Source organism: Dethiothermospora halolimnae, assembly GCF_037577855.1.
Classification (GTDB): Bacteria; Bacillota; Clostridia; order Tissierellales; family VENL01; genus Dethiothermospora; species Dethiothermospora halolimnae.
The window spans coordinates 57,672-102,051 of record NZ_JBAKFX010000009.1; the positions used below are offsets into that span (position 1 = coordinate 57,672).

Below are 44,380 nucleotides of genomic sequence, written 5' to 3' on the forward strand. Positions count from 1 at the left end.
GGATTTACTATGTTATTTTTTCTTGGGAACAATACCAAGGAGATATATTAAAAATGATAAATATTAGAGGTGGGGGTTTAGCCATCCATGGTGCCATTATCGCCAGTGTAATAACAGCCATAATATTTAGTAAGAAAAAGAAAATAAGCTTTTGGAAATTGGCAGATATAGCAGCTCCAAGTATTATTTTAGGTCAAGCCATAGGTAGATGGGGAAATTTTATAAATAAAGAAGCCTATGGAGGACCTACTGATTTACCATGGGCAATTGTAGTCAATGGTCAAAAAGTACATCCTACTTTTTTATATGAATCTTTATGGAACTTTTTAGTTTTCGGATTCTTAATATGGTATAGAAAAAATAAAGTTAAAGTGGAAGGAGAGGTATTTTTACTATATATAGCATTTTATTCAGTTGCTAGGTTCTTTATAGAAGGCCTTAGAACAGATAGTTTAATGTTAGGCTCCATAAGAGTAGCACAACTAATTAGTATAGTACTGATAGCTTCTTCTATGATTTTATTTTATATGAGAAGAAAAAAGTATTCATTAAATGATAGTAAAAAACATTAGTTTAGGAAAATTAAAATAAATATAATCAAAAACTATAATAAATGGAAGAAAAATGAAGATATTTTGTGTCTAATTAATAAATTACATGTTGATACTCCTAAAAGAATATTGACATATTTTAATCTCTATAATAGAATAAAGTCACCCTATGAGAAGGTGGGATGGAAAAATGAGATTAAATGATGAAATTAGTGTTTTGAGGGACAAGCTTAATAAGTCAGTATTGGATAATGATAACTATGAAGTCGTTTATAGTCTTAGTGTTGAGCTTGATGAATTAATAGCATTATATTACCGACAGACAGAAAAAAAGTATGCAAATTAGACTTAAATAATAAAAAATTATATTAATTATAAAGGAGCTAGTGTATTAAAGACTAGGTTCTTTTTTTTTGCGTTAATATGTCGTATTACCTAGTATTATGTAGCAATAAATAGCACAAAGGACCTATATTTAAAAAAATAAATTTTTTTTTTATATATTAAAGGAATTAAAGAATTACTATAGAATAAATACAATGTGGTGGAAAGTGGTAGTAAGTGGGGAGTTTTTCCTTCGAAATGGAGTGGAGTTTATGTTTATTGGAGAGTATTATCATTCTTTAGATAAAAAGGGAAGGGTCATTATTCCATCCAAGCTCAGGGATGAGCTAGGAGAAGTTTTTGTTATGACAAAGGGACTGGATAATTGTTTGTTTGTTTACCCTTTGGAAGAATGGAAAAATTTTGAAGATAAACTAAAAAAACTTCCATTAACCAGCAAAAATGCTAGAGCTTTTGTTAGATTTTTTTTCTCTGGAGCCACAGAATGTTCATTAGATAAGCAAGGGCGGGTTTTGATACCGTCAAATTTAAGGAAACATAGTTATTTGGAAAAAGAAGCAGTGATAATAGGAGTATCTAATAGATTAGAAATATGGGATAACGATAATTGGCTGAAATATAATGATGATGATAATTTAAGTTATGATGATATAGCAGAAAAAATGGCTGAACTTGGAATATAAGTTATAAGATAAATAATTTAGTCAATAATATATATAATTGAGACAAAAAGATATTAGAATTTAATCTAAGATAATAGTATATACAATAAATAAATTAGAGGTGGATAAATTGAAATTTAATCATATTCCGGTTATGTTAGAAGAAGTTATTAAGGGATTAAATATTAAGAAAGATGGTATTTATGTTGATGGCACATTAGGAGGAGCTGGACATTCTAAAGAAATTGTTAGAAGGCTTACCACTGGTAGGCTTATAGGCATAGATCAAGATACTAATGCAATAGAAAAAGCCACTAAGGAGTTGTCAAATTATAAAGATAAAGTTGATATAGTGCATAGTAATTTCAGAAATATGAAAAGCGTACTAAATAACTTAGGGATTAATAAAGTTGATGGGGTATTACTGGATTTAGGAGTTTCTTCTCATCAATTGGATGAAGGAGATAGGGGATTTTCCTACAAACAGGATGCCTATTTAGATATGAGAATGGACACAACAAGGGATTTTAAAGCATGGGATGTTATAAATAAATATAAAGAAAAAGATCTAAAGAGGATAATAAAAGAATATGGGGAAGAAAACTGGGCTGCTAGGATTGCAAAGTTTATAGTGAATGAAAGAAAAGATAAATCCATCGATACAACTGGAGATTTAGTAGAAATAATAAAAAAAGCTATACCTAAAGGGGCTAGACAGGATGGGCCCCATCCGGGAAAACGAACTTTTCAAGCTATTAGGATAGAGGTTAATCAAGAGCTATCTATATTAAAGGATGCGATAATAGATATATGTGATTTAGTCAAAGATGGAGGAAGAATTTGTATAATAACGTTTCATTCACTGGAGGATAGGATAGTTAAAAAAACATTTAAAGAATTAAATCTAGATTGCATATGCCCCCCAGAGTTTCCTATTTGTAAATGTAATAAGAAAAGAGAAGTTAAAATAATTACAAGAAAGCCTATAGTAGCAGGAGATAAGGAACTTGAGGAAAATCCTAGGTCTAGAAGTGCTAAACTTAGAATAGCAGAAAAGGTTTAAAATGAAAGTTAAGGTTCTAAAATATGAGAGAGGTGAATAAAATTGTTAGTAGCTAAAAAAGATTCAACCTCGTATCTTGATAATAATCAAAATCCTGAAAAGCCTAAAAGGATGAAGAAAAAAAATAAATATAACAGAAAAAATAGAGTAGGGATTAAGTTAAAGGTATTTATATATGCCATTGTTATGTTGATATTTTGTTTATCTATTTTGCTAAGATATGCACAAATAACTGGAATAAGATATGAGATAAGTGAAATTGACACTAATATATCAAAGTTAGAAAGGAAAAAGCAAAATCTAATAGTGAAATTAGATGAAATAAAAGAGTCAGATTGGATTGAAAAAGAAGCTAAAGAAAAACTAGAAATGGTATATCCAACTGAGAATCAGGTAGTTTATTTAGATATTAATAATAACTCTAGCGAAGTAGCTAAAGCTGAAGATAATGGTAAACCAAGGGACAATGATGATTTTATATTTTTAAAATCCTTTAAAGGATGGTTAGATAAGATAATGAATATTTTCTAGGAGGTCATTAAGTGTCTTCACCTACTATATCTTCTAAAAGGCGATTAATTTTAATGCTGTTGTTTGTGACAATAACTTCCCTAATTTTAGTTTTCAGAATTGGTTACTTACAGATAGTGAAGGGAGATTCATTGAAGGAAGGGGCAATTAATCAATGGTCCAAGGATATTCCTATAGACCCTAAAAGGGGAAAAATATATGATAGAAATAGAAAGGTTATTGTTACAAATATTAATGCATATAAGGTGGAATGTACACCGGCAGATATTGAAAATCCAAAAAAGACGTCGATGGAACTGTCTAGAATATTAAAACTTAATGAAAAAGAGGTAATGGAGAAAATAACCAAAAAACAAAGATTAGTCAAGATTAAACAGTGGATTAATGAAGATCAAGAAAAGGCTTTAAGAAAAGCGGATTTAAAGGGAGTATTTATTGTTCCAAACAACAAAAGACTATATTTATATGGCAACTTTGCACCCTATATAGTGGGATTTACTAATATAGATAATAAAGGACTTTATGGAATTGAAAGAACCTTTGACAAGTATCTAACAGGAATGCCCGGTAGAATAGTACATAATACTGATTCACTGGGAAGACAACTACCCTATAATAATGAAAGATTTATAGAACCTAAACAGGGATTAAATTTAGTTCTGACAATAGATGAGGCCATACAGCATTTCGCGGAGAAAGCTGCATTGGAAGCCCAGGTGAAAAATAAAGCGAAAAAGGTTACAGTAATAATGATGGAACCAAATACCGGAGATATTCTAGCTATGGCAACAAAACCTGATTATAATCCAAATAGTCCTAGAAAACCTTTAAATGAAGAATTAAAGACTAAGTGGAGTGGATTATCAGAACAAGAATTAGTTAAAGAATGGAACAATATTTGGAGGCCATATCCCATATCAGATACCTATGAACCTGGTTCCACATTTAAAATAATTACTTCAGCAGCTGGACTAGAAGAGAAAGTTGTAAATAAGGAGAGTGAGTTCTATTGTGGGGGATATATAACTGATATACCCGGTGCCAAATTAAAATGTTGGCGATATTATAGACCCCATGGTCATGAAACCTTTGTCGAGGGTGTCCAAAATTCATGCAACCCCGTTTTTGTTAAAGTAGCTCAAAGATTAGGAAATGAAAAAATGATAGAGTATATTAAGGCCTTTGGATTTGGGGAAAAGACTAATATTAATTTACTGGGAGAACAAACAGGAATTATTCCTAGAAATCCCGATACCATGAGGGAAGTGAGATTGGCTACAGTTGCATATGGCCAAGGAATATCAGTAACACCTATACAACTTATTACAGCAGTATCAGCGGTGGCTAATGGCGGGAAGTTGATGGAGCCCAGATTAGTTAAGGAAATGGTAGATGAAAAAGGAAATGTTATCCATAAGGTTAAGCCTAAGGTTAGAAGACAGGTTATTTCTGAAGAAACATCAAAAACTTTATTGGAAATTCTTCAGTCAGTGGTTTCAGATGGTACAGGTGGTAAAGCCTATGTTGAAGGATATAGAATTGGTGGTAAAACTGGTACTGCTCAAAAAGTTATAGACGGGAGATATGCTTCCGGTAAATATATAGCTTCTTTTATGGCTATAGCACCTGCAGATGATCCTAAAGTAGTGGCCTTGGTAATAATAGATGAACCTAGTACCGGTGTTTATTATGGAGGACAGATAGCAGCCCCTGTTGCTGGGCAGGTTATAAAAGAAACTTTAGATTATTTGGAAGTAGAACCTAAATACAATAAGGAAGAATTGGAAAATAGAAATAAAAAACGTGTTATGGTTCCAGACTTAAGAAACTTAAATATAATTGATGCTACGAAAAAACTAGATAAACTAGGTCTTAAATACAATACAGATGTTTTGGATGTGAATAAAGAGGATATAGTCATAGACCAATTTCCAATGCCTAATACCAAAGTGAAAGAAAAGTCTGTTATAGATATATTTGTTAGAAATAGAAAAGAAAAAAATGAGACAGTGGTTATACCGAATTTAACAGGTAAAACTAGAGAAGAAGCTATAAAAACTCTAAATAAATTAAATTTGAGGTTTAAGTTTACAGGGAATGGTAGGGTTATAGAACAGCAGCCAAAAGCTGGAAAACAAGTAGAATTTAATTCATTAATAGAAATTAGGTTTGGAAAGGTTGAAGATAAGGAAAAAAGTTAATAATATAAAAAGGCAACTTCAAATATAGGTTATGTTTGAAAGTTGCCTTTTAAATAGACAATTATGTAATAATGTTATAATATATAGTTCGGTAGGTATATAATTAAATTATATGGGGGGGTATTTGTGAATCTCAGTGAGATAATAGATGGTATTAAAATATTAGATATAAAGGGAAATACAAATATTACTATTGATGAGATAACTGATGATTCAAGGATAAAAACTTCTAATGGTTTGTTTATTGCTTTAAAGGGTGTAAAAGGTTTATGTTTAGATGGTCATAGGTTTATAAATGAAGCAATAGCTAATGGAGCCAAAGGGTTAGTAGTAGAACGGGATGTAGCAGTTAAAGGGGATATAACTATTGTAAAAGTAGAAAATACAAGAAAAACTATGGCTCTAATGATGTCAAATTTCTATAAAAAACCTTCAAAAAAATTTGATTTAATAGGAGTAACTGGGACTAATGGAAAAACATCAGTGAGTTATTTGACTAAATCCATATTTGATAGAGACAATAGAAATACAGGACTTATTGGTGGAATAGGTTACATAATAGATAAGAAGTTAAAGAAAACTAACAACACTACTCCTAAATCCATAGATTTACAAAAGATATTTCATTATATGGTTGAAGAAAAAATAGATAGTTGTATAATTGAAGTGTCATCCCAAGGCCTTGACTTTCATAGAGTAGATTATTGTGATTTTGATGTAGGGGTGTTTACAAATTTAACATCTGAACATTTGGATTATCATAAAACAATGGAAAATTACCTAAATGCTAAAATGAAACTTTTTTTTATGACTAAAAAATATAACATAATTAATGGTGACGATAAATATGGAAAAGTTGCAATAAACAGAATAAAAAATCTAAATACTAATTTACTTATTTATGGTTTAAAGGATGAATATGATGTTTATGCTACTGATATAACTTATTCAGCCAGTGGAGTTTCATTTAATCTTTCTACCCCTAAAGGAAGTATATATATTGATATGAATACTCCAGGTCTTTTTACAGTGTACAATGGATTGGCAGCTGCCAGTTGTGGCTATGTATACAATATGGACTTAGAAACAATAAAAGAAGGTCTTGAGGATGTTAAAGGAGTAAGGGGAAGGTTTGAGGTTGTACCTACTAATAAAAATTTTACAGTTATAATTGATTTTGCCCATACCCCCTATAGCTTAGAGATGGCATTAAAAACCATTAAAGAATTTGCTAAGGGAAGGATAATTGTATTGTTTGGTGCTGGAGGAGATAGGGATAAATCTAAAAGAAGTATCATGGGAGAAGTGGCAGGGCTAAATAGTGATTTATGTATAGTTACATCGGATAACCCCAGAACAGAAAATCCAGATGAAATTATAGAAGGTATTATTAAAGGAGTTAAAAAGGTTAATGGAAACTTTATTAAAATAACAGATAGAAAAAAAGCTATAGAATATGTCATATTAAACCATAAATCGGAAGATGTTATCTTATTAGCTGGAAAAGGGCATGAAACATATACCATAATTGGGAAAAATGAAATTCCATTTGATGAGAGAGAAATTGTAAAGAACATATTGAAGAAGCTTAAATAATAAGTAATAATATAGAGTACATGAGAGGAGCAGGTAAATGATTGATTATATTGATATGATTAGAACTATTATTATCTCCTTTATTATAACATTGGTATTAGGTCCTATAGTTATACCATTGTTGAGAAGGTTAAAGGTAGGTCAAAGTATTAGAGAGGAAGGTCCAAAATCCCACTTTAAGAAACATGGAACTCCTACTATGGGAGGGATTATGTTTTTATTAGCTCTGATTATAACTGCTTTAACATCAGGGATGGTTAATAAAGATATGATTGTTTTATTGACTGTTACCATAGGTTTTGGAATAGTAGGTTTTATAGATGATTTTATAAAGGTTGTATTAAAAAGAAATCTAGGCTTAAAGGCATATCAAAAGCTTATCTTCCAAATAGTAATAGCTGTGGCTTTGGCCATTTATCAATCTAAGCATTCAGTTAATGGAACTTCGGTTATAGTTCCTTTTACAAATAAATCAATAGATTTAGGTGCATTATATATACCCTTTATAGCTTTTGTTGTGGTGGGGACTGTTAATAGTGTAAATCTTACTGATGGGTTAGATGGTCTATCATCAGGTGTTACCCTTATAGTATTATCCTTCTTTGGTCTTATAGCATTATCCTTTGGAAGAAGTAGTGAGGCTATTTTTAGTGCAGCATTAGCAGGGGGATGCTTAGGCTTTTTAAGATATAATTCCCATCCGGCTAGAGTTTTCATGGGTGATACCGGCTCATTAGCCTTAGGTGGTGGGGTGGCCACTGTAGCTATATTATTAAACTTGCCCCTATTTATTCCAATAGTAGGAGGTATATATTTTGCTGAGGCATTATCTGTGATTATTCAGGTAGCATCCTATAAGCTTAGAGGGAAAAGGGTATTTTTAATGAGTCCACTACATCATCATTATGAACAAAAAGGTTGGAAAGAAACAAAAATAGTAATTGTATTTTGGACAATAACTGTTATATTATGCCTTATAGGCATATTAGGATTAAAATAAAATTAATGGAGTAGGTGGTAATTGTGAACTTAGAGGATAAGAATGTCTTAGTTTTGGGGCTAGCAATAAGTGGGGTGTCAACTGCAAAGGCCTTGAAAAGACTAAATGCTAATGTAACTATTAGTGATATGAAAACTGAAGAACAGTTAGAGGAATATGTTAATGAATTGAAGGGACTAGAGATTATCTATGTATTAGGTAATAATGATGTGAACTTAGATAATATAGATTTAATAGTTAAAAGTCCGGGTATACCATTAGATGTACCATTATTAGTAGAAGCTAAAGCTAAGGAAATAGAAGTAATTAGTGATATTGAATTGGCCTCTAGAATATCTAAAAATCAAATGATTGCCATTACAGGGACTAATGGAAAAACCACAAGTACCACTCTTATAGGGGAAATATTTAAAAGTAGTGATATAAATTGTCACGTCACAGGAAATATAGGAGTGGGAATACTTTGGGAAATTGTAAACTCAAAAGAAGAAGATGTTTTTGTGGTGGAGGCCAGTAGCTTTCAACTAGAGAGTACTAAGTACTTTAAGCCAAAAGTTAGTGTTATAATAAACATAACACCAGATCACATTAACTGGCACAAAACATTTGATAATTATGTAAAGTCAAAGAAAAAAATAGTAGCTAATCAAGACGATAAAGATTTTACTATATTGAACTTTGATGATCCAATTCTTAAACAATTAGGGAAGGAACTAAAATCTAATGTTATATATTTTAGTTTGAAATCAAAGTTAGATAATGGGATATATTTAGATGAAAATAATATTGTAATGAAGAGTAAAGATAAAGTTAGTAAAATTATGGAAATAGATGACATAAAAATACCTGGAGAACATAGTATTGAGAATATAATGGCCTCTATAGGTGCATGCTTAGCTATGGGTTTAGAAATAGATAAAATAAAAAAAGCAATAATAGATTTCAAAGGAGTAGATCATAGGCTTAAATATGTAGATAATATAAATGAAATAACTTTTTATAACGACTCAAAAGGAACTAATCCAGTATCATCAATTGCAGCTATAAAGGCAGTGAAAAAACCTATTATTTTGATTGCTGGAGGGTATGACAAAGGGAGTGACTTTACCGACTTTATAAAAAGTTTTAATAATAAAGTGAAATCTTTAATTCTTTTAGGAGAAACTGCCGAGAAAATTAAAAATGCTGCCACTGATCTAGGTTATAAAGACATATATATAGTTAAAAATATGAAAGAGGCAGTTGTTAAAAGCTATGAACTTGGATGTAGAGGAGATAATGTATTGCTATCACCAGCTTGTGCCAGCTGGGGTATGTATAAAAACTATGAAGAAAGAGGCAATGATTTTAAAAGAGCGGTATATGATTTAAGGAGGGCTTAGTATGCCTAAAAGAAAAGCCAGCGATTTTACTTTGATGATAGCAACCATATTACTGGTTTTTATCGGTATAATTATGGTGTTTAGTTCCAGTTGGCCTGATGCGTTATATAATCCTGGTATTAGAGATGGATACCACTTTTTAAGAAAGCAATTAATAGCTGGGGCAATAGGACTTGTGGGAATGATTTTTTTTATGAATTTCGATTACTGGAAATTGAATAGATTAGCCAAGTTGATATTTTTAGGATGTATAATTTTATCTGCACTTATTTATACTCCTATAGGTACAGAAATCAAAGGAGCTCGTAGGTGGATAAATTTAGGTTTTACAACTTTTATGCCATCTGATGCTATGAAGTTAGGATCTATTATTTTCTTATCGTCATTTCTCACTAAAAAGAAAGATAAGATAAAGGAATTTAGAAGAGGTCTTATACCAGCCCTTATTATAATAGGTATATCTGTAGGTAGTATACTGGTACAGAAAGACTTAAGTACCAGTGCTGCTTTAGGATTATCCCTAATGCTTATATTGTTTATAGCTGGTATGAAACTCACCCATTTGTTTGTGTTAACTTCTTTAGGTTTAGCAGGTGGTATAGGAGCTATTCTTATGGAAGGCTATAGAATGAAAAGGGTAAAGGCTTGGTTAGACCCATTTAAGTATGCCAATGATATAGGATGGCAGACTGTTCAATCCCTTTATGCATTAGGCTCTGGAGGATTATTTGGCTTAGGATTAGGAAAAAGTAGACAGAAATTCTTTTATATACCTGAACCATATAATGACTTTATTTTTTCTATTATTGGTGAAGAACTGGGGTTTTTAGGATGTGTAACAGTAATAATGCTATTTTTATTAATTATTTGGAGGGGAATAAGAATAGCACTTAAAACTAAAGATTTGTTTGGATGTTTACTTGCTTCAGGAATTGTATCATTAATAACAGTACAAACAATGATGCACATAGCTGTTGTTACTTCTACAATTCCCCCCACAGGGATACCCCTTCCATTTATTAGTTATGGTGGTACCTCTCTGATGATGTACATGGCCGCAATTGGAATACTTTTGAACATTTCTAGACATACACGATTAGATAGGAGCTGAAATATATGAAATTTTTGATTTCTGGTGGAGGAACTGGAGGCCATATATATCCTGCACTTTCAATAGCCCATAGAATAAAAAAAGATTATCCTGATGCCGATATTCTATACATAGGGACTGAAAAATCTATGGAGGCTGATATTGTGCCTAAGGAGGGTTTTCAGTTTAAAACTATAAGGGTTAAAGGATTTACGAGGAAAATTTCAATGGATACATTAAAAACTGCCAAGGAATTGTTATTGGGACTAAATGATGCGAGAAAAATTATAAAAAAATATTCACCGAACATAGTAATAGGAACTGGGGGATATGTTTGTGGGCCCCTGGTTTTGATGGCATCATTAAAAGGGGTTCCCACATTGATACATGAACAAAATGCATTACCTGGAGTAACCAATAGGATTTTATCAAGGTTTGTTGACCAAGTTGCTGGAAGCTTTGATGAATCTAAAAAATATTTTAAGGATAATAGTAAAGTTACAATTACTGGCAATCCCATAAGGGAATCAATTTTAGAAATAGATAAAAAAGAAGCTTATAAAAAGTTAAAGGTCGACCCAAATAAAAAGCTTGTTTTAGTATTTGGAGGAAGTGGAGGTCAACAAAGTCTAAACGATGCAATGATAGAGACCATAAAAAATCATATAAATAATAAATTAATACAAATATTACATGTAACTGGCAAAAGACATTATGATAAATTTATGAATAATTTGAAAAAAAATGATATTGATATTTCCAGCAATAATAATATTATTATAGTACCTTATTTATTTCAAATGCCAGAAGCAGAAAGTATATCAGATCTGATCATTACAAGTGGAGGGGCTATATCTATTGCAGAGATTACCGCTATCGGAATACCTAGTATAATTGTTCCCAAAGCATATACCACTGACAATCACCAAGAATTCAATGCTAGAGCCCTAGAAAAAAGTGGAGCCAGTAAAATGATTTTAGAAAAGGATTTAAATGGACAAAAATTAAGTGATATGATAGATAGTTTATTAAATGATCATAATAAATTAGGTAGTATGGCAAGAAACAGTAAGAAAATAGGAAAAACAGATGCAGTAGATAAGATTATGTCCATAGTTGATAATATGATAAAATAGCAAATACACCTCTGTAACACCTAAAAAGGATATGCATAAAATGATTATATATTGCTTTTTGCTATTATGCATATATGGAGGTGGAAGGATGAGCAAATATATTATAGAAGGTGGTAAAAGACTAATAGGAGAGGTATCTGTAAATGGAGCAAAAAATGCAGTGTTACCTGTTCTTGCTGCTACTGTTATAAATAATAGTCCTGTTACAGTATTTAATTGTCCTAAATTAAGGGATGTAGAAACTATGATAAGAATATTACAAACGATTGGATGTAAAGTAGAAAGAATGGATGATGTAGTTTATGTGGATTCTAGAACCTTAGATAAAATAAAAATACCGGAAGAATTGGTAAGGGAAATGCGTTCATCTATAATACTTATGGGAGCCATGTTGGCTAGATGTGGAGAGGTTGAGATCAGCTATCCCGGTGGCTGTGAGATAGGACCAAGACCTATTGACTTACATTTAAAAGCACTTAAATCTTTAGGTGCGGAAATAGAAGAGGCCCATGGGTTCTTATATTGCAAAGCCGAAAACTTAAGGGGATGTGAGATACAGTTAGATTATCCAAGTGTAGGTGCAACTGAAAATATTATGATGGTAGCCACAAAGGCAGAGGGCATTACTACAATCAGGAATGCGGCAAGGGAACCCGAAATAATGGACCTTCAAAAGTTTTTAAAGGTATCTGGGGTAAAAGTTTGTGGAGCGGGTACCAGTGTTATAAGAATTGAAGGTGTAAAAAGTCTTAAGGGGATAGAACATACAGTTATTCCTGATAGAATAGTAGCAGGTACTTATATGGTTGCATCTGCTATTACTGGAGGAGAAGTGGTATTAAAAAACATCGAAGTGGAACATATACAACCCATAATTGCTAAACTTAGGGAAGCTGGTTGTATGATATATAATAATTGTACTACACTAAAGATTATAGGACCTAGAAAACCCAATGCCATTGAAATGCTTCAGACATTACCATATCCAGGGTTTCCTACTGATATGCAGGCTCAGTTAATGGCCCTATTATCACTGGCTAATGGAACCAGTATTATACAAGAAACTATTTTCGAAAACAGATTTAAACATGTTGAAGAATTAATAAGAATGGGAGCAAATATAAAAACAATGGGAAAAGTAGCAGTTATAAAAGGGGTAAAGAATTTAACTGGAGCTAAAGTTAGTGCCAAAGACCTAAGGGGTGGAGCCAGTTTAGTCTTATCAGGATTAGCAGCTAAGGGAACAACTGAGGTGGATAATATACATCATATCGAACGGGGATATGAAAATATAAATGACATATTATCATCACTGGGAGCTGACATAAAAAGAGTATTATAGCAGCTTAGGCTGCTATAACTTGGGAGGACAAGCCATATGTTTTGGAGGTAGTTTATATGGGAGAGAAAGTAGATAAACAAATTAAAAAAAAGAAATTAGGTCTGGTTATTATTCTGCTATTGTTATTTTTATCTACATTTATAATACTATATACACAAACTACATTTTTTAATGTAAAGAATGTAGATGTTATTGGAAATAGTACTATAGAAAAAGAAAAAATTATTATGGCATCGGGACTTATTATGGGGGAAAATATTTTTAAGGTTAATACTAGTTTAATGGAAGAGAATTTATTACTTCATCCCTATATAAAAAGTATTGAAGTAAGTAGAAAATTTCCCAATAAAATTAAAATAGATGTATTAGAGCGGAGGGAGTTGTCAGTTATTTCATATGTTAATTCATATATATATATTGATGAAGAGGGAATAGTACTAAATATATTATCAAAAAGAAAAGAGGACAAATTACCGATTTTAATGGGATTGAATATAGAAAAGGTAAATATAGGTGAAAAGATAGTTTTAAATAGGGATAAAAATATTGATGATATTTTAAATTTCTTAGATACATGTAAAAAAATAACTTTATTTAAAAAAATAAGAAAACTAGAATTTAACAAAGATTTCAAGGTAAATATGTACTTAAGACAAGACACTGAAGTTGCAATTGGCTACTTAAATAATGTAAAATATAAGTTAGAATTCTTAAATAGCATAATAGACGATTCTAAAAAGAAAAATATAAAATATAAGAAGATAGATTTAAGTAAAGGTGATGATGCTATTATAGAATTATATGAAAAATAGGAGGAAGGGATATGAAAAATTTAAAAAACAAGCTAGCCATAACTATAGTGTGTATAATATTAGGCATAATTATAGCTATCCAATTTAAAACTGTTAGGAAAACTGTTGGTGAGGATAATATTATACCTACTCAAAGGGCTGAACAGTTGGCAGTTGAACTTAAAAAATTAAAAGAAGAGAAAAAAAACTTATTAAAGGAACTAGAGGATGTTGAGAATAAGGTTGAACAGTATGAAAAGGGAGAAGCAGATAAAAATGACTATGTTCAGAATTTAAGTGACAAACTAAAGAAATACAGGATGCTTGGAGGTTATGAGCCAGTTGACGGTCCAGGAGTTATAGTAACACTAAATGACCCAAATTTGGAAGCAGAGTTTTCCGATGGGACATCAACACTTGTAAATCGTTATGAGTTTATTTTGCAAATAATTAGTAATTTAAATGCTGCTGGAGCCGAAGCTATATCAATAAATGGTCAAAGGTATACAGGATATACAGAAATAGAGCCGGCGGCACAACATTTAATGATAAACGGAACATCTACAGATTTACCTGTGGAAATTAAAGCAATAGGAAACCCTCAAAATTTAGAAAATTCCCTTAGACTATATCGTGGAGCAGTATGGTATATGGAGAACGAATATTATATACAGGTGGATATAGAAAAGGAAGAAAATGTTGAGATTCCTAAGTATACAAAAATAAAAGAGTTTAGATATGCTGAGACGATGTCTCCAATTGGTAATTAAACCATAGGGGGTTTAGTATGGGAAAAAAATTTTGTGAAAGATTTATTATACTTTTTATGTGTATTATATTGGGAATATTTTTAGTATCAAATGCTAGAAAAGATAATAAAAGATATGAACAAGTATCATTGAAAACCATTGAGAATATGAAGAATGAAATAATAAATTATAGAGAAGATATTTCTGGTATAAAAAAAATGATAGATAAAAAAGAAGAGCAGATAAAAAACTATAAAAAAGCAATACAGGAAGATGGGAATATTGATAAGGTACTAGAGGAAGAGATTGAAAATATAAAGTTTTTAAGTGGGATGAAAACTGTAAGAGGACCTGGTGTTATTTTAACAATTAGGGATAATGAGAGTGACTATCATGAAGAAATAGATTTAAATATTGTACATGATTCCGACATACAGCGTATAATAAATGATTTGAAAGTAGCTGGGGCAGAAGCCATAAGTATATCTGGACAAAGATTAGTGTCTACTTCTGAAACGGTTTGTGGAGGTCCAATAATTCGAATTAATGATCATAGTTCAGCAGTTCCCTTTGTAATAAAGGCGATTGGGGATCCTAAAACCTTAAATGCCGCCATAAATGCCCAAGGGACCTTTGGCTGGACACTACAAGATATGTATAAAATAAAGATAGAAACAATTGAGAGTTCTTTTATAATAGTACCAGCATATTCAGGGGATATTAACTTTAAATATGCTGAACCATTGGAAGAGGGGGAATAAAAATGTTATTTGCATTGCTTGGTATTTTAATAGGTGTAGGTGTTGGAGTTTTCATACCATTGACTTATTCCGTAGAGTATTCTCTATATATGTCTGTGGCTATATTAGCTTGTATGGACTCAGTTTTCGGAGGGATAAGAGCAACTTTAGATGATAATTTTGATGCTGGAATATTTATATCAGGTTTTTTTGGAAATGCCATATTGGCAGCCTTTCTAGCCTACATAGGAGACCGTTTAGCAGTTCCCTTATATTATGCGGCCATATTTGCCTTTGGAGGAAGATTATTCAAAAACTTTGCTATAATAAGAAGATATATATTTAGTAGGAGAAGAAATAAGAAGGATTAATGAAATAATATAGTTCCAGTTAGAGGAGAAAACATAGTAATTTAAGAGAAATATCAACATATAATAATGTGAAAAAAGATATTCTTACAGGATTAGCCATAACAGGAGGTGTTAGTTACTTAAAAGGGATAAAAGATATTGCAAAGGACATTTTAAAGTATCTGTAAGAATCGGACAACCATCCTGTTTAGGAGTCCAAGAACCTATTCTTTTCTATAGCAGTTCACTTAATAAATTATTCTTTAAAGAGGAAATTTGAATATTATATCGAATATAATAATATAGAAAAGAAAAAGCAATTACGTAAGAATAAAAATAAGGAAAGTAAAAATATAGTTTCTATGATAAAAGACTTATAGACGAATATTTTTAAAATCGAATGACAAAGGAGGTCACAATGTGTTTGAATTTGATGTAGATATGGAACAGTTTGCCCGAATAAAAGTAATAGGAGTTGGCGGCGGAGGAAACAATGCAGTGAACAGAATGATTGAATCTCAAGTTCAAGGTATTGAATTTATCGCTGTCAATACAGATAGACAAGCATTACATTCTTCCAAGGCGGAAACAAAGGTTCAGATAGGTGAGAAGCTTACAAAAGGATTGGGAGCAGGTGCTAATCCAGAAATAGGTATGAAGGCAGCTGAGGAGAGTAGAAATGAAATATTAGAAGTATTAGAAGGGGCCGATATGGTTTTCATCACTGCAGGAATGGGTGGTGGAACAGGAACTGGAGCTGCCCCTATAGTTGCAGAAATAGCTAAGGAGCTTGGAATATTAACTGTAGGTGTTGTAACAAAACCTTTTATGTTTGAAGGTAGAAAAAGAATGGTACATGCAGAACAGGGGATAGAAAGTTTAAAAACTAGAGTTGACACTTTAGTTACTATTCCTAATGATAGATTACTTCAAGTTGTAGAAAAGAATACTAGTATAATGGATGCCTTTACAATAGCAGATGATGTGTTGAAACAAGGTATACAAGGTATATCTGATCTTATTGCAGTTCCTGCACTTATTAACCTTGACTTTGCAGATGTAAAAACTGTAATGTTGGATCAAGGATTGGCCCATATGGGTATAGGTAAAGCTGGGGGAGATAATAGAGCTACTGAGGCTGCAAAACAGGCTATACATAGTCCACTACTTGAAACTTCAATAGAAGGAGCAAAGGGAGTTCTTTTAAATATAACTGGAGGAACAGATTTAGGGCTATTTGAGGTTAATGAAGCAGCTGATCTTATCAGACAATCTGTAGACCCTGATGCTAATATAATATTTGGAGCTGGGGTAGATGAAAATTTAAAGGATGAATTAAAAATTACTGTTATAGCTACAGGATTCGATAGTAGTAAACTTAAAAAAAGTGAAGAAAGTAGTAAAAAACAAGAGGTAGATAATGGCAATAATAAAAATAATAATAATGAAGATGATACAAAAGTAGATATTAACATGGAAAAAAGTAAAGAAGAAGATATAGATGAAGATGATTTGGATATACCTACTTTTCTTAGAAGAAGAAATAGATAAAAAAACTCCTGCTAATAAAAGAGGAGTTCAGAGTATTGACAAAATAAGCAAACTGACTCCCACTAGTACTAGTGGGAGTTTTTTTGCTTTTTCGACTACAGTAAATGACAGTTTTTTAAAGATAGTTATTATATAATAGTAATATAGAAGAGGGGGGTTGAATATTAGTATAATAAAGGGATTTCTTCTGTACAAAAGGGGGAAATAAGGTGACTATATATGCGGAGTATCTTTTATTAGAAAATGCAATTATTAATTTTATAATATTATATGTTACCAAGCGTTTTACAAGAACAGATACCAATAAAATTAGGCTAATAATTTCTTCTTTAATAGGTGGTATTTATACTTTTGTTGTATTTTATCCTTCATTGATGTTTATGGCTAAGTTTATAATGAAGTTTATAGTATCAATACTAATGATTATTGTTGCGTTTAATCCATACACATTAAAGAAGTTTCTAAAATTAATATCAACATTCTACGTAGTAACATTTGTATTTGCAGGGGCTGCATTAGCATTGTTTTATCTATCGGACATACAGATTTTTGTAGGCAAAGGAATTTTTTATATAAGGGATTTTCCCATCAAAAAATTAATATTTGCAGTTGGTATATCTTGGATACTTATTAAAGGAACATTAGGTTTTATCCAAAGTAAAATAGGGAAAGAAAAATTATTTATACCTATTGAAATTAATTTAAATAATAGAAATGTAAAACTAAATGCATTGGTTGACACAGGGAACTCTTTAAAGGATCCTATTTCGGATAGACCTGTTATTATTGTAGAATTTAAAGCTATACAAGATTTATTACCAATAAAGGTTCAAGATATATTTTTGAAGTACAAGGAAAACAACTTAGATGTTGTATCTACTGTTATGTCAAAATCTAATAGAGAAATTAGTTTTAGGCTCATTCCATTTAAATCCATAGGAAAAGATAATGGGATGTTACTTGGTTTTAAACCTGATAAAGTGATATTAAGGGATGAAGATAATAAAATTTTATCAGAGATCATAGTAGGTATATATAATAATTCTTTATCACCTAATCATGAATATATGGCTTTATTACATCCTGAAATATTAAAATAGAGGGAGGACTTATAATGTTTTTAGCATTAAAAAAAATTAAACTATTGGCAAAAATTTATTATTTGAAAATTAGAAAAAAGTTAAAACTAAATGAGTCTGAGGAAATATTTTATATAGGGGGAAGTGAAGTACTGCCACCTCCATTATCAAAGGAAGAAGAAAAGTATCTAGTATCTAAGGTTAAGTACGACGAAGAGGTAAGAAGTATTTTAATAGAAAGAAATTTAAGGTTAGTAGTTTATATAGCGAGGAAGTTTGAAAATACAGGAGTCGGAGTAGAAGATCTAATCTCCATTGGTACAATAGGATTAATAAAGGCTGTAAATACCTTTAATCCGGAAAAGAAAATAAAATTAGCTACATATGCATCAAAATGTATAGAAAATGAGATACTAATGTATTTAAGAAGAAATAGCAAAACTAGATCAGAGGTGTCATTCGATGAACCTTTAAATATAGACTGGGATGGGAACGAATTATTATTATCAGATATTTTAGGGACAGACAGTGACATGATATTTAAATATTTAGAAGAAGAAATAGACAGAGACTTATTAAAAGAAGCTATGATTAGTTTATCAAAGAGGGAAAAGAAGATTATGCAATTGAGATTTGGTCTGGGAAAAGAACAAGAGAAAACACAAAAAGAAGTGGCAGATATACTGGGAATATCTCAATCATACATATCTAGATTGGAAAAAAGAATAGTAAAAAGGTTACAGAAAGAAATTAGTAAGATGGTATAAACATATTTTATTAATAAAAAACTAAGGTCCAACTTAATTGAACCTTAGTTTTTTTATTTAAGGAAGTTAAGTTATCTTTTAGATGTCGTAGTACTCAATCTCTGTACTCTGCTCCTTGCATCCTGTACAGAACAAAGAAGGGACAAAGTCGCCTTTGTTCGATTAAAAAACTTAATGTGAATACATTAAGTTTTTTTGTATAAAAATAATTGAGGAGGCAATAATTAAAAAAGAAAAGGGGCAAAACATCTAGAAGGGAATGAAAACATAAATGCATGTAAATAAAGTAGAAATTTGTGGAGTTAATACCTCTGAATTACCTGTACTTACAAATAAGGAAATGAGGAAGCTTTTTGATAGAATACATGATGGGGATTTAAGCGCTAGGGAAGAGTTTATACAAGGGAATTTAAGACTTGTATTAAGTGTTATTCAACGTTTTAATAAAAGAGGGGAACATGTAGATGATTTGTTTCAAGTGGGATGTATTGGTTTAATTAAAGCTATAGATAACTTTGATTTAAGTCAAAATGTGAAGTTTTCAACCTATGCAGTACCAATGATAATTGGTGAAATAAGAAGATATTTGAGGGACAATAATTCCATAAGGGTAAGTAGATCCCTAAGGGATATTGCATATAAAGCTCTTCAAGTTAGAGATCAGTTAATTAGTAAAAATTCAAAAGAACCTACTATATCAGAAATATCAAAGGAATTAAAGCTACCTAAAGAAGAGGTGGTATTTGCCTTAGATGCAATACAGGATCCTATATCCTTATTTGAACCTATATATCATGATAGCGGAGATGCAATATATGTAATGGATCAAGTAAGTGATGAAAAAAGCGAAGATGAGACTTGGCTTGAGGGAATAGCATTAAGAGAGGGGCTTAGAAGGTTAAATGATAGGGAAAAATTAATTTTAAATTTAAGATTTTATGAAGGAAAGACTCAAATGGAAGTTGCCGAAGAAATAGGTATATCTCAAGCCCAAGTTTCAAGGCTTGAAAAAACAGCATTAAAACATATGAATAAATTGATATAAGTATATCTTATTTCTTTATATCTTTTTAGACTAAATATATTGAATCCATATATATAGTATGGGAGCATCAAATCTCTGCTCTCTGATCCTTGTACTCTGTACAGAACAAAGAAGCACCGAAGGTGCCTTTGTTCTTATTTTTTTATTAAATCTTGTTTAAATAGTAATAATCAAGGACATGTATTGAGTATATATAAATATATAATAAATAAATAAGAAGGTGTGGGGTAATGGTTAAAACTTCTGATTTAAGGGAAAAAGAAATAATAAATGTAAGGGACGGTTCAAGGCTTGGGTTAATATCAGATATTGAGGTGGATCTAGAGAAGGGAGAAGTAAAAGCGATTGTTATACCAGGCGCTGGAAAGATATTAGGTCTATTTGGGAAAAATGAAGACCGTGTCATCAGTTGGAATAATATAGTTAAGATAGGGGCTGATGTCATATTGGTTGACTTAAGTAATATTTCCAATAGGGATGATAAAGTGAAAGCACAAGAATGAAACTAAGTAGTATCAATATTTTCAGGTTAACTAATGGACATAAGTACTAAATTATATTATAATTTAATAAACGATTATACAAAAAAGAAAAGGGGGAGTATTATGAAGTGTCCCTATTGTGATTATTATGAGAGTAAGGTTGTTGACTCTAGACCTACAGAAGAAGGACAAACAATAAGGAGAAGAAGAGAATGTATAGAATGTAATAGGAGGTTTACCACCTATGAAAAGATAGAAGAAATTCCTTTAGTTGTGGCTAAGAAGAATGGAGATAGACAAACATATAATAGAAATAAGTTGTTAAATGGAATTATAAAGGCCTGTGAAAAAAGACCAGTAACGATAAAAACTATAGAAGAAATAGTAGATGACATAGAGAAGGAATTGTATAATTCAATGGAGAAAGAAATTACTACCCATTGTATTGGGGAAATAGTTATGGATAGATTAAAAGATATTGATGAGGTTGCATATGTAAGATTTGCTTCAGTGTATAGGCAGTTTAAAGATGTCAATACCTTTATGGACGAATTAAAAAAGCTTCTTGATGAAAAATAACTTTGTGGGACCTAAAGGGTCCTATTTTTAATATTTTATATGGAGGACGATAAACTTGAATAATAATAAATTCATTTTAAATGACAATAAAGGAATACAGTACTATACAATTAAAGAATTTGAAGATACAAATTTAGTTAAACATTTATTTACAACAAGAATTGGTGGAGAAAATGATAGTTTTTTTAGTTTAAACTTAGGCATTAATGGCGAATATAAGAATGAGAGTATAATAAATAATTTTAATAAAATAAGCAATATTATTGATTCTAGTATAGATAATATGGTATGTTCCCATCAACTTCATACGTCAAATATAAGGAATATAACCAAAGATGATATGGGTAAGGGATTAATTAAAGAAAGGAATTATAAAGGAGTAGACGGTATGATTACCAACGAAAAAGAAATAGCCCTTGTAACTTTCTATGGAGATTGTGTACCCTTATTTTATTTAGATAAAAGGAAAAAAGTTGTAGGACTTGCCCATGGAGGCTGGAGAGGAACTGTGGAAAAAATAGCTGGGAAGATGGTTAGTAGGTTTGTTGATGATTATGGTTCTAATATAGAAGATATTATAGTAGGAATCGGTCCCTCTATTAGGTCTTGTTGTTATGAAGTCGGCAAAGAAGTTTATGAAAAATTTAACAAGAATTTTACAAACATAGATAAACTACTTATACCAATGGGGAAAGGGAAATGGAAGCTTGACTTAGCCAGTGCAAATAGGTTAGTATTAGAGGAATTTGGGGTATTAAATAGAAATATAATAGTAGCTGATTTATGTACCAGTTGCAATAATGATAAGTTTTTTTCCTATAGAAAAGAAAGTGGAACTACTGGTAGAATGGCGGCATTTATTAAACTAATTTAGGAGGTGCTTTAATGAGTTATGGCAGAATACTTGTTGTGGATGATGAAGAACATATAGTGGAATTAATAAAATTTAATTTAGAAAGCAATGGATATGAAATAATAACAGCTTATGATGGATACGGAGCTATTGAGAAGGCTAGAGAAAATGATATAGACTTGATTATTTTAGATCTAATGTTACCAGAGATAGATGGTATAGAGGTTTGTAGAAGGTTAAAAAAAGATAATAGCACAGAAAATATACCTATAATTATGCTTACAGCCAAAAGTGAAGAGACAGATAAGGTTTTAGGCTTAGAAATGGGAGCTGATGATTATGTTACAAAACCCTTTGGTGTTAGGGAGTTAATGGCAAGGGTAAAGGTGGTTCTTAGGAGAAGTAATGATCCTAAAACTAAGGAAGTAAAGAACATACAAATAAAAGATATAATAATAAATATAGAAAAGCATGAAGTAATAAAGGGGAATGAAAAGATTGAATTAACCCTGAAGGAATTTGAGTTGTTAAGGATTCTTGCTGAAAATAGAGGTAAGGTTTTATCTAGGAATAAACTTTTAGATGAGGTATGGGGATATGATTATTTCGGAGAAACTAGGACAGTAGATGTTCATATAAGACATTTAAGAAAGAAGATACAAGGCAATAATAAAGGGGAGAGATATATCGAAACCATAAGAGGTGTAGGATATAAAATGTTATAAGGGGAATAAAAATGCAGAAAAAAATATTTTTAGCTTTTATTATATTAGTTTTAATAGGAGTATTTACCACGGGATTTTTGGCGCTTAATCTAGTTAAAGCCAATTATTTAAACGATATTGAAGATAAACTAATAACAAACTCACTACTAATAGAAGAGTTTTTAAGGGAAGAGAATAATTTTAAAAGAGATAATATTGATAGTTTAGCTAATAAATATTCTGAAAAGATAGATGCAAGGGTGACTTTCATAAATAAAGAAGGTTGGGTTATAGGAGATTCTGATGTGGATATAGAGAATCTGGAAAATCATAAAGAAAGACCTGAAATAAAGGAAGCATATGATGGCGAGATAGGGGTTAGTACAAGACATAGTGATTCTATAGATAGAGATATGTTATATGTAGCTATTCCCTTCAAAGAGAAAAATAGAGAACTATCGGTTATACGACTTTCTGTACCTATGAAAAGATTAGACCAATATTATAAAACTCTTTTTAGATACATTGTTATATCAATGTTTTCTGGTCTTATAATAGCTTTTTTATTAGGTTTTAGGTATGTAAATAGTGTAACTGATCCAATACAACAGTTAACTACAGCTACAAAAAAAATAGCTGACGGCAATTATGGTGAGAAAGTTTATTTTAGAACTGAAGATGAATTAGGGGTTTTAGCTGATAATTTCAATGTAATGAGTATGAAGTTAGATAATACAATAGATGAACTACAAGAAAGTAATACTAAAATGAAGGCTATCTTAACTAGTATGTTAAATGGAGTAATAGCTCTTGATAACTCAAAGAAAATAATGTTTATTAATCCTACTGCAGAAAAAATGTTTAATCTAAAAGAGAAGGATGTAAAGGGGAAATATATATTAGAAGTTGTTAGAAATAATATATTAGATGATCTGATTCAAAACTTAATCAAAGATAAAGTATCATCTAAAGAAGAAATAGAGATATTTGAACCTGAACATAAGATATTTAATGTATATTCAAATCCCATTGCATTAAATAGCAATCCTAATATTATAATCGGAGTAGTTATAATGATTCAAGATGTAACAGAAATACGTAAATTGGAAAGGATGCGTAAAGATTTTGTAGGAAATGTTTCCCATGAATTAAAGACCCCTTTAACTTCTATTAAAGGATTTGTTGAAACATTAAAACAAGGTGCTGGGGACAATAAAGAAGTTAGAAATAAATTTTTAGATATATTAGAAATAGAAGCTAATAGACTTAATGCATTAATTGAGGATTTATTGCTATTATCTGAAATTGAAAGTGGAAATAATATAAATAGGAATAAAGTAATAAATATAAATAAATCTATTGATGATATATTAAAAGTATTGAATGAAGTAGCGAAGAAAAAAGATATTACTTTAATAGATAAGGTTAATAAAAACCTTCCACAGCTCTTCGGTAATGAAGGTTGGTTTAAACAAATGCTTGTGAATTTAATAGATAACGGAATAAAGTACACCCCATCGGGAGGTAAAGTTATTATTACTGGATATAATGTTAAGGATAATTTAATTATAAAGGTAAAAGATAATGGCATGGGAATAGAAAAGAATCATTTATCAAGGTTATTTGAAAGATTCTATCGTGTAGATAAGGCTAGGTCAAGAAAAATAGGTGGAACAGGATTAGGTCTTGCAATAGTTAAACATATAGTATTATCATTCGATGGAAAAATTGATGTAAAAAGTAAAGTTGGAAAGGGTACAGAGTTTATAGTGACATTACCTATAAAAAATAAAGAATTATAAAAATAGACCAAAAGTAATAGGGATATTACTTTTGGTCTATTTTTTAACACAAAATTTACTAAAAATTAACCACGGTCTAATTTATATTTAATATGATGGAGGTGGAAATATTTAGATTATATATAATAGTTAAGCTATCAGTAGGATATATCACAATAGGGAGGGGTTAATTTGAAAATAAAAGAAAGTTTTAAAGCATTTAAAGGGAAATTTTTATTATTATCACTTAAAAGGCAATTGTTATTATTATTGATATTTACTTCTATAATACCGGTTATATTGATGGGGTTCTTTATTTATGGGAAGGTATATGATGATATTAATAGATCCAAGAAGGCAATGTTATATACATACACAGATAGAATAAAAGAAAATATAGACATGTCCTTTAATAATATAAGGGGTGTTTTATCAAACTTAAGTAATAACTCTGATTTATTACATATAATGAACATAGTATATAATAACGGGGAAATAGGTCATAATATAAGACTTTTCAAGGGAGAAATGGCATTACAGAATATAATAAATACTTCTGGGAAATTATATGAGACAGTTTTTGTGTCGGACCTAGATGGAAATGTCATAGCTGATGGTTCAAAATATAAAGACAAATATCTTAATCTTAATATTAAGGACTCAGATTATTATGAAGATATAATAAAAGGGAATAGATACTCTATTGGGAAACCTATAGTTTCTAAGGTAACAAAAGAGAAAGTAGTACCTATAGCTAAAACCATTAGTAATGGAAATGAGAATATAGGAGTTATAGTGGCTATGGTAGATGTTAAAGAGTTAACCTCCTTTATAAACAATATAAAAAAAGGTGACAGTATAGATAATTTTATAGTAGGTGATGGACAAGTTGTCTATCATGATAATGGAAAAGAGATATTTGAAGAATTTACTTTTGATATACCATCTAGAAAAGGGGAAGATAAAGATCAATTATTTAAATATGAATATAATGAAAAATATTATATGTCTTCTTATGAAAAAATAGAGGGTATAGATTGGATGGTGTTTTCGTCTATTCCACTAAAAGCTTACAAAAAAGCAGTGGAGGGTATACGAGACTTTATTATTATACTTGTGGTTGTTTTGCTATTGCTTTCTATTGTTTTATCTTTAGCATATACTAAAAATATTATAAGTCCTATAAAAGCATTATCTAAAAATATGAGTAGGGTAGCTAAAGGGGATTTAAATGTACAAGTTGATATACATACCAGTAAAGAAATAAAAATGTTAAATCAGAACTTTAATAATATGCTAGGTAAGCTTAAGACCTTAATTGAAAATGTTAAGGCATCATCTATAGATGTAAGTAGTTTGTCAAAGGATCTTAACATGATATCAAAAGGATTATTTGTTTTTACAGAAGAAATTTTACAAACAATGGATGAAATATCTTCAGCATCATCTGAACAAAATGATAGTGTAAAAAGTGGAGACATTAAAATAAAAGAATTAAATAGAAATTTAAAAAATATAAATAAATTTACAGATGACATAATAAAAACATTTGATGATACAGATAAAGTTACTCAGAAAGGATTAAAACAATCTCAACTTTTAACAGAGCAAACCAATAGAAGCTCTAAAACTTCAATCAAAATTAAAGAATCGGTAATGGAACTTTCAGATTCCATAAATAAAATTGATAGTATCATTAATACTATAACAGATATTTCTAAACAAACAAATTTACTTGCTTTAAATGCCGCTATAGAAGCCGCAAGGGCTGGAGATGCTGGAAAGGGCTTTTCCGTTGTATCGGAAGAAATAAGAGAGTTATCTGATCAAGTGGCATATGAAACAAAAAATATACAGGATATAATAAGGGGAATACAATTAAAGTCTGACAAAGTAAAAGACATAGTTAAAATAAACGATGAAATAATAGATAAACAAAATAGGATATCTTCTGACACTCAAGAAGCTTTTAAAAGCATATATTCATCAATAAATAATGTTGGGGTAAAATTAATGAATATAACTAAATCCATAAAAAAAGTTAATATAGATAAAGAAGACATTATAAAGGCAATAGAAAATATAAGGGATAGATCGAAGGATACTTTAGACTTGGTTTATAATGCTAATGGGAAGTCACAACATCAATTTGCTACAATAGAGCATATAAAGGACTATTCTAATAATTTAGACAATCTTTCTAAAGAATTAAATAGTAGTATTGAAGTATTTGAAACAGAAGGGGTCAAGTATGATAAAATATAACTAGATTAATATTATTAATGGTTAGTAGGTGGTAAAGTATGAATAGTAAAAGCTTTAATGAACTGGTGCTGCAAAATATTTTGCACTCGGTGGATGAGGGTATTCATGTCATTGATAAAAATGGGAAGACAATAATATATAATGATGCAATGTCTAAGTTAGAAGGGTTAGAAAGACATATAGTTTTGGATAAAAAGTTCTCTGATATTTTTCCAGAGTTAGATGAAGATACCAGTACCCTGTTTACTGTGATGAAAACCGGAAGACCAATTTTAAATAGGATACAAACATACATTAACTATAAAAAGCAGAGAATAACTACGGTAAATACAACTATTCCCCTATTTAGTAATGGTAACAAAATAGGAGCTATTGAGATAGCAAAGGATGTAACAAAAATAAAAAAACTATCAGAACAATTAATTGATTTACAGCAGGAGCTAATAAAAAAGGAAAATGATGATATAAATATAAATATACCTAAATATACATTTGATAATATAATAGGAAGTAGCAAAGAAATAAAAAAGGCAATAGATATAGCTAGAAGGGCAATGAATTCATCCAGTAGCGTCCTTATTTATGGGGAAACTGGATCAGGTAAGGAACTTTTTGCCCAAAGTATACATTACGAAGGAAATAGAAGGAAGAAACCTTTTATTGCTCAAAATTGTGCAGCTTTACCCGAGTCCCTCCTCGAAGGGATACTTTTTGGAACAGCTAAAGGGAGTTTTACAGGAGCAGTTAATAGGCCAGGGTTATTTGAACAAGCAAATGGTGGAACCCTTTTATTAGATGAGATTAATTCTATGAGTTTGCCCCTTCAGGCTAAATTACTAAGGGTATTACAAGAGAGCTATATAAGAAGAGTAGGGGGACTTAAGGATATACCTGTAGATGTAAAGGTTATAGCAACTACAAATGAAGATCCAAAGGAGACTATAGAAAAGGGAATTATTAGAAAAGATTTATATTATAGATTGAATGTGGTGTATATTGAAGTGCCTCCCCTTAGGGCTAGAAGGGAAGATATAGGTTTATTATGTGACTATTTTATTAGAAAGTTTAATAAAAAGTTTAATAAAAATGTATGGATGTTGTCTCAAGATGTTATAGAATATTTTAATAGATATATGTGGCCTGGGAATGTAAGGGAACTGGAAAGTATGATAGAAGGAGCTATGAACTATATAGATAGTGATGAAAATGTATTAAAAAATCATCATTTCCCTGTAGATGTGGTTGATTATACGAAAAAGAAAATAAATGTTGGAGATGAAATAGATATTGATAAACCATTGCCCGATATAATTGGTGATTTGGAAATAAAGCTAATAGAAAAGGCATTATATGAAAATAATAATAATATTACCAAGGCGGCCAATACATTAAAGATAAAGAGGCAGACTCTACAACATAAAATTAAAAAATATAACATAAACAAATAAACGCAAAAATATTTGCATAAGAAATGCAAATATTTTTGCGTTTATTTGTCTTATAATTAAGAAAAGTTTAATTATTACCATTTGTGGGAAGACTTTATTTTATAGTATAGAAATATTTACACAAAATATATGCTTATAAAAACTTAGTTACACTAAAATATACATTTAGAAAGAATAGTTAGAACAGCAAAATTCAAGGGTTATATAGACTGAATAGTCATAGGTATGAAAATTATATTAAAATATATTTTAATAAACTAAAAAAAATATCATGTTTTGGCACAGTAATTGCGTTATATTATTTTTAGAAACGTGTGGAAAAAATATAGTTTCCATACATATTATATACATAAATTATGGAGGTGCTTTTAAATGGAAAATGTAAAAATAGTGATTTGGGGATTTGGAGCCATGGGAAGTGGAATGGCTAAGATGTTACTTAACAAAAAAGGAGTAGATATAGTAGGAGTATGCGATAGAAATGAAAAAAGAGTAGGAAAGAGCATGTATGAAGTGTTGGGTGCTGAAAGAGGGGACAGACCAGAAGTTATCATCAACGACAATATTGAAGAAGTATTAACTGAAGGATGTTGTGATGTTTGCATATGTGCCACTGATTCATTTACAGAGAAAGCGTTCCCAAGACTTAAGTTTGCTTTAGAGAGAAAAGTTAATGTTATATCAACGGCAGAAGAAATGGCTTATCCACAAGCTCAGAATCCAGAGTTAGCAAAGAAATTAAATGAAATAGCTAAGGAAAACGGAGTTTCTATATTAGGTACAGGTATAAACCCAGGACTTATTATGGATTTATTAGTTGTATGTTTAACAGGTTGTATGGTTGATGTTGAACATGTTGAGGCTGAAAGAGTAAATAGTTTATCTCCATTTGGTGAGGCTGTTATGGAAGAACAAGGGGTTGGTATAACAGTTGATGAGTTTGACAAAGGAGTTAAAGATGGTACTTTAGCAGGACACGTTGGATTTTCAGAGTCAATTAAAATGATAGGAGATGCAATTGGTTGGGATGTAGAAAAGATTGAACAACAAATGAAACCAATAGTAACTAGTATAGATAGAAAATCTCCATATGGTTTTGCTAAGGCAGGAAATGTTGCTGGAGTTAATATGACTGGACAGGGTCATGTAGATGGAGATGTGAAAATAAACATGAAACATCCTCAGCAAATAGAACCTGAAATGGAAGGAACCCATACAGGAGATTATATAAGGATAAAGGGAACACCAGAGGTAAATATGTCAATTAAGCCAGAGGTAGAAGGTGGTTTAGGAACTATAGCTATGTGTGTAAATATGATACCCCATGTTATAAATGCAGATTCAGGACTTAAGACAATGTTAGACTTACCAGTACCAAGGGCAATAATGGGAGACATGAGAAACTTTATAAAATAATTATTAAACAAAAAGGTAGGCGATTTTAATGAGTACTGCTAAAAAAGGAGATTGGGTAAGAATACACAATATTGTATTGACATCTGAAGAGAGAGCACCTCAAGTTCCCGATGATACTAAAAAAGTTCCCCTTGAGATGTGGGATAAAGGATTTTTAATTAATGATGAAGCTAAAATAGGGGATGAAGCTAAAATAGGGGATGAAGTAGAAATAGAAACCTATATAGGTAGAAGAATAAAAGGAAAATTACTAGAGATAAATCCATATTATGATCATGATTATGGAAAGTGTGTCCCAGAACTTTTATATGTGGGTAGACAATTAAGGGATATGCTTGAAGGTGGTGAATCTAATGAGTAGAGATATGAGCTATGAAGGTGTAATGGGAAGAAAAAACGAAATAATGAAAAAAGCCGTTGGACTTGATTATAGTAAGTTTGAGTCAGATGGTATAAAGTTTGACTATGACAAAATGATGAGGGATACAGGTTATAGCCTTCAAGAAATACAGAAGCTTCAAGAAGAAACGGGGGTAGGTAATACTCCAGTATATGAACTTAGGAACTTAACTAAGTTAGCTAGAAAACTGGCACCAGAGGGAAAGGGAGCTAGAATATTCGTAAAGGATGAGGCTTCAAATCTTTCTGGAAGCTATAAAGCTAGAAGGGCGGCTACTAGTGTATATCATGCTAAGAAAAATGGATACAAAGGAGTTATAGCTGCCACAAGTGGTAACTATGGAGCAGCTGTGGCAAGTCAGGCAGCAATGTTGGGACTTAAGTGTATAATAGTTCAAGAGTGTTATGACTCAAGGGGTGTAGGTCAACCGGAAATAGTTGAAAAGGCCAGAAAGTGTGAAGCCTATGGTGCAGAGGTACTACAACTTACTGTGGGACCAGAGTTATTTTATACATTCTTAAAGCTGTTAGAAGAAACAGGATACTTTAACGCATCGTTATATACTCCATTTGGTATAGCTGGAGTTGAAACCCTTGGTTATGAAATAGCTATGCAGTTTAGAGAAAAGGAAGGTAGAGACCCAGACGTTGTGGTTGCAACAAATGCCGGGGGAGGAAACCTAACTGGTACTGCTAGGGGACTTATAAAGGCTGGAGCAGAAAATACTATGGTAGTAGGTGCAAGTGTTAATTTAAAGGGACTTCATATGGCAAGTGACACCCAATTTAATAAAAAATCATTTACAACTGGACATACTGGATTCGGTATACCCTTTGCCACATGGCCAGATAGATCTGATGTACCTAGATCGGCAGCAAGACCCCTTAGATATATGGATAGATATGTTACAGTAAATCAAGGGGAAGTATTCTATATAACAGAGGCTTTAGCTCAACTTGAAGGTATGGAAAGGGGTCCCGCTGGTAATACATCACTAGCTGCAGCTTTCTCAATCGCTCAAGAATTAGATGAGGATAAAATAATAGTTGTTCAAGAGACAGAGTATACAGGAGCAGGAAAACATATAAATCCACAGCTTTCCTTTGCAAAGGAAAATGGTGTGAAAGTTATAGCTGGAGATCCAAGGGACGAGGTTCCAGGAGAGAATATTATATTACCTAGAGACCCAAGCTTTATTAAAGCTGTAGATTTAGATTTAAATAAAATAAAAAGATCACTGATTAAAAACTGTGTTAAAAAGAATCCAGATATAAAATTTGAAGATAGTGATATAGAGTATTTAGTAATTGAGACTAAAACCGACGAAGAGTTTGTAAGAAATACACTAAAAGAATTAGGAGCATTATAAAATAGGAGGTGCTAATAGTGAAAAGAGTAGATGATTTTGAAAAGAGAAGGGAACATCTAAAGGATTTAACAGAAGAGCAATTAGAAGCTCGCTTTTGGGAATTAGCAGAGAAAATAGTAGACCCAATGGTGGATTTAGCAAAAAACCATACCTCACCTTCAATAGAAAGGTCAGTGGTTATAAGAATGGGTTTTTCTAGTATAGAAGCTAAGGGAATAGTCGAAGGAGTTATGAATAGAGGATTGATGGGAAAAGGAGCAGGTAATGTTATATATAGACTTGCTAAGGAAAACAATATGGAAATAAGAGAAACAGGACTTAAGTTACTAGATGGAGAGCTATGGGATCAAGCAGTAGAGATATTTAAGGGAGGTGAAAAGTAATGGAAAATCTTAAACCAAATGAGAAATTAGATATAAAAAATATTCTTAAGGATTTAGATAAATATAAACCGAGAAGAAGAGGTTGGACTTGGAGAAAAGGATCTGGAGAAAAAAGAGAAATCGGTCAATTTGAATATTATGACACATCAGAATCTCTTAAACAAAGTCAACCATTACCATCAGCCCATTACTTTAATGACATAGACCCTCAGCCTACAAATGTTATAACAACTGAGATAGCATCAGGTAGATTTGAGGATGATATAAGAAGAATGAGAATGGCAGCTTGGCATGGTGCAGACCATCTTATGGTTATAAGAACTGCAGGACAAAGTCACTTTGATGGACTTATAGAGGGTACTCCTCAAGGGATAGGTGGTATACCTATAACAAGGAAGCAAGTTAGGGCTCAAAGAAAAGCTTTAGATTTAATAGAAGACGAAGTAGGAAGACCAATAAACTATCATTCATATGTAAGTGGTGTTGCAGGTCCTGAGATAGCAGTAATGTTTGCAGAAGAGGGAATAAACGGAGCTCACCAGGATCCACAATATAATGTATTATATAGAAATATAAATATGGTTAGATCATTTGTTGATGCTGCAAATGCTAAGAATGTTATGGGATGGGCAGATATGGCTCAAATAGACGGTGCCCATAATGCCAATGCAACGGCTAGGGAAGCATGGAAGGTTATGCCAGAGTTAATGGTTCAACATGGTCTTAACTCAATATTCTCAGTAAAATGTGGAATTAAGAAAGAAAACATTTGTCTTTCCACAGTACCACCAACGGCTCCTCCAGCACCTTGTATGAGACTGGATTTACCATATGCCGTTGCTTTAAGGGAAGTTTTTAAAGACTATAAAATGAGAGCTCAACAAAATACTAAATATATGGGTTCTTCAACTAGAGAAGCGACTGTTACCCATGTTCTAAACTTACTAATTTCAAAACTAACAAGAGCAGAAATACAGTCAACAATTACCCCAGATGAGGGTAGAAATGTACCATGGCATATATATAATATAGAAGGTACAACTACTGCTAAGCAGGCTTTAGTTGGTATGGATGGACTTAATGAAATGGTTGAAATAAAAAGAGACCATGGAGAATTAGCTGACAAAGTAAGGGAACTTAAGGAAAGAGCAGTGCTATTTATGGAAGAGATAATAGAAACAGGAGGATACTTTAAGGCTGTTGAAGAAGGATTCTTTGTTGACTCAGGTGAATATCCTGAAAGAAATGGTGATGGTATAGCTAGGGAAATTGAAGGTGGAGTTGGAGCAGGTACAGTATATGAAAGAGATGAAGATTATATGGCTCCAGTAACTGCATTCTTTGGATACAATAATGTGGAACAATATGATAAAAACGCAGTTGATAACCCATCATCATTAATAGGTGGTTGTACTTTAGAAGAACCAGATAAGATTATATATATAGATGAACTTGATGAAAACGATAATGTTAATCTAAGACTTGAAGAAACTAAGGAACTTAGAGAGACATCAAAAATAAAACCAGAAATGGAATGGGCAGGAGACGGAATAGTTCAAACTACAATGTTCCTACCTACAGATGAAAGAACTGCAGAATTTGCAGCTATTGAAGTCGGTAAAAAGATGGGTCTTGAAGATGTTGAAGTTATTCATAAAGAAATAATGCAAGAGGCAGAAGGTACAAGGGTTGAAATAAAAGGTAGATTCCCATCCACTATAGATACTGATGAATTAGTAATACCTCCAAAGCCAGAGGTTATGTCCGATGATGAAATAAGGGCAGAGATAGAAGAAAATCCAATGACAATAGTAGCAGGAACAGTAGGAGAAGATGAGCATTCCGTTGGACTTAGAGAGATAATAGATATTAAACATGGTGGTATAGAGAAGTATGGTATTAAGTGTCACTACCTTGGAACCTCAGTTCCAGTTGAAAAACTAGTTGATGCGGCAATAGAAACAAATGCAGATGCTATACTTGCTTCAACTATTATAAGTCATGATGATATACATTATAAAAACATGAAAAAAATCCATGAGTTATGTATAGAAAAGGGAATAAGAGATAAAGTAATGATAGCTTGTGGAGGTACTCAGGTATCAAATGAATTGGCAGTTGAACAAGGTGTTGATGTAGGATTTGGTAGAGGAAGTAAAGGTGTTCACGTAGCTACTTTCTTAGTTAAAAATAGAAAGGAAATGTAATATGAAAATAAATATTCTAGTAGCTGAAATAGGTAGTACAACTACGGTTGTAAATGCCTTTGATGGGATATTTAATGGCCGCCCTAAATTTTTAGGGCAAGGCCAAGCTCCCACCAGTGTTCTAGAAGGGGATGTTAATATAGGTCTTAAGGGAGCTATAGAAAGTCTTAAGGAAAACTTAGGTGTAGATAATATAGAATATGATGAACTTATAGCCACAAGTAGTGCAGCCGGTGGACTAAGGATGACTGTACATGGCTTAGTTTATGATATGACAGTAAGGGCAGCAAAAGAAGCGGCTTTAGGGGCGGGGGCCAATATAAAGCAAATAACAGCGGGAAGATTAAGAAGAACGGATATTAAGAAGTTAAAGGAAATAAACCCCAATATTATATTGATAGCTGGAGGCGTTGACTATGGAGAAAGGGATACAGCCATTGACAATGCTGAAAAAATAGCGGACCTTGATTTAGATGTTCCTATAATATATGCGGGAAATATTGAAAATCAAGAGGAAATAAAGGAAATATTTAAGGATTCAAAAAATAAACTATATGTGGTTGAGAATGTATATCCTAAAATAGATCAACTAAATATAGAACCTACTAGAAAGGTTATACAAGAAGTATTTGAAGAACATATAATACATGCTCCCGGTATGACTAAAGTAAGAAGTATGGTAACAGGGCCTATTATTCCTACTCCAGGAGCAGTAATGTTATCATCAAAGCTTCTTAAAGAAGAAATTGGGGACTTAGTTACAATAGATGTAGGTGGTGCCACAACCGATGTCCATTCAGTAACTGAGGGAAGTGAAGAAGTAAACCGAATATTAATAAGTCCAGAACCAACAGCCAAAAGAACAGTTGAAGGAGACTTAGGGGCATACGTAAGTATGAAAAATGTTGTTGAACGGATAGGGATAGAAGAGCTTAGTAAAAGACTTAATATATCTGAAGAACAAGTTAATAAATTAATAGAAAATCATAAACCTATACCTGAAAATGATATGGAAAAAAGATTTGTTGAAGAGTTAGCGCTGGAAGCTACCATAACTGCTGTAGACAGACATGCAGGACACTTTAGACATTTGTATGGTCCGGGGGGCAAAAAGACAGTAGCTGAAGGTAAAGATTTAACCAATGTAAAATATATAGTAGGTACCGGTGGTGCTTTAACAAGATTGCCTAATAGAGTAAAAATTATGAAGAAAATTGCGGAAAGTAACAAGGGAAATGACTTATACCCTAATAAAGAAGCTAAGATATTAGTAGATAATATGTATATAATGGCTTCACTTGGGGTGCTTTCAAAGAAATATCCAGAATCAGCAGTGATGCTAATGAAGGAGAGTCTTAAGATAGATTAATAGATGCCAGCTTAATTAGCAATACAGAGTAGCCACAAAGTAAGCAAAGATGTCCGCCAGTCCTCGGATTTGGAAAATATAAAGAAACGGTCGAAAATAGAATTCCAAACTCACTACGTTCAGACAGTGAAATTCTAAACAATTTTCTCCCTTATTCTATATTTTCGCAAATCCTGCGGGATGGCTACCATTTTTGCTTACTTTGTTTAAATATACTTTGTTAATAATCTGGTGGCATTTACCATATGAAATGGGGGAAAAAACATGTATCCAAAGGTGGAAATAGCAGTAGATAAAATTAGACATAATACAGAAATGTTGATAGGAAAGTGTAGTAAATATAATATAGATGTTGCTGCTGTAACAAAAGTATTTTGTGCCATACCAGAGGTGGCAAAGGCTATGGTAGATGGAGGTGCAAAGATATTAGCAGATTCAAGGGTTGAAAATTTAGAAAAACTAATAGATATAGATGTACCTAAACTACTACTTAGATTACCTATGATAAGTCAAGCAGAAGATGTGGTGAGGGTGGCAGATATGTCATTAAACTCCGAATTAGAGACAATAAAAGCATTATCCAAAGCAGCGGTTATGGGAAATAAAAAGCATAAAATAATACTGATGATAGATTTAGGTGACTTAAGAGAAGGTATATTTGAAAAAGAAGAAATATTTAATACTGTGGAAACAATAATAGATTTAGAAGGTATTAAGCTTTATGGAATAGGTGTTAATCTTACTTGCTATGGTGGAGTTATACCAAGGGAAGCTAATCTAACGAAACTTATGATTACTAAAAGGGAGTTAGAAGAAAGGTTTGGTATAAATATAGAAGTGGTGTCCGGGGGAAATTCCAGTAGTATTCATTTGCTAGAAGATGGTACTATGCCAAAGGGAATAAATCTTTTAAGGTTAGGAGAATCCTTAGTACTAGGTAGAGAAACTGCATTTGGTGATAAAATAAAAGACACCTATGAAGATTGTTTTAAACTTAGAGCAGAGATAATAGAAATAAAGGAAAAACCATCTATGCCAATAGGAGAAATTGGAATGGATGCCTTTGGTAATAAACCGGTATTTGAAGATAAGGGTGTAAGAAAGAGGGCCATATGTGCCATAGGGAGACAAGATATTGACCCAGGAGATGTAATTCCCGATGACACAGATATAACCATCCTAGGTGCAAGTAGTGATCACTTTATAATAGATGTAACCGACTGTGAAGATGAATATAAGGTTGGAGATATAGTTTCCTTTAATTTAACATACGGTGGAATATTAAGTACAAGTACTTCGAGATATATTAAAAAGGAACTAGTTTAATAAAGTAAGAATCCTTTGGACACAGTGACTGTGTCCTTTTTCTATTATTTTAAAAAAGTTAATTTTTTATAAAAATTGGGTAGTTATAATAAAGGTATATCAAGAAGTATGATGGTTACGAAGAATTTAGCATTTACATAATACCAGGCATAAATTTCTACATATATTTACTTTAATAGTTTAAAACATTATCTAAGTTGGAATACTACGTGGAAATGATAGCCAAAGTAAGTTATAATATATTATAAATATATATTAAATATAATATGAAAATATAGGGGATATATGGATTTTATAACTATAGCAGTGTCAAATATTGAAATGAGAATATCACAGATAATACCTGCTATTGGTTTTGGCTCGATTATTTATTTTATAGTTAAAGTTATTATAGCAATGAAGAAGGTTTTAGATATAGAAAAGAAGTTGAACAATATAGAAGAAAGGTTAAGGGATATAGAGGATAATAGAGGTAAGTGACATATTATATTTTTATAATAGAGATAATTTACTTAGATAAACAACAGTAATAATTATGGAGGTAGTAGTTATGGTAGAGATAATTAACAAGCTAAAGAATCCTTTAGTAAAAGAAGCAAGGGAGTTATCAAAAAGTAAAAATAGAGTTAAGTATAATAAAATACAGTTAAGGGGATTAGAACAAATAAGATGGGCTAAAAAAGCAGGATTAAATATAGAGAGTATTTTTATAGATAAAAATGAAGAACCTGATAAGTATGAAGAGTTTTCATCTATGATATATCAAACATCCAGTGGAATCTTGAAAAAAATAACTGAAACTAAATATTTGGTTCCCTGTGTAGGCATAGCTAAGGTTAATTCTTATAAAGATGATATTGATCAATTTGTTTTATTGCTAGATAATGTTAAAGATCATGGTAATATAGGTACTATAATCAGAACAGGTATGGCCTATGGAATTAATGACTTTATAGCCACAAATAGTGATTTTGATCCATACATAACAAAGACTATTGATGCTTCTAGGGGAACAACATTTAAATCCAATTTTAAAAGATGTAACAGCTCTAAAGAAGCGGTTTCATATCTTAAGGAGAAAGGATATCAAATAATTGCCACAAGTCCCCATGGAAAATCACTACAATCTACAGTTAATTTAGATAAAAAGCCAGTGGCACTGGTGGTAGGGAATGAAACCTCGGGAGTTTGTGATGAAATATTAGGGGCAGCTGATCATATTGTTCAGATACCAATGCATACTGGGGTAGAGTCCCTTAATGTGGGAGTAGCTACGGGAATTAGTATTTATGAGTTAAGACTTAAGGAGGCTTTAACGATGTTAGCAGAAAAAATTATATCTACTATTGGAAGAGAGGTAAATGTAACTTCTCAGCTTATAAGAAAGGCTTTTGATATAAAGGTAAAAGAAGTAAGTGAATTTACAGGAGATCAAGTAATATTTTTAATGGTATTGAAAAGAGAGTTGAAAATGGAGGGAAACCAAATTGAGGAACAGTTTGGATATTTCAAAGATAAGTTTGAAGAATTTATTGATCCTTTATATAGCAATAAATTAATATATAAAACAGATAAAAAGTTTGAAATAACTAAAGCTGGGGAAGAACTATTGGCTAAATTATGGCCTATTCATGAAAAAACAGAGGATTTAATGTTACAAGGATTTACACAGGAAGAAAAGAAGCAGTTGAAGGAATATTTAGAAAGAGTTCAAAATAATTGTGTAGGTATTATAAAAAAATAGGTATAAAATAGAAAGGGATGTTTTCTATGAATAGAGAGGAACTGGGGAAATTATATCCTATAACTGTAACAGAATATGATGGAAATTGGCCTTTATTATTTCAAAAGGAAAAAAAGATATTAAAAGATATTCTTGGCTCAAAGATAGCTTTAAGAATAGAACATATAGGTAGTACTGCTGTGGAAAATTTGTTAGCTAAGCCCACTATTGATATATTAATTGAGATACCAAAGAAAAAGGATATTAGGGATTTAATAATCAATAAAATGTCTGAAAATGGTTATATACATATGAAGGAACAAAAAAATCATTTGATGTTTGTAAAAGGTTACTCTCCCACAGGGCTTGAAAATGAGTCTTTTCATATACACATGGGAACTAAAGCTCAGGAGTCGTTGTGGGACAGGTTATATTTTAGAGACTATCTTAAGTTAAATCCATCTATAGCTCTAGAATATGCAGAATTAAAGAAGGGATTAGCTAAAAAATATAAGCATGATAGGGAAGCTTATACTGAAAGTAAAGGTGAGTTTATAAAAAGAATAACTGAGATAGGAAAGGAGAAGCTAAAGTAAGGATTAGTAATTAATATGTGAAAAAAGTAGAAATAAATAGCAAAATAGGATATAATAATTAATAAATTTAGTAGAACTGGGGGAAATAGATATGATTATTCGAGGCAGACCTTAAGACTATTATACAAGACCACCACCCTATAGAAAAAATATTTTAAATATTAGAAAATTTCTATAGGGAGTGATAAAAATGAATAAAAGAGATAAGATACTAAGTAATATATGGAAATTGTACGGATATTATTTTTTTCATAACTTGATATTTGCCTATGTAATAGAACGACTTTATTGGCAACAACGGGGAATAACTATACAACAGGTGGTATATACAGAGATTATATATGCTCTGGTAATAGTAATCTTAGAAATTCCAACGGGATATTTAGCTGATAAGTGGAGTAGAAAGAGCATGTTAGTATTGGCTGGGATTTTAACATTTCTAGATTTTTTTATACTAATATATGCCGATAGTTTTTTTGATTTTGCTTTGGCGGTTTTTATTGCTGGAATACAAAGTGCCTTATCCAGTGGAACAACTAATGCTCTTTTATATGATTCTTTAAAAACTTGTAATGAGCAAGATAAATTTGAGAAAGTACTGGGAAGATTAAATTTCTTTGACTATGGGGCAGCAACAATAGGTGCCCTAGTAGGGAGTTTTGTAGCATCTAGGGTTTCATATGTATCAACATACTGGATGTCCCTTGTAAGTGTTACTATTTCTTTTTTATTTGCTATCAGCTTAATAGAGCCTAAGATTAAAACAAAAGAAGATGATGATGAAAAGAATATTAATTATATAAAAGAAGCTTACATATTTTTAAAAGGGAATGCTTCAATAAGATTTGTTTTATTATTAGGTATAGTCATGTCATCGGTGACAATATATGTGGATGAATTTTTTTCCATATATTTAAAAGAAATATCAATACCAGTGATACTATTCGGTGTAATTAGTGGAGCTAATTCTTTAATTATAAGTGTTTCAAGTATATTTGCCTATAAGATTAAGGAAAGGTTTAGTTATAAAAGTATTTTTTCTGGATTGATTACTTTATTTACAATATCGTTAATACTTTTATCCATAATTAAAGTATCCTATGGTGTTATAGCATTATTTATATTTTATTTTTCATCTGCAATGATAGAACCTTTAGTATCGGGATATCTCCATCACAGAACTAAATCAAGCTATAGGGCAACTGTGGAATCTTTTCAGTCTCTAGTAATGAGGGTTTCAACCATAGGTGTAGGATTATTATTTGGAGTTGTTTCAACCGGTTATTCCATATTTATAGGATTTAGAGCATTAGGTATACTATCCTTTATATATTTAGTTTATTATGGAATTAGACAATTTAAGTATCTAAAATAGGTTAAAGATAACAGTGATAAATAAGGTGAAAAAGGGACTGAATATTCAGTCCCTTAAAATTTAGTACAGTAGCAAAATATTATTTTGGGGGATAGACTTAATGATAAAAAATAGAAAAGTTATCTTTTTTGATATGGGTAACACATTATTACATTTTCATCATGGGAAAAGTGATAAAGAAAAGGACGATAAAGGAATAAAGTATCTTACAGATTTTTTTAAAACATTTAATAATAATATTGGTATGGATAGTGTCAGAAAAGATTTCTTTAATAAATGGCAAGAGGTTATGGCCCTTAGAAAATTAACATGTTTAGAGTATCCAGTGGAAGAGTATTTAAATGAATTTTTGAAAGGGTATGATGTAAAATTAGATTTAGATATGTGTATCAAGGCTATGGATATCTTTTATACAGAGTATAGAAAGTATGTTTTAGTAGAGAAAGAAATCCATAAAACACTAGATAAACTTATACAAAAAGGATATAGGATAGGTGTTATATCAAACACTAGTCTTTATGATGAAGTTATGATTAACTGTTTTAAAGAAGTGGGGTTGTATAAATATATAGATACATTTACATTCAGTTACTATTTAAAAGTAGGAAAACCAAAGAAGGAGATATTCAAAGTAGCATTGGATAGAATGAACATAGAAGGAAAGGATGCAATAATGGTAGGAGATAACCTTTTAAGTGATATTAAACCAGCCCAAAGTTTAGGAGTCTATGGGATATGGTTTAATAAATATAATAGATTAAATGATACTGAGATAAAACCAAACTGCGAAATTTCTCAATTGACGGATTTGGGAGATATTTTATAATATAACATATTAAAATTAGAAGTGAAATTATTTCTTTCAACATCAACTATATATATAAATTAATAGTTTAATATAATTAGGGGATTTAGGGAGAAATTTATATAAGTATATATAGTTAATTTATTAATTTTTTAGGGGGAAGATAAAGTGAATGAAGAGTTATTTAGAAATTATTTAGATAAGTTAGAGTTTAGAGAAAGTAGAGTAAAGAGAATTATCAAAACAGTAAAAAAATTCGAAAAATATTTAACTAAGTTGAATAAAACCCTTTATGACGCAAATTATGATGACTTAAATGACTTCTTAACCAAATATACAAAACAATATACGTCAAATTATCATGTAGAAGATTTAAGACACTATTATGAAGAGAAGAATAATAAGAATATGATAAAAGCTGTAGAAGAAATGAGATATAAATTTACTCCACCATATAAACTAAAGGATTTAGATAATATAAGTAAAGAATATTTAGACAAGTTACAAGATATCGGAATAAAAACAAATAACCAGTTCCTCTATACTTGTAAAACAGAAAGCGAAAGAAAAGGTTTATCAATCAAAACTAATATTCCGCTAGAAGAAATAAATAAAATAGCTAAATTATCGGATCTTACTAGAATATTTGCAGTAAAGGGAACAAGGGCTAAACTATATTATGAAGCAGGAATTGATACCGTGGAGAAAATATCAGAGTTAGATGCTAAAGAATTAAGAGATACAGTGATTAAATATATAGAAGAAAGTGGATTTGATGGAATAGCTACTTTAGTTAAAGAAGCTGAGTTTACCGTTAATTTTGCTAAGAAGTTATATAAAATAGCAGAATTTTAAGTTTATACATTATGTTTAGAAAATTATAATGGTCGGGGAGTATAATATTTTCCATAGTAAAAAGATGTTAAAACTTAAGATAAGGGGTGGTAAATATGATAAAACCTATATTAGATTATGGAGATAAGGTTTATATAATTGCCTGTTCAGACGGTCTAAGAGATAATTATTCGGAAAATTTAGATTCTATAATAGATAATCTTAAAAAAATAGGGTTAGAAACTGTACAAGCTAAAACTCTCTTTAGAAAAATTGGGCCCTTTAGTGGAACTCCTAAAGAAAGGGCTAAGGAACTGATGAAGGGATTTACTGATGATAGCATTAAGGCTATATTTGATATTTCTGGTGGAGATTCAGCTAATGAAATTTTGGACTTTCTTGACTATGACATAATAAAGAAAAATTCAAAACCCTTTTTTGGAATAAGTGATTTATCTGTTATTTTAAATACATTATTTAGTTTATCTAAAATACCAGCATACCATTATACCATAAGAAACTTAATAGGAAAAGATTCAGAAAAACAAATAGAAAAATTTGAAAGGTCCTTTTTAAAAGGTTTTGAGGATATATATGAAGTTGATTATGACTGGATTCAAGGCAGTGAAATGAAGGGAACCATAATAGGTGGCAATATAAGGTGCTTTCTAAAATTAGCCGGTACAAAATATATGCCCAATCCAGAAGATAAAATATTATTTTTAGAAAGTCTAGGGGGAGGACCTAATAGAATGGCTTCTCTATTGACCCAGTTTAAACACATAGGTTTTTTGGAGAAGATTAATGGAATTATTTTAGGATCATTTTCTCAAATGGAAGGGGATAAACTAGAGCCTAATATTGAAAGTCTTGTGACAGATATATTGAATAATCAAGAGATACCCGTTGTTAAGACTTCATTACTAGGACATGGAGAAGATGCAGGTTGCATAGTTATTGGAGAAGAAGTTAAATTAGTAAAGGGGGAATATTAATATATGAAATCAAAGTTTTTAGATTTAAATAGATTAGAGTTTTTTACAACAAGTATTTGTAATTCTAAGTGTAAGCATTGTTCAGTTATCAATAAAAACAGTGAAGAAAAACATATAGATATAGATGTTGCGATTAACTTGATAAAGAAACTTAGTAGTAGATACGATTTACAATCGGTCATGACCTTTGGAGGGGAGCCATTGCTATTTCCGGAAGTTATATACTCTATTCACAAAGCAGCAAAGAATTTGGGAATTCCCAGTCGTCAGATAATAACAAATGGTTATTGGTCAAAGGATGATGATAAAATACAGGAGACAGTAGATAGATTAGAAGAAGTCGGGGTTAACAAAATTCTAATATCGGTTGATGCTTTTCATCAAGAACATATTCCTATTGAAATAGTAAAGAAAGTGACAAAAAAGTTACTTAAAACTTCCATATCAGATATAAAGCTAAGTCCCTGTTGGGTAGTATCAGAAGAGGATGATAATTTTTTCAATAAAAAAACAAAATCTATTCTAGAAGAATTTAAAGATTTATCGATAAAAGTTGGCAGTGGAAATGTAGTATCACCCCAAGGGGCGGCATTGAAAAATTTAAATAAGTATTTACCAAATAAGAAACTTTTAGAAGATGGGAAATGTGGGGATCTACCATATACAGATACATTGGATTCAATTAAAAGTCTAAGTGTTGAACCAAATGGAGATATGATTATATGTAAAAATTTCAAAATTGGAAATGCAGAAGATGAGAATATAGAAGACACTTTAGAAAAATACAATCCCTATAATAATATATATATGAAAACTATATTAGAAGATGGAGTGCAGGGGTTATTAAAACTAGCAGATAGGGAAGGTATAGAAATTGAAGAAAGAGAATTTTATTCTATATGTGATAAGTGTACATATTTAAAAGATAAGTTAATCAGTAAGTAACACAGAAGGGGGAAAGGGACATGATTAAGGGTATATTTCTTGGAACTGGAAGTATTCCAACAAAGGAACGTAATTCCCAAGGGGTTTTATTAGAGTTTGATAATAAGGAGACAGTTCTTATCGATTGCGGGGAGGGGATTCAACGGCAAATTTTAAATATAGATACTGACCTTGAAAAGCTAAATACTATTTTCCTTACCCATGATCATATAGATCATATTTATGGTGTAGGTGGAATGTTAACCTTGCTTTTAAGTAGATATCCGAAGAAAAAAGTTATAATTTATGGACCAAAGGTTACTGTGAAAACTGTAAAAGAAGTAGTAAACTTATTTATGCCAGAGAAAATTTCTAGAATTAAGTATATTGAAACTACTGGGAGTCAAGAGATTAGGACAGAATCATATGATTGCTATACATTCAAAACCAGGGCTATCGCATGAAAAATAATTATTAAAATGAAATGGAAAAAATCTCAAAAAGGAATTTTAGATTTTATGTCGAATCTTTAAAATATACAAATAAAATACGAGGAGAGCAGACATGAAATTTGA

Annotated in this window: 43 protein-coding genes (1 of these 43 running past the window's edge); all 43 read left to right on the forward strand. The window is 31.1% G+C overall.

Translation table 11 applies throughout. The features are described 5' to 3' along the window. Positions 1-572 carry the 3' portion of a prolipoprotein diacylglyceryl transferase gene (lgt, locus tag V6137_RS05945; RefSeq protein WP_425446977.1) on the forward strand. It extends 181 nt beyond the left edge of the window, so the window shows 572 of its 753 coding nt (coding positions 182-753); its start codon lies beyond the left edge, outside the window; it ends in the stop codon at positions 570-572. A gap of 148 nt (positions 573-720) precedes the next feature. Next, on the forward strand, positions 721-897 hold the full coding sequence (locus V6137_RS05950) for an aspartyl-phosphate phosphatase Spo0E family protein (protein WP_425446978.1): 177 nt from the start codon (positions 721-723) through the stop codon (positions 895-897). A 250-nt stretch (positions 898-1,147) separates the two neighbouring features. Continuing rightward, positions 1,148-1,579: a division/cell wall cluster transcriptional repressor MraZ gene (gene mraZ, locus V6137_RS05955; protein ID WP_425446979.1), complete on the forward strand. Its 432-nt coding sequence runs from the start codon at positions 1,148-1,150 to the stop codon at positions 1,577-1,579. A 109-nt stretch (positions 1,580-1,688) separates the two neighbouring features. Then, positions 1,689-2,621: a 16S rRNA (cytosine(1402)-N(4))-methyltransferase RsmH gene (gene rsmH, locus V6137_RS05960; protein WP_425446980.1), complete on the forward strand. Its 933-nt coding sequence runs from the start codon at positions 1,689-1,691 to the stop codon at positions 2,619-2,621. 42 nt (positions 2,622-2,663) lie between these two features. Beyond that, a complete protein-coding gene (locus V6137_RS05965; RefSeq protein WP_425446981.1) occupies positions 2,664-3,152 on the forward strand; it encodes a septum formation initiator family protein in 489 nt (162 codons plus the stop codon). Positions 3,153-3,163: 11 nt separating this feature from the next. After that, positions 3,164-5,353 (forward strand): penicillin-binding transpeptidase domain-containing protein, encoded by a 2,190-nt coding sequence (locus V6137_RS05970; protein WP_425446982.1) that lies wholly within the window; start codon positions 3,164-3,166, stop codon positions 5,351-5,353. A gap of 126 nt (positions 5,354-5,479) precedes the next feature. Continuing rightward, entirely contained in the window at positions 5,480-6,949 is a 1,470-nt protein-coding gene (locus V6137_RS05975) for a UDP-N-acetylmuramoyl-L-alanyl-D-glutamate--2,6-diaminopimelate ligase (RefSeq protein ID WP_425446983.1), read from the forward strand. 37 nt (positions 6,950-6,986) lie between these two features. Next, positions 6,987-7,949 (forward strand): phospho-N-acetylmuramoyl-pentapeptide-transferase, encoded by a 963-nt coding sequence (gene mraY, locus V6137_RS05980; protein WP_425446984.1) that lies wholly within the window; start codon positions 6,987-6,989, stop codon positions 7,947-7,949. A 23-nt stretch (positions 7,950-7,972) separates the two neighbouring features. Beyond that, a complete protein-coding gene (gene murD / locus V6137_RS05985) occupies positions 7,973-9,331 on the forward strand; it encodes a UDP-N-acetylmuramoyl-L-alanine--D-glutamate ligase (RefSeq protein ID WP_425446985.1) in 1,359 nt (452 codons plus the stop codon). Between the two features lies 1 nt (position 9,332). Beyond that, on the forward strand, positions 9,333-10,442 hold the full coding sequence (ftsW, locus tag V6137_RS05990; RefSeq protein ID WP_425446986.1) for a putative lipid II flippase FtsW: 1,110 nt from the start codon (positions 9,333-9,335) through the stop codon (positions 10,440-10,442). Positions 10,443-10,447: 5 nt separating this feature from the next. After that, positions 10,448-11,557, forward strand: a complete 1,110-nt coding sequence (gene murG, locus V6137_RS05995) for an undecaprenyldiphospho-muramoylpentapeptide beta-N-acetylglucosaminyltransferase (protein ID WP_425446987.1) — start codon at positions 10,448-10,450, stop codon at positions 11,555-11,557. An 88-nt stretch (positions 11,558-11,645) separates the two neighbouring features. Beyond that, complete coding sequence (gene murA / locus V6137_RS06000; protein WP_425446988.1) at positions 11,646-12,899, forward strand: UDP-N-acetylglucosamine 1-carboxyvinyltransferase; 1,254 nt, start codon at positions 11,646-11,648, stop codon at positions 12,897-12,899. Positions 12,900-12,955: 56 nt separating this feature from the next. Beyond that, positions 12,956-13,711 carry a cell division protein FtsQ/DivIB gene (locus V6137_RS06005; protein WP_425446989.1) on the forward strand — a complete coding sequence of 252 codons (756 nt, stop codon included), beginning with the start codon at positions 12,956-12,958 and terminating at the stop codon, positions 13,709-13,711. Between the two features lie 11 nt (positions 13,712-13,722). After that, on the forward strand, positions 13,723-14,460 hold the full coding sequence (locus V6137_RS06010) for a DUF881 domain-containing protein (RefSeq protein ID WP_425446990.1): 738 nt from the start codon (positions 13,723-13,725) through the stop codon (positions 14,458-14,460). Between the two features lie 17 nt (positions 14,461-14,477). Beyond that, complete coding sequence (locus V6137_RS06015; RefSeq protein ID WP_425446991.1) at positions 14,478-15,200, forward strand: DUF881 domain-containing protein; 723 nt, start codon at positions 14,478-14,480, stop codon at positions 15,198-15,200. 2 nt (positions 15,201-15,202) lie between these two features. Then, positions 15,203-15,550 (forward strand): small basic family protein, encoded by a 348-nt coding sequence (locus V6137_RS06020; RefSeq protein WP_425446992.1) that lies wholly within the window; start codon positions 15,203-15,205, stop codon positions 15,548-15,550. Positions 15,551-15,949: 399 nt separating this feature from the next. Further along, positions 15,950-17,080, forward strand: coding sequence for a cell division protein FtsZ (gene ftsZ, locus V6137_RS06025; RefSeq protein WP_425446993.1), 1,131 nt, complete (start codon positions 15,950-15,952; stop codon positions 17,078-17,080). Between the two features lie 209 nt (positions 17,081-17,289). Next, positions 17,290-18,180 (forward strand): sigma-E processing peptidase SpoIIGA, encoded by an 891-nt coding sequence (gene spoIIGA / locus V6137_RS06030; protein ID WP_425446994.1) that lies wholly within the window; start codon positions 17,290-17,292, stop codon positions 18,178-18,180. A gap of 14 nt (positions 18,181-18,194) precedes the next feature. After that, positions 18,195-18,926: an RNA polymerase sporulation sigma factor SigE gene (gene sigE / locus V6137_RS06035; RefSeq protein ID WP_425446995.1), complete on the forward strand. Its 732-nt coding sequence runs from the start codon at positions 18,195-18,197 to the stop codon at positions 18,924-18,926. Between the two features lie 271 nt (positions 18,927-19,197). Further along, on the forward strand, positions 19,198-19,971 hold the full coding sequence (sigG, locus tag V6137_RS06040) for an RNA polymerase sporulation sigma factor SigG (protein ID WP_425446996.1): 774 nt from the start codon (positions 19,198-19,200) through the stop codon (positions 19,969-19,971). A gap of 230 nt (positions 19,972-20,201) precedes the next feature. Then, positions 20,202-20,474, forward strand: coding sequence for a YlmC/YmxH family sporulation protein (locus tag V6137_RS06045; RefSeq protein ID WP_425446997.1), 273 nt, complete (start codon positions 20,202-20,204; stop codon positions 20,472-20,474). A 102-nt stretch (positions 20,475-20,576) separates the two neighbouring features. Beyond that, complete coding sequence (gene nrdR, locus V6137_RS06050) at positions 20,577-21,032, forward strand: transcriptional regulator NrdR (protein ID WP_425446998.1); 456 nt, start codon at positions 20,577-20,579, stop codon at positions 21,030-21,032. A gap of 55 nt (positions 21,033-21,087) precedes the next feature. Further along, positions 21,088-21,906, forward strand: a complete 819-nt coding sequence (pgeF, locus tag V6137_RS06055; RefSeq protein WP_425446999.1) for a peptidoglycan editing factor PgeF — start codon at positions 21,088-21,090, stop codon at positions 21,904-21,906. Positions 21,907-21,917: 11 nt separating this feature from the next. Then, positions 21,918-22,610: a response regulator transcription factor gene (locus V6137_RS06060; protein ID WP_425447000.1), complete on the forward strand. Its 693-nt coding sequence runs from the start codon at positions 21,918-21,920 to the stop codon at positions 22,608-22,610. A gap of 11 nt (positions 22,611-22,621) precedes the next feature. After that, on the forward strand, positions 22,622-24,391 hold the full coding sequence (pnpS, locus tag V6137_RS06065) for a two-component system histidine kinase PnpS (protein WP_425447001.1): 1,770 nt from the start codon (positions 22,622-22,624) through the stop codon (positions 24,389-24,391). A gap of 171 nt (positions 24,392-24,562) precedes the next feature. Then, on the forward strand, positions 24,563-26,635 hold the full coding sequence (locus tag V6137_RS06070) for a methyl-accepting chemotaxis protein (protein WP_425447002.1): 2,073 nt from the start codon (positions 24,563-24,565) through the stop codon (positions 26,633-26,635). Positions 26,636-26,673: 38 nt separating this feature from the next. After that, a complete protein-coding gene (locus V6137_RS06075; protein WP_425447003.1) occupies positions 26,674-28,083 on the forward strand; it encodes a sigma-54 interaction domain-containing protein in 1,410 nt (469 codons plus the stop codon). Positions 28,084-28,455: 372 nt separating this feature from the next. Further along, positions 28,456-29,499, forward strand: a complete 1,044-nt coding sequence (gene ord, locus V6137_RS06080; RefSeq protein WP_425447004.1) for a 2,4-diaminopentanoate dehydrogenase — start codon at positions 28,456-28,458, stop codon at positions 29,497-29,499. 28 nt (positions 29,500-29,527) lie between these two features. Further along, a complete protein-coding gene (gene ortA / locus V6137_RS06085) occupies positions 29,528-29,860 on the forward strand; it encodes a 2-amino-4-oxopentanoate thiolase subunit OrtA (protein ID WP_425447005.1) in 333 nt (110 codons plus the stop codon). After that, a complete protein-coding gene (gene ortB, locus V6137_RS06090) occupies positions 29,853-31,268 on the forward strand; it encodes a 2-amino-4-oxopentanoate thiolase subunit OrtB (protein WP_425447006.1) in 1,416 nt (471 codons plus the stop codon). The genes ortA and ortB overlap by 8 nt, the downstream gene beginning before the upstream one ends. A 17-nt stretch (positions 31,269-31,285) precedes the next feature. Beyond that, positions 31,286-31,651, forward strand: a complete 366-nt coding sequence (locus tag V6137_RS06095) for an ornithine aminomutase subunit alpha (protein ID WP_425447007.1) — start codon at positions 31,286-31,288, stop codon at positions 31,649-31,651. Further along, positions 31,651-33,858, forward strand: coding sequence for a D-ornithine 4,5-aminomutase subunit OraE (oraE, locus tag V6137_RS06100; RefSeq protein ID WP_425447008.1), 2,208 nt, complete (start codon positions 31,651-31,653; stop codon positions 33,856-33,858). The genes V6137_RS06095 and oraE overlap by 1 nt, the downstream gene beginning before the upstream one ends. A gap of 1 nt (position 33,859) precedes the next feature. Continuing rightward, positions 33,860-35,227 carry a GlmL-related ornithine degradation protein gene (locus V6137_RS06105; protein ID WP_425447009.1) on the forward strand — a complete coding sequence of 456 codons (1,368 nt, stop codon included), beginning with the start codon at positions 33,860-33,862 and terminating at the stop codon, positions 35,225-35,227. 264 nt (positions 35,228-35,491) lie between these two features. Then, positions 35,492-36,553, forward strand: coding sequence for an ornithine racemase Orr (gene orr / locus V6137_RS06110; protein ID WP_425447010.1), 1,062 nt, complete (start codon positions 35,492-35,494; stop codon positions 36,551-36,553). Positions 36,554-36,838: 285 nt separating this feature from the next. Then, positions 36,839-37,033, forward strand: coding sequence for a hypothetical protein (locus V6137_RS06115; RefSeq protein ID WP_425447011.1), 195 nt, complete (start codon positions 36,839-36,841; stop codon positions 37,031-37,033). 70 nt (positions 37,034-37,103) lie between these two features. Continuing rightward, the gene (locus V6137_RS06120) at positions 37,104-38,297 is read left to right on the forward strand and encodes a TrmH family RNA methyltransferase (protein WP_425447012.1); all 1,194 of its coding nucleotides are present in this window, start codon (positions 37,104-37,106) and stop codon (positions 38,295-38,297) included. A 26-nt stretch (positions 38,298-38,323) separates the two neighbouring features. Further along, the gene (locus V6137_RS06125) at positions 38,324-38,872 is read left to right on the forward strand and encodes a GrpB family protein (protein WP_425447013.1); all 549 of its coding nucleotides are present in this window, start codon (positions 38,324-38,326) and stop codon (positions 38,870-38,872) included. 190 nt (positions 38,873-39,062) lie between these two features. Next, on the forward strand, positions 39,063-40,247 hold the full coding sequence (locus V6137_RS06130) for an MFS transporter (protein WP_425447014.1): 1,185 nt from the start codon (positions 39,063-39,065) through the stop codon (positions 40,245-40,247). A 100-nt stretch (positions 40,248-40,347) separates the two neighbouring features. Beyond that, positions 40,348-41,073 (forward strand): HAD family hydrolase, encoded by a 726-nt coding sequence (locus tag V6137_RS06135; RefSeq protein ID WP_425447015.1) that lies wholly within the window; start codon positions 40,348-40,350, stop codon positions 41,071-41,073. 147 nt (positions 41,074-41,220) lie between these two features. Next, a complete protein-coding gene (locus V6137_RS06140; protein WP_425447016.1) occupies positions 41,221-41,907 on the forward strand; it encodes a DUF4332 domain-containing protein in 687 nt (228 codons plus the stop codon). A gap of 95 nt (positions 41,908-42,002) precedes the next feature. Then, positions 42,003-42,881, forward strand: a complete 879-nt coding sequence (locus V6137_RS06145; RefSeq protein WP_425447017.1) for a S66 family peptidase — start codon at positions 42,003-42,005, stop codon at positions 42,879-42,881. A gap of 3 nt (positions 42,882-42,884) precedes the next feature. Continuing rightward, on the forward strand, positions 42,885-43,826 hold the full coding sequence (locus V6137_RS06150; protein WP_425447018.1) for a radical SAM protein: 942 nt from the start codon (positions 42,885-42,887) through the stop codon (positions 43,824-43,826). 20 nt (positions 43,827-43,846) lie between these two features. Beyond that, positions 43,847-44,269 (forward strand): MBL fold metallo-hydrolase, encoded by a 423-nt coding sequence (locus tag V6137_RS06155; RefSeq protein ID WP_425447019.1) that lies wholly within the window; start codon positions 43,847-43,849, stop codon positions 44,267-44,269. Positions 44,270-44,380: the final 111 nt, after the last annotated feature.

Bases quoted from the DNA above. Each gene is read 5' to 3' on its own strand.
- V6137_RS05950 (WP_425446978.1), top strand. From the start codon at position 721: ATGAGAAGGTGGGATGGAAAAATGAGATTAAATGATGAAATTAGTGTT.
- mraZ (WP_425446979.1), top strand. From the start codon at position 1,148: ATGTTTATTGGAGAGTATTATCATTCTTTAGATAAAAAGGGAAGGGTC.
- mraY (WP_425446984.1), top strand. From the start codon at position 6,987: ATGATTGATTATATTGATATGATTAGAACTATTATTATCTCCTTTATT.
- ftsW (WP_425446986.1), top strand. From the start codon at position 9,333: ATGCCTAAAAGAAAAGCCAGCGATTTTACTTTGATGATAGCAACCATA.
- murG (WP_425446987.1), top strand. From the start codon at position 10,448: ATGAAATTTTTGATTTCTGGTGGAGGAACTGGAGGCCATATATATCCT.
- murA (WP_425446988.1), top strand. From the start codon at position 11,646: ATGAGCAAATATATTATAGAAGGTGGTAAAAGACTAATAGGAGAGGTA.
- V6137_RS06005 (WP_425446989.1), top strand. From the start codon at position 12,956: ATGGGAGAGAAAGTAGATAAACAAATTAAAAAAAAGAAATTAGGTCTG.
- V6137_RS06010 (WP_425446990.1), top strand. From the start codon at position 13,723: ATGAAAAATTTAAAAAACAAGCTAGCCATAACTATAGTGTGTATAATA.
- V6137_RS06015 (WP_425446991.1), top strand. From the start codon at position 14,478: ATGGGAAAAAAATTTTGTGAAAGATTTATTATACTTTTTATGTGTATT.
- V6137_RS06020 (WP_425446992.1), top strand. From the start codon at position 15,203: ATGTTATTTGCATTGCTTGGTATTTTAATAGGTGTAGGTGTTGGAGTT.
- sigE (WP_425446995.1), top strand. From the start codon at position 18,195: ATGTTTTTAGCATTAAAAAAAATTAAACTATTGGCAAAAATTTATTAT.
- sigG (WP_425446996.1), top strand. From the start codon at position 19,198: ATGCATGTAAATAAAGTAGAAATTTGTGGAGTTAATACCTCTGAATTA.
- V6137_RS06045 (WP_425446997.1), top strand. From the start codon at position 20,202: ATGGTTAAAACTTCTGATTTAAGGGAAAAAGAAATAATAAATGTAAGG.
- nrdR (WP_425446998.1), top strand. From the start codon at position 20,577: ATGAAGTGTCCCTATTGTGATTATTATGAGAGTAAGGTTGTTGACTCT.
- V6137_RS06060 (WP_425447000.1), top strand. From the start codon at position 21,918: ATGAGTTATGGCAGAATACTTGTTGTGGATGATGAAGAACATATAGTG.
- pnpS (WP_425447001.1), top strand. From the start codon at position 22,622: ATGCAGAAAAAAATATTTTTAGCTTTTATTATATTAGTTTTAATAGGA.
- V6137_RS06075 (WP_425447003.1), top strand. From the start codon at position 26,674: ATGAATAGTAAAAGCTTTAATGAACTGGTGCTGCAAAATATTTTGCAC.
- ord (WP_425447004.1), top strand. From the start codon at position 28,456: ATGGAAAATGTAAAAATAGTGATTTGGGGATTTGGAGCCATGGGAAGT.
- ortA (WP_425447005.1), top strand. From the start codon at position 29,528: ATGAGTACTGCTAAAAAAGGAGATTGGGTAAGAATACACAATATTGTA.
- ortB (WP_425447006.1), top strand. From the start codon at position 29,853: ATGAGTAGAGATATGAGCTATGAAGGTGTAATGGGAAGAAAAAACGAA.
- oraE (WP_425447008.1), top strand. From the start codon at position 31,651: ATGGAAAATCTTAAACCAAATGAGAAATTAGATATAAAAAATATTCTT.
- V6137_RS06105 (WP_425447009.1), top strand. From the start codon at position 33,860: ATGAAAATAAATATTCTAGTAGCTGAAATAGGTAGTACAACTACGGTT.
- orr (WP_425447010.1), top strand. From the start codon at position 35,492: ATGTATCCAAAGGTGGAAATAGCAGTAGATAAAATTAGACATAATACA.
- V6137_RS06115 (WP_425447011.1), top strand. From the start codon at position 36,839: ATGGATTTTATAACTATAGCAGTGTCAAATATTGAAATGAGAATATCA.
- V6137_RS06120 (WP_425447012.1), top strand. From the start codon at position 37,104: ATGGTAGAGATAATTAACAAGCTAAAGAATCCTTTAGTAAAAGAAGCA.
- V6137_RS06125 (WP_425447013.1), top strand. From the start codon at position 38,324: ATGAATAGAGAGGAACTGGGGAAATTATATCCTATAACTGTAACAGAA.
- V6137_RS06130 (WP_425447014.1), top strand. From the start codon at position 39,063: ATGAATAAAAGAGATAAGATACTAAGTAATATATGGAAATTGTACGGA.
- V6137_RS06135 (WP_425447015.1), top strand. From the start codon at position 40,348: ATGATAAAAAATAGAAAAGTTATCTTTTTTGATATGGGTAACACATTA.
- V6137_RS06145 (WP_425447017.1), top strand. From the start codon at position 42,003: ATGATAAAACCTATATTAGATTATGGAGATAAGGTTTATATAATTGCC.
- V6137_RS06150 (WP_425447018.1), top strand. From the start codon at position 42,885: ATGAAATCAAAGTTTTTAGATTTAAATAGATTAGAGTTTTTTACAACA.
- V6137_RS06155 (WP_425447019.1), top strand. From the start codon at position 43,847: ATGATTAAGGGTATATTTCTTGGAACTGGAAGTATTCCAACAAAGGAA.